Genomic DNA, 56,469 nt, shown 5'->3' with positions numbered 1-56,469 from the left:
GGCGAGTGGCCGGTCGGCTCCCGCATCCCGACGGAGCCCGAGCTCGTCGAACAGCTCGGTGTCGCCCGGAACACGGTCCGTGAGGCGGTCCGTGCCCTGGCCCACAACGGGCTGCTGGACATCCGCCAGGGATCCGGCACCTACGTGGTGGCGACCAGTGAGCTGGCGGGCGTGATGCACCGCCGCTTCGCCGACGCCGACCCCCGGCACATCGCCGAGCTCCGCTCCACGCTGGAGTCGTCGGCGGCCAGGCTCGCGGCCGAGCGGCGCACGGAGAAGGACCTCAAGCAGCTCGACGCGCTCCTGGTGCGCCGGGAGGAGGCGTGGGAGTCGGGCGACACGGAGGCGTTCGTGGCGGCGGACGCGACCTTCCACCTGGCCGTCGTGGCGGCCTCGCACAACGACGTGATGACCGCGATGTACGCGGACCTCGGCGAGGTGATGCGGGACTGGCTGCGCGAGGACGTGGGCAGCGAGCTGACGCCGGAGACGCACATGGACCACACGCGGCTGGTCGACGCCATCCGCGCGTCGGACGCGGCGACGGCCGGCCAGGAGGCGGCGGGCTATCCGTTCCTGTGCCGCCCGGGCCGGGTGGGTACGCCCGCCGGTGACGCCGCCACGCCTGCCGCCGGTGCCGGAGGCCTCAGCTTGCCCGGCGGTGGCTGACCCACGCCGTCTGTACGTCCTTCCAGCACCGTCCGTCCAGCCGTACGGTCTGCGCGGGACCGGCCTCGACCGCCGGTCCGTCGCTGTCGAGGTCCCACCAGCGGGCGCACTCGATGTGCAGGCGCACCTCGTCGGTGTCCGGGTACGGGTTGTGGCAGGAGGCGGTCACGCCGGAGCCGTCGACGCGGATCCGGCACGCGGCACCGAACGGCTCGGCGGGCGCCGTGTCCCGGTCGGGCACGCGCGCGTGGGACATCGCTTCGCACGGCAGGAGCAGCACCCAGGCGAGGGCGACGGTCGCTGAGGCCAGGCGGTGGAGTGGACGCACAAGAGGACCTCCTCGGCCGGGCCGGCGAGGGAAAGCGTGTGGGGGACTCGTCCTCAGCGTGCGCCGCCGGCCGCCCTGCCGCCCCGCCGATTCAGCCGAACGGGTGACAACGCGAAGGGCCCGCGCCCCGGAGGGGACGCGGACCCTTCGAGGGCGCTCGGTCAGGCACCGACGGCGTGCAGTCCGCCGTCGACGTGGACGATCTCGCCCGTGGTCTTCGGGAACCAGTCGCTCAGCAGCGCGACGACACCCTTGCCGGCCGGCTCCGGGTCCTTGAGGTCCCACTCCAGCGGCGCGCGGTTGTCCCACACAGAGGCCAGCTCGGCGAAGCCCGGGATGGACTTGGCGGCCATGGAGCCGATCGGACCGGCCGAGACCAGGTTGCAGCGGATGTTCTGCTTGCCGAGGTCACGGGCCATGTACCGGCTGGTGGCCTCCAGGGCGGCCTTGGCCGGGCCCATCCAGTCGTACTGCGGCCAGGCGTACTGGGCGTCGAAGGTGAGGCCGACGACCGAGCCACCGTTCTGCATCAGCGGCAGGCAGGCCATGGTCAGCGACTTCAGGGAGTACGCCGAGACGTGCATGGCGGTGGCGACCGACTCGAACGGCGTGTTCAGGAAGTTGCCGCCGAGCGCGTCCTGGGGCGCGAAGCCGATGGAGTGCACGACGCCGTCCAGGCCGCCGAGCTCCTCGCCGACGACGTCGGCCAGGCGGCCGAGGTGCTCGTCGTTGGTGACGTCGAGCTCGATGACCTTGGTGGGCTTCGGCAGCTTCTTGGCGATGCGCTCGGTCAGCGTCGGCCGCGGGAACGCGGTCAGGATGATCTCGGCGCCCTGCTCCTGGGCCAGCTTGGCGGTGTGGAAGGCGATGGAGGACTCCATCAGCACACCGGTGATCAGGACGCGCTTGCCCTCGAGAATTCCGCTCATGGTGTTCAGTGACCCATTCCCAGTCCGCCGTCAACGGGGATGACGGCTCCAGTGATGTACGACGCGTCGTCCGAGGCGAGGAACCGCACCGTCGCGGCGATCTCCTCCGGCCGCGCGTACCGGCCGAGCGGCACCTGCGACACGATGCCGGCCCGCTGCTCGTCGGTGAGCACCTTGGTCATGTCGGTGTCGACGAAGCCGGGGGCGACGACGTTGAAGGTGATGTTGCGCGACCCCAGCTCGCGGGCGAGGGACCGGGCGAAGCCGACCAGGCCGGCCTTGGAGGCGGCGTAGTTCGCCTGCCCCGCGGAGCCGAGCAGTCCGACCACCGACGAGATCAGCACGACGCGGCCCTTCTTGGCGCGCAGCATGCCGCGGTTGGCACGCTTGACGACCCGGAAGGTGCCGGTGAGGTTGGTGTCGAGGACGGACGTGAAGTCCTCCTCGGACATGCGCATCAGCAGCTGGTCCTTGGTGACGCCGGCGTTGGCGACCAGGACCTCGACGGTGCCGTGCGCTTCCTCGATCTCCTTGTAGGCCTGCTCCACCTGCTCGCTGTCGGTGATGTCGCACTTGACGGCGAGAAAGCCCTCCGGCGGCTCACCCGAGCGGTACGTGATCGCGACCTTGTCGCCGGCGTCGGCGAAAGCGCGGGCGATGGCGAGGCCGATGCCCCGGTTACCTCCGGTGACGAGAACCGAGCGGCTCAACGGATCACCCTTTCAATTGCGGTCTGGTGTCCGCCCGACACCCGGTCGACAGGCGGCGATGACAGGCGGCTTCCTCGAAAACCTATCGGTCCCCGCCCGCTCCCGGGGACTCGGGCACCCACAGTGGCTTACGGCACTCACTGTCGGGTCCCTACAGAAAGGCGCCGGCTCCGGGCGGAAAGGTGTGGTCCCCGTACCGGCCGACGCGACATGATGCGGCGCAGCCCCGGTACCGCCGCGGACGACCGGTCACCGTCGACAGAAAGAGACGCAGGTGCCTCATAGCATCGACGAAGCCTTCACGGCACTCCCCCTACGCGCCCTCGCCGACGCCGCGCTCGCCCGCGCGCGCTCGCTGGGCGCCGAGCACGCGGACTTCCGGCTGGAGCGGGTGCGCAGCGCCTCCTGGCGGCTGAGGGACGCCAAGCCCGCCGGGTCGTCGGACACCACCGACCTCGGATACGCGGTGCGCGTGGTGCACGGCGGGACGTGGGGTTTCGCGTCCGGTGTGGATCTCACGCTCGACGCCGCCGCCAAGGTCGCCTCGCAGGCGGTGGCGATGGCGAAGCTGTCCGCGCAGGTCATCAAGGCGGCGGGGTCGGACGAGCGGGTGGAGCTGGCCGACGAGCCCGTGCACGCCGAGCGGACGTGGATCTCGTCGTACGAGATCGACCCCTTCACCGTGCCCGGCGAGGAGAAGGCCGCCCTGCTGGCCGACTGGAGCGCGCGGCTGCTGGCGGCCGACGGGGTCGACCACGTCGACGCCTCGCTGCTCACCGTCCACGAGAACAAGTTCTACGCCGACAGCGCGGGGACCGTGACCACGCAGCAGCGTGTGCGGCTGCACCCGGTGCTCACGGCCGTGGCGGTGGACGACTCCAGCGGCGAGTTCGACTCCATGCGCACCCTCGCGCCGCCCGCCGGACGCGGCTGGGAGTACCTGACGGGCACCGGCTGGGACTGGGACGCCGAACTGGCCGAGATCCCCGGGCTGCTGGCCGAGAAGATGCGCGCGCCGAGCGTGGATCCGGGCCTGTACGACCTGGTCGTCGACCCGTCCAACCTGTGGCTGACGATCCACGAGTCCATCGGGCACGCCACCGAGCTGGACCGTGCCCTCGGTTACGAGGCCGCCTACGCCGGCACCTCCTTCGCCACCTTCGACCAGCTCGGCAAGCTGCGCTACGGCTCGGAGCTGATGAACGTCACCGGCGACCGCACCGCCGAGCACGGGCTGGCGACCGTCGGGTACGACGACGAGGGCGTCGAGGCCCAGTCCTGGGACCTGGTGAAGGACGGCACGCTGGTCGGCTACCAGCTCGACCGGCGCATCGCGAAGCTCACCGGGTTCGAGCAGTCCAACGGGTGCGCCTACGCCGACTCCCCCGGCCACGTGCCGGTGCAGCGGATGGCCAACGTGTCGCTGCGGCCGGATCCGGGCGGGCTGTCGACGGAGGACCTGATCGGGGGCGTGGACCGGGGCATTTACGTCGTCGGGGACCGGTCGTGGTCCATCGACATGCAGCGTTACAACTTCCAGTTCACCGGTCAGCGGTTCTTCCGCATCGAGAACGGGCGTCTCGCCGGGCAGCTGCGGGACGTGGCCTACCAGGCGACGACCACCGACTTCTGGGGGTCCATGGCGGCCGTCGGCGGTCCGCAGACGTACGTCCTGGGCGGCGCGTTCAACTGCGGCAAGGCCCAGCCGGGACAGGTCGCGGCCGTCTCCCACGGTTGCCCGTCCGCCCTCTTCAGGGGAGTCAACATTCTGAACACCACGCAGGAGGCGGGGCGATGAGCGCGCGCACGAACAGGCCGCACGAGATCGTCGAGCGGGCGCTGGAGCTGTCCCGGGCGGACGGGTGCGTGGTCATCGCCGACGAGGAGTCCACCGCCAACCTGCGCTGGGCGGGCAACGCGCTCACCACCAACGGCGTCACGCGCGGGCGCACGCTCACCGTCGTCGCGACCGTCGACGGGCAGCAGGGCACGGCGTCCGGGGTGGTGTCGCGCTCGGCGGTGACCGTGGACGAGCTGGAGTCGCTGGTGCGTGCCGCCGAGGCCGCCGCGCGCGGCGCCGGACCCGCCGAGGACGCGCAGCCGCTGGTCACGGGCGTGCCCACCTCGCCCGACTTCACCGACGCGCCCGCCGAGACGTCGTCGGCCGTGTTCGCCGACTTCGCGCCGGCCCTGGGCGAGGCGTTCGCCCGCGCGCGTACGGGCGGCCGGGAGCTGTACGGCTTCGCCCGCCACGAGCTGACGTCGACGTACCTGGGTACGTCCACGGGTCTGCGGCTGCGGCACGACCAGCCCACCGGGACGCTGGAGCTGAACGCCAAGTCCCCGGACCGCACCCGGTCGGCGTGGGCGGGGCGTTCCACGCGGGACTTCAAGGACGTCGACCCGGCGGCGCTCGACGCCGAGCTGGCCGTACGGCTCGGCTGGGCGGAGCGCCGGGTGGAGCTGCCCGCCGGCCGGTACGAGACGCTGCTGCCGCCGACCGCGGTCGCCGACCTGCTGATCTACCAGCTGTGGTCGGCCTCGGGCCGGGACGCCGCCGAGGGCCGCACCGTGTTCTCGACGCCGGGCGGCGGCACGCGCGTCGGCGAGCGGCTCGGCGAGCTGCCGCTGACGCTGCGCAGCGACCCGCACGAGCCGGGTCTGGAGAGCGCGCCGTTCGTGATCGCGCACTCCTCCGGCGGCGACCAGTCGGTGTTCGACAACGGGCTGCCGGTGGCGGCGACGGACTGGATCCGCGCGGGTGAGCTGAACCGGCTGACCACCACCCGGCACAGTGCCGGACTGACCGGGCTGCCGGTCGCCCCGGCGATCGACAACCTCGTCCTGGAGGGCGGCTCCGGCCGCTCCCTGGAGGAGATGGTCGCCGGCACCGGGCGGGGGCTGCTGCTGACCTGCCTGTGGTACATCCGCGAGGTCGACCCGGCGACGCTGCTGCTGACCGGCCTGACCCGGGACGGCGTCTATCTCGTCGAGGACGGCGAGGTCGTCGGCGAGGTGAACAACTTCCGCTTCAACGAGTCGCCGGTCTCGCTGCTGGGCCGGGCCACGGAGGCCGGGCGCACGGAGAAGACGCTGCCCAGGGAGTGGGGCGACTGGTTCACCAGGGCCGCGATGCCCGCGCTGAGGGTGCCGGACTTCAATATGAGCTCCGTCAGCCAGGGCGTATAACCTCGTACCTGATTACGAGCCCACCCGAGGAGACAAGAGAACCGTGACGGACATCGTCGACGAGCTGAAGTGGCGTGGCGTGATCGCCCTGTCCACTGACGAGGACGCTTTGCGCAAGGCGCTCGCGGACGGTCCCGTCACGTTCTATTGCGGCTTCGACCCGACCGCGGCCAGCCTGCACGTCGGCCACCTGGTGCAGGTGCTCACCATGCGCCGGCTCCAGCGGGCGGGCCTGCGCCCGCTGGCCCTGGTCGGCGGCGCCACGGGCCAGATCGGCGACCCCCGCCCCACGGCGGAGCGCACGCTGAACGACCCGGAGACGGTCGCGAACTGGGTGACCCGGCTGCGCGGGCAGATCGAGCCGTTCCTGTCCTTCGAGGGCGACAACGCCGCGGTGATGGTGAACAACCTGGACTGGACGGCCGGCATGTCGGCCATCGAGTTCCTGCGCGACATCGGCAAGCACTTCCGCGTCAACAAGATGCTGACGAAGGACTCGGTCGCGCGGCGGCTGGAGTCGGCCGAGGGCATCAGCTACACGGAGTTCAGCTACCAGCTGCTGCAGGGCCTGGACTTCCTGGAGCTGTACCGGCGGCACGGCTGCACGCTCCAGCAGGGCGGCAGCGACCAGTGGGGCAATCTCACGGCGGGCCTGGACCTGATCCACAGGCTGGAGCCGCACGCCGAGGTGCACGCGCTGGCGACCCCGCTGATGACCAAGGCGGACGGCACCAAGTTCGGCAAGACCGAGGGTGGCGCCGTCTGGCTCGACCCGGAGATGACGACGCCGTACGCGTTCTACCAGTTCTGGCTGAACGCGGACGACCGGGACATCTCGAACTACCTGCGGATCCTGTCCTTCAAGTCCCGTGAGGAGCTGGAGGAGCTGGAGAAGCAGACGCAGGAGCGTCCGCAGGCCCGGGCCGCGCAGCGCGCGCTGGCGGAGGAGCTGACGACGCTGGTGCACGGTGCCGACCAGACGGCCGCGGTGATCGCCGCGTCCAAGGCCCTCTTCGGCCAGGGCGATCTGGCCGGGCTGGACGACCGGACGCTGGCCGCGGCCCTCTCCGAGCTGCCGCACCTGAAGGTCGCCGAGCTGGGCCCGGTCGTGGACCTGTTCGCCGAGGTCGGACTGGTGGCCAGCAAGTCCGCCGCGCGCCGCACGGTCAAGGAGGGCGGCGCCTACGTGAACAACGTCAAGGTCGCCGGCGAGGACGCCGTCCCCGCCGCGGAGGACCTGCTGCACGGGCGCTGGCTGGTGCTGCGCCGCGGCAAGAAGAACCTGGCCGCGGTGGAGGTCACCGGCGCCTGAGCGCGTACGAGGGGCGGTTCGCGGTGCCTCGCGGCGACCGTGGGCCGCCCCTTCGCCGTACGCGTCAGGCGCGTTCCCGCCGCCTGTTGCCCCGCACCGCCATGTAGGCGGCGTCGCCGAGGGCGACGATGATGATCGCGGCCACCAGCTGGAACAGGTGGCGCCACCAGTCGATGCCGCGGGTCGCCTCGACGCCGACCGCGCGGGCGATCGCGTTGCCGGCGATGGCACCGAGCATGCCGAAGATGGTGGTCAGCCACAGGGGGCTGTGCTGCTTTCCCGGAATGATCGCCTTGGCGATCAGACCGAGCACGAATCCGACGATGATCGCCCACAACCAGCCCATGGCTGCCTCCCTCATTCGGCTCCAGGTGAGCATTGCCGCCAGTCTTCGGCCGTACCGCGAACGGCGCACGCCGGGTACGGCCGAACGGGGCATCCGCCTACGCGGCGCGGCGCACGCCGGGCGCGCGGACCGGGGGCGACCCGGTCTCGTGGGAGGCGCGGACGCGGCGTAACGTGGAGTCGTCCGGGACCGGGGTCCCCGAGCGGCCGCGGACGGAAGCGGGGCGGGGAAAGACCGATGCGGGCGGTTGGTGGAACGTGATGCGGAAGCTGGGCGGCGGGCAGAACACAGAGGTCTTTCGGATCACCGGGGCCCGTACGGGCCTCCAGGAGGATGTGCGCGGGCGGCAGCGCCGCTACGTCATCTCGATGTCGGTGCGTACGGTTTCGGTCATCCTCGCGGCATGCCTGTGGAACGTGGAACGGCACGTCGCGATCGTGGCGCTGGTGCTCGGCGCGGTCCTGCCCTACATCGCGGTCGTGATCGCGAACGCGGGACGGGAGAACGCGCCGTCGTTGCCGTCGACGTTCGTGACGGTGCCCTCCCCGCCGATGATCACGGCCCCGCGGGCGGACGACGGCCGGGCGGAATCCGTCCCGGAAGACGCGGCGCCGGGTCCGGCGCCGGGCTCCGCCGGTGGGCCGCACGGCACGTCGTGACCTCCGAGGAGGCGGCGATCGGGTGCCCGGGAGCCGGCCGGGGCGGGCGTCGATTCCGCGCCAGGCTCAAGAAAAGCTCAGATCAATCATGTTGTTCCGGTGCCGGGTGGCGGGTGACCCGTGACATACTTCGTACGCGCTCCGCATCCCCCGTCGGAGCGACGGACCGACGCCGGGCAGCTCCCCCCGTGGCTGCTCGGCGTCGCCTTTTTCCGTGAGTTGTGAGACGAACCTGTGAGTGACGAACCGACCCCGATCTGCTCCGCCAAGGGCTGCCGCAGTGCCGCCGTGTGGGTGCTGGCGTGGAACAACCCGAAGGTGCACACTCCGGAGCGCCGCAAGACGTGGCTCGCCTGCGAGGAGCACCGGGAGCACCTGTCCCAGTTCCTCGGGGTGCGGGGCTTCCTGAAGGACGTCGCCAGGTTCGAGGACTGGCAGGCGACCGAGCGCTCCTGAGTGGTCACTAGCCGCCGATCGCCGACATCGGCCGGTCGGGCTGGACGAACGTCGGGTCGTCGAGGCCCGCGCCCGCCTTCTTGCCCCACATGGCGAGCCGCCAGATGCGGGCGATCTCCTCGTCCGGGGCACCGGAGCGCAGGGCGGCGCGCAGGTCGGTCTCCTCGGTGGCGAACAGGCAGGTGCGCACCTGGCCGTCGGCGGTCAGGCGGGTGCGGTCGCAGGCCGAGCAGAACGGGCGGGTGACGGAGGCGATGACACCGACGCGGTGCGGGCCGCCGTCCACCAGCCAGCGCTCGGCGGGGGCCGAGCCGCGGGCCTCGGAGCCCTCGGCGGTCAGCTCGAAGCGGGTGCGCAGGGAGGTGAGGATGTCACCGGCGGTGACCATGCCCTCGCGCTTCCAGCCGTGCTGGGCGTCCAGGGGCATCTGCTCGATGAAGCGCAGTTCGTAGTCGTGCTCGACGGCCCAGGCCAGCAGGTCGGGTGCCTCGTCGTCGTTGAGGCCCGGCATCAGGACCGAGTTCACCTTCACCGGGGTCAGGCCCGCCTCGCGGGCGGCCTGGAGGCCCTCCAGGACGTCCTTGTGGCGGTCCCGGCGGGTGAGGGTCTTGAAGACGTCCGGGCGCAGGGTGTCCAGGGAGACGTTGACCCGGTCCAGGCCCGCGGCCTTCAGGGCCGTCGCCGTGCGCCTGAGGCCGATGCCGTTGGTGGTGAGGGACATCTGGGGGCGCGGCTCAAGGGCGGCGACCCGCTCGACGATGCCGACCAGGCCGGGGCGCAGCAGCGGCTCCCCGCCGGTGAAGCGCACCTCCTCGATGCCGAGGGAGGTGACCGCGATGTCGATCAGGCGGACGATCTCGTCGTCCGTGAGCAGGTCGGGCTTGGCCAGCCACTGCAGCCCCTCTTCCGGCATGCAGTACGTGCAACGCAGGTTGCAGCGGTCGGTCAGCGAGACCCTGAGGTCGGTGGCCACTCGGCCGTAGGTGTCGATGAGCACGTGGGCCCCCTCCTCGACGCGGATCGGCGGAGCGCTTCTCTCCTCCGACACTGCGAGCCTACGTGACCGCGCCGACAACGACAGCGGCCCGATCCCTACGACGTACGGCGCGGCCCCGTCGTAGGGATCTACGACGGGGCCGTGGCGGGGGTGGGATCAGTGGGCGCCCGTGCCGGTCAGCGACCGGACCTCGAGCTCCGCGTACTTGGCCTTGTCGGGCTCCTCCTTGGACAGGACCGTGCCGAGCCAGCCCATGAGGAAGCCGAACGGGATGGAGATGATGCCCGGGTTCTTCAGCGGGAACCAGGCGAAGTCGACGTCCGGGAACATCGCCTTCGGGTCGCCGGAGACCACCGGCGAGAACAGCACCAGGCCGACGGCGACGATCAGGCCGCCGTAGATCGACCACAGGGCGCCCTGGGTGGTGAACCGCTTCCAGAACAGGCTGTAGAGGATGGTCGGCAGGTTGGCGGAGGCCGCGACCGCGAAGGCCAGGGCGACCAGGCCGGCCACGTTCAGGTCGCGGGCGAGGGCGCCGAGCGCGATGGAGACGATGCCGATGAAGACGGTCGCCCAGCGGGCCGCCCGCATCTCCTCCTTCTCGGTCGCCTGCCCCTTGCGGATGACGTTGGCGTAGATGTCGTGCGCGAAAGAGGAGGACGAGGCGAGGGTGAGGCCGGCGACCACGGCGAGGATGGTCGCGAAGGCCACCGCCGAGATCGTGGCCAGCAGGATCGCACCCCAGGCCGAGTCCACTCCGCCGACGTGCAGCGCGAGCAGGGGCGCGGCCGTGTTGCCGGACGGGTTGGACGCGATGATCTCGTCCTGCCCGATGAGCGCGGCGGCGCCGAAGCCGAGCGCGATGGTCATCAGGTAGAAGGCGCCGATGATGCCGATCGCCCAGTTCACGGACTTACGGGCGGCCTTGGCGTTGGGCACCGTGTAGAAGCGGATCAGGATGTGCGGCAGGCCGGCCGTGCCGAGCACCAGGGCGATGCCGAGGGAGATGAAGTCCAGCTTGGAGGTGCCGGTGGCGCCGTACTGGAGGCCGGGCTCCAGGAAGGCGGAGCCCTTGCCGCTGTTCTCGGCGGCCTTGCCGAGCAGGTCGGAGATGTTGAAGTCGAACTTCAGCAGCACCAGGAAGGTGATCAGGATGGTGCCGCCGATCAGCAGCACGGCCTTGACCATCTGGACCCAGGTGGTGCCCTTCATGCCGCCGATGGTGACGTACACGATCATCAGGACGCCGACGAGGGCGACGATGAGGATCTTGCCCGCGTCGGAGGTGATGCCGAGCAGCAGGGAGACGAGGACGCCCGCGCCGGCCATCTGGGCCAGCAGGTAGAAGATCGACACGACGATCGTGGAGGTGCCGGCGGCGGTGCGCACGGGGCGCTGGCGCATGCGGTACGCGAGGACGTCGCCCATCGTGTAGCGGCCGGAGTTCCTGAGCGGCTCGGCGACCAGCAGCAGGGCGACCAGCCAGGCGACCAGGAAGCCGATGGAGTACAGGAAGCCGTCGTAGCCGAAGAGGGCGATGGCGCCCGCGATGCCGAGGAAGGACGCGGCCGACATGTAGTCGCCGGAGACGGCGAGGCCGTTCTGGAAGGCGCTGAACTGGCGGCCGCCCGCGTAGAAGTCCGCGGCGTCCTTGGTCTGGCGGCCGGCCCAGACGGTGATGAAGAGCGTCGCGACGACGAAGACGGAGAAGAGCGTGATGATCAGCGGCCGGTGCTCGCTGGCCTCGTTGGCGGCGAGCTCGGCGGCGAAGACGGTCTGTGCGGGGCTCATGCGCCGCCCTCCATCCGGGACTTGATGGCCTCGGCCTTGGGGTCGAGCTTCACGGCGGCGTGCCGCGAGTACCACCAGGCGATGAGGAACGTGGTGACGAACTGGGCGAGGCCGAAGACGAACGCGACGTTGATGTTGCCGAACAGCTTGGTGCCCATGAAGCCGCCGGCGTAGTTCGACAGCAGCACGTAGAGCAGGTACCAGGCGACGAAGGCGATCGTCAGCGGGAAGGCGAAGGAGCGGAAGGTGCGGCGCAGTTCGGCGAACTCCGCACTCTGCTGCACCTCGGAGAACTCCTCGGCGGAGGGGAGTCGGTGTTCCTCTGCTTTCGAGGGGGGCGGTGCGTCGGTGGCCACGGAGTCTCCTCGTACGACGGACATGACGGCTTGTACCTCGGTGTTATCGCGGGGGCCTGATCGTGCTGGGGCTCCCTGTCCAACGACACGGCGCCTTGCGGGGCCCGGTTCAACACCTGCGGCACTTTCCCAAGTCACTTCTGGGAAGTCATTGCTGGCCAGCGACTTCGGGAGATAGCTTCGCCCTGCACCACTGCGTCATGTACCTGCCCGGGCACCACCTGTGTCTCGGGCCGGTCTCGTTTCCGGATGATGTGGAGACCCCATGATTCATCTGCGTTCCAGACGGCGGCTCTCTCCCGCCGTACCGGTCGTGCTGTCGCCGACCGCGTCGCCCGGCTTCCCGCCGGGGCCCGCGAGGTCGGGGACGCGCTGCGCGCGGTGAAGTCGTCCCGCTCCGCTCGTCCCGCCCCTTTTCCTCATGAACTGGAGACCTCGCACATGACAGCGCCCCACTCCCGTCACCGCCGCGCCGTCGCGATCCCGGCCGGCATGGCCCTGGCCACGGCCCTCGCCTTCCTGCCCAACATCCAGGCCTCCGCGGCCGAGGCCGCCCCGGCCGCCGCCACCGACGGCGCGTCGCTCAGCTACGTCGTCAACGTCCAGCCCGGGCACGGCCCTTCGGCGCAGGTGAAGCGGGCGATCGCGAAGGCCGGCGGCACCATCGTGACGTCGTACGACCGGATCGGCGTGGTCGTCGTCCACTCGGCCGACCCGGACTTCGCGAAGACCGTGCGCACGGTGCGCGGTGTGCAGTCGGCCGGTGCCACCCGCACCGCGCCGCTGCCCTCGGCGGCGACGACCGACGTCGGCACGCCGAAGGTGCTCACCGCGCAGGAGGCCGCCGCCGCTCAGGCCGCCGCGGGCCAGGACCCGCTGGAGTCCCTCCAGTGGGACCTGCCCGCCATCAAGGCGGACAAGGCGCACGAGAAGTCGCTGGGCAGCAGCAAGGTGACCGTCGCGGTCATCGACACCGGCGTCGACGACACGCACCCGGACATCGCGCCGAACTTCGACCGGCAGGCGTCGGTCAACTGCGTGGCGGGCAAGCCGGACACCACCGACGGCGCCTGGCGGCCGGGCGCGGCGGAGAGCCCGCACGGCACGCACGTGGCCGGGGAGATAGCCGCCGCCAAGAACGGCGTCGGCATGACCGGCGTGGCGCCGGGCGTGAAGGTCGCGGGCATCAAGGTGTCCAACCCGGACGGCTTCTTCTACACCGAGGCCGTGGTCTGCGGCTTCATGTGGGCGGCCGAGCACGGCGTCGACGTGACCAACAACAGCTATTACACCGACCCGTGGTACTTCAACTGCAAGAACGACCCGGACCAGAAGGCGCTCGTCGAGGCCGTCTCGCGGGCCTCGCGGTACGCGGAGAAGAAGGGTGCGGTCAACGTCGCCGCGGCCGGCAACGAGAACTACGACCTCGCGTCCGACGAGATCCTCGACCCGTCCTCCCCCAACGACACCACGCCCGGTGACCGGGTGATCGACCCGTCGGAGTGCTACGACATCCCGACCCAGCTGCCGGGTGTCGTCACGGTCGCGGCGACCGGTGCGAAGGGCCTGAAGTCGTCCTTCTCCAACCACGGTCTGGGCGTCATCGACATCGCCGCGCCCGGCGGCGACTCGACCGCCTACCAGACCCCGGCTCCGCCGGCGACCAGCGGCCTGATCCTGGGCACGCTGCCCGGCGGCAAGTGGGGCTACATGGCCGGTACGTCGATGGCGTCGCCGCACGTCGCCGGTGTCGCCGCGCTGATCAAGTCGACGCACCCGCACGCCTCCCCGGCCATGGTGAAGGCGCTGCTGTACGCGCAGGCCGACGCCACGCCGTGCACCAAGCCGTACGACATCAACGGCGACGGCAAGGTGGACGCGGTCTGCGAGGGGTCGAAGAACCGCAACGGCTTCTACGGCTGGGGCATGGCCGACGCGCTGGACGCGGTGACCCGCTAGCCGAGGTGCCGTACCGGCGTACATATTGATCGAGTCAATACTGCATGGTGCAGTCATGACCGACATCGAGTTCGCCTGGTCCGCCCTGGGCGGTGATCCCGCCCTTCTCCGGCGCGTGACGACCACCGTGCGGGAGGGTGCCCTGGTGGGGCGCCTTCCCGCACGGGAGTCCGCACGGATCTGCGTCGGCGTGTGCGCGCTGGCCGCCGCCGAGCTGGCGGCGCGGCGGGAAGGGCTCGCGCGCGTGCCCGGCGTGCGCGTGGACGACGGGGCCGTCGCCACCGCGTTCACCAGTGAGCGCCGTCTGCGGATCGCCGGACGGGAGCCGGTGTCGTTCGCACCGCTGTCCCGGTTCTGGCGCACTGCCGACGGGTGGCTGCGGACGCACGCGAACTATCCCCATCACCGAAGGCGTCTGCTCGCCGCCCTGGACCTGCCGGACGACCCGGCACTCGTCGCGGCGGCGCTCGGCGAACGGTCCGCCACCGAGGTCGAGGAGGCGGTGTACGCGGCCGGCGGCCTGGCGGTCGCGCTGCGCACGCCGGCCCAGTGGGCGGTGCACGAGCAGGGCGTGGCGGTGGCCCGGCACCCCCTGGTCGCACGCGAGCGCCTGGACTCGGCGCCCGGTCGCGTGTTCACGCCCGCCCCGGCGGGCGTCGCCTCGCCCGCCGCCGGGCTGCGCGTCCTGGACCTGACCCGGGTCATCGCGGGGCCGGTCGCCACCCGCACGCTCGCGCTGCTCGGCGCGGACGTCCTGCGCGTGGACCCGCCCGGACTGCCGGAACTGCCCGACCAGCATGCCGACACGGGCTTCGGGAAGCGGTCGGCGGCGCTGGACCTGACGTCCGGTGGGGCGGCGTTCGAGGAGCTGCTGGCCGGCGCGGACGTCGTCGTCACCGGGTACCGGCCGGGCGCCCTGGACCGGTTCGGGCTCTCCCCCCACGCGCTGGCCGAGCGCCGGCCGGGGCTGGTCGTGGCCCAGCTGTCGGCCTGGGGCACGGACGGGCCGTGGGCCGGGCGGCGCGGCTTCGACAGCCTGGTGCAGGCGGCCACCGGCATCGCCGCCGTCGAGGGGTCCGCGGAACGGCCCGGGGCCCTGCCCGCGCAGGTCCTCGACCACGGCACCGGCCATCTGCTGGCGTCCGCCGTGCTGCGGTCCCTGACCGACCAGTCACGGGAGGGCGGCAGCCGGCTCGTACGGCTGTCCCTCGCGCGGACCGCCGCCTGGCTCCTGGAAGGGGTCCGGCCGGACGGCACGGGAGGGGCGCGGCGCGAGCCCGCCGGGGCGTATCCGGGGCCGGAGCCCTGGCTCGCCGAACGGGCCGGCCCGCTCGGGCGGCTGCGGTACGCCCTGCCGCCGGTGTCCTACGCCGGCGGACCGGCCGACTGGGCCCGCCCGCCGGGACCGTGGGGCGCGGACGCGGCGACGTGGCTGTGACGTCCCCCGGTGCCTTCTCCCGAACTTGCCCAGTTCTGGGCGAGTTGGTGAAGATCTCGAGGTGACCTCGACAAGACCCCCGTCCCGGCCCACCGACGCCGGACGGCACGCGCGGCCCGCCGGTACCGGCCGGGCCGCGGCCGTTCTCGTGCTGGTGGCGCTGGCCGCGCTGATACCCGTGCTCGGCCCGTCCCCCGCCCTGCACGGCACCGGAGAGGCCGAAGCGCCCGGCACCGGCGGCATCGCGCTGCTGCGCACGGTGCTGTTCGCGGCGCTGAGCATCCCGGTCGGCGAACTGTTCGTGAACCGGCTGGCCCGGTACCTGCCCGGCGCTCCCCCGGACCGGCCCCGCAGCTGGTCCCCGCACGCGAACGCCGCCGCGTTCGTCGCCGCGCTGGGACTCGCGTCGGTCGTGGCCACCGGCAACCTGGTGCCGGGCGGCATCGCCGAGATCGATGTCGGCGGCCTCTACGAGTCCCGTGACGGCAAGCTCGCGCTCCTGGAGGTCAACGCGTTCCTCGTGGCGGGCCTGTGCGCCGTCTCGGGCCGGCCGGGCACGCAGGTGTGGCCGCTGGCCGCCGTGGTCGTCGCGGAGGCCCTGCGCGCCCATCCCACCACCGAGTACAGTCCGCTGATCGGCTCCGGACTGACCCTGGTGCACCTGACGTGCGCGTCGCTGTGGGTGGGCGGTCTGCTGTACGCGCTGCGCGTCCTGCGCGGGTGGCGGGGCGCCGCGGCGGGCGCGGCCCTGCTGGGTCTCTACGCGCGCGTGGCGGCCGTTCTGCTCGCCGCCATCACGGCGACGGGGGTGTGCAGTTCGCTGCGCCGGATGCCGGCGGGCACGATCCTCGGCCAGTTGACGGACACCGCGTACGGGAGGGTGCTGCTCGCCAAGGTGATCCTGGTGGCGGCCGTCGCCGCCCTCGCCCTGTGGGCCCGGATCCGGCTGAGCCGCGCCGCCGACCCGCTGTCCGCCAGTACGCCCGCGCGCGGAGAGGTCCTCGCCCTGGGTCTGGTGGTCGCGGTGTCCGGGCTGCTGACGGCGCTTCCGGTGCCGATCCGCTGGTGAGACCGGGCCGGAGGGGCCCTCGGTGCGCGTGGGTTCCGTCACACACGGGGGCCGCCGTCCGAGGCGTCGCAGGCGCCCGGCCGACCCTCCGCGGCCGTCGGGGCGGTCGAGGTCGCGGCAACCCTCGCCCGGCCGCCCGGACTTGACGCGGCAACCGCGCGCGGGGCCCGACGGGGCACCTGCGGGGCGGGACTGTCGGTCGCGGCCCGTATCCTCATGGACCATGCTCGAAGACCGCACGACCGCAGCGTCGTCCGCCACCACGTGGCCGGCCGCGTATCCGCAGGGGTACGCGGTCGTTGACGTGGAGACCACCGGCCTGGCCCGCGACGACCGCATCATCTCGGCGGCCGTCTACCGGCTGGACGCGCGCGGAGAGGTCGAGGACCACTGGTACACACTGGTCAATCCGGAGCGGGACCCGGGCCCGGTGTGGATACACGGACTGACGAGCGAGGCCCTCGAGGGCGCGCCCCTGTTCCGGGACATCGCCCCGGAGTTCGCGGCCCGGCTCGACGGACGGGTGCTCGTCGCGCACAACGCCGTCTTCGACTGGCAGATGATCGCCCGGGAGTACGCGCGCGCCGAGGGTGCGGCCCCGGTGCGGCAACGGCTGTGCACCATCGCGCTCTCCAAGGAGCTGGGGCTGCCGCTGCCCAATCACAAGCTGGAGTCGCTGGCCGCGCACTTCGGCGTCGTGCAGCAGCGGGCGCACCACGCGCTGGACGACGCGCGCGTGCTGGCGGAGGCGTTCCGGCCGAGCCTGCGCGCCGCGGCGGCGGGCGGTCTGCGGCTGCCGCTGCACGAGTGCCGGCCGCTGACGGAGTGGGCGGACCGGCCCGCGCCCCGGATCGGGCAGCAGGCGGGCTACGGCGGGTCCCGGCAGAGCAGTTGGCGCCCCTCCCGCAAAAGGCCCGCATGCCCCTATCCCAACCCAGGCCGGTACGAAGAGGGCAAACGGCTCAAGCAGGGCATGCGGGTCGCCTTCTCGGGTGACACCTCGATCGAGCGGGACCTGCTGGAGGACCGCGCGACCGAGGCCGGGCTGCACGTCGCCGGCAGCCTGTCCCGGCTGACCAGCCTGCTGGTCACCAATGACCCCGACTCGGGCACCTCGAAGGTGGTCAAGGCCCGGCAGTACGGCACGCCGGTGGTGGACGAGGCGGCCTTCGGGCAGCTGCTGCGGGACGTGGAGCCGGCGGACGGCTGAGCCCGCGCGAGCCGTACGGACGGGTGATTGCCGGGCGACTCGCCCGGCACCCGCTCGCCCGTGCCGCGGTGACGGCTCACCCTGTGGCGCATGGCGACATGCGAAGTCTGCGGCAACAACTACGGAATGACCTTCGAGGTCCACGCGCAGGGGGCGGTGCACGTCTTCGACTGCTTCTCCTGCGCGATCCACCGGATGGCCCCCATCTGCGAGCACTGCCGGGTGCAGATCATCGGCCAGGGTGTCGAGGTCGAGGGCCACTGGTACTGCGGCGCCCACTGCGCCCGCGCCGAGGGAAGGGCGGGCATCGTCGACAAGGTCTGAGGCCGGACCGGGGCCACAAGCCCGTACCCGCCGCATCGCACCCCACGACCGAGTTGTACCGTCGTGGGGTGTACCGCTTCCTGTTGTCCCGCCAGTGGGTGATCCTCACGCTGGTGGCCCTGCTGCTCATCCCGACGATGATCCGGCTGGGCTTCTGGCAGATGCACCGCTACGAGGAGCGCACCGCCCGGAACGACCTGGTCGCCGAGGCGCTCGGTGCGAAGCCGGTGCCCGTGGAGTCGCTGACCGCTCCCGGCAAGAGGATCACCACGCACGAGCGGTACCGCACCGTGACCGCGACGGGCCGCTTCGACACGGACCACGAGGTCGTCGTCCGCCGGCGCACCAACGCCCAGGACAAGATCGGCTACCACGTACTGACCCCGTTCGTCCTCGACGACGGCAAGGTCCTGCTCGTCAACCGCGGCTGGATCCCCGCCGACGGCCCCAGCCAGACCGAGTTCCCCGAGGTTCCCGCACCGCCCCGGGGAGAGATCACCGTCACCGGGCGGATGATGCCCGACGAGACGACCGCCGCGAGCGGCATCAAGGACCTCGAGGGCCTGCCGGACCGCCAGATCATGCTCATCAACAGCGAGCAGGAGGCCGCCCGCCTGGACGCCCGGGTGCTCGGCGGGTACATCGTCCTGACGGCGCCCGAGCCGAAGGGCAGCACCCCCGAGGCGATCGGCAAGCCGGGCAACGAGGACGCCGCACTGAACTTCGCGTACGCGATCCAGTGGTGGCTGTTCTCCGCGGCCGTCCCGGTCGGCTGGTGGATCCTGGTCCGTCGCGAGAAGCGCGACCGGGAGAGCGCCGGGGACGTGGAGACCGCGGAGGCGGAACCCGCCCCCGTGTAGCGGCACGCCCGCGGGCGTGCGGCAGCCGGTCCGGGCCCGATTGCGCGGTCACCGGCCGGGCAGACGGAACACCGTGCACCCCCACATCGAGGACTACGCGCTCATCGGCGACCAGCAGACCGCGGCCCTGGTCGGCACGGACGGCTCCGTGGACTGGCTGTGCCTGCCCCGCTTCGACTCCGCCGCCTGCTTCGCCAAGCTGCTCGGCGACGAGGACAACGGCCGCTGGCGCATCGCCCCCGTGGGTGCCGAGCACTGCACCCGGCGTGCCTACCGCCCCGACACCCTCGTGCTGGACACCGAGTGGGAGGGGGACGACGGAGCCGTCCGGGTCACCGACTTCATGCCCCAGCGCGACCGCGCGCCCGACCTGGTGCGCATCGTGGAGGGCCTGCGCGGCGAGGTCACCGTGCACAGCGAGCTGCGGCTGCGCTTCGACTACGGCTCGATCGTGCCGTGGGTGCGCCGGTCCGACGGTCACCGGGTGGCCGTCGCGGGACCGGACTCCGCGTGGCTGCGCAGCGAGCCGGAGGTGCGCATCTGGGGGCAGGACTTCGGGACGCACGCGGAGTTCACGGTCGCCGAGGGCGAGAAGGTCGCGTTCGTCCTCACCTGGCACCCCTCGCACGAGCCGCGCCCGCCGCTGATAGACCCGTACGTGTCGCTGGAGCACAGCGTCGAGGACTGGCGTGCCTGGGCCGCCCACTGCCGCTACGACGGTCCGCACCGGGACGCCGTGGTCCGCTCCCTGATCACGTTGAAGGCACTCACCTACCGGCCGACCGGCGGCATCGTGGCCGCCGCCACCACCTCGCTGCCGGAGGAACCGGGCGGCGTCCGCAACTGGGACTACCGCTTCTGCTGGCTGCGCGACTCCACGCTCACCCTGGGCGCCCTGCTGTCGGCGGGGTATCTGGAGGAGGCCGAGGCCTGGCGCGACTGGCTGCTGCGCGCGGTCGCGGGCAACCCGGCGGACCTGCAGATCATGTACGGCCTGGCGGGCGAGCGGCGGCTGCCCGAGTTCGAACTGCCGTGGCTGTCCGGCTTCGCCGAGTCGGCACCCGTGCGGATCGGCAACGACGCGGTGAACCAGCTTCAGCTGGACGTGTACGGCGAGGTCATGGACTCCCTGTCGCTGGCCCGGCTGGCGGGCATGCACCCGCAGCCGCAGATGTGGGAGCTCCAGTGCGCGCTGATGGACTTCCTGACCACGGCCTGGCGGCAGCCGGACGAGGGGCTGTGGGAGGTGCGCGGCGGGCGCCGGCAGTTCGTGCACTCGAAGGTGATGACCTGGGTGGCCGCCGACCGGGCGGTGCGCACCCTGGAGGACCACCCCGAGCTGGGCGGCGACCTGGACGGCTGGCGCGCGCTGCGCGAGGAGGTGCACCGGGAGGTCTGCGAGAAGGGCTACGACCCGGACCGCAACACGTTCACCCAGTCCTACGGCTCGGCGGAGCTGGACGCCGCGCTGCTCCTCATCCCGCGGGTGGGCTTCCTGCCCGCGGACGACCCGCGCGTCGTCGGCACGGTCGACGCGATCGGCAAGGAGCTGACCCGGGACGGCCTGGTGCGCCGCTACAGCACCGAGGGCCCGCCCGTGGACGGGCTGCCGGGCGGGGAGGGCACGTTCCTGGTGTGCTCGTTCTGGTACGCGGACGCGCTGCACGCGACCGGCCGGACCGCGGAGGCCCGGGAGCTGTTCGAGCGGCTGGTGGGGCTCGCCAACGACGTGGGGCTGCTGGCCGAGGAGTACGACCCGGTGGCGGGCCACCAGCTCGGGAACTTCCCGCAGGCGTTCAGCCACATCGGCCTGGTGAACACCGCCCTCGCCCTGTTCGGCGACGAGGAGGCAGGATAGGGGCCATGGATCTTGGACTGAAGGACCGGGTGTACGTCGTCACCGGAGCCACCCGTGGCCTGGGCAACGCCGCCGCGCGCGAGCTGGTCGCCGACGGCGCGAAGGTGGTCGTCACGGGGCGGGACGAGAAGAGCGTCGCGGACACCGCGGACGCGCTGGGCGCGGACGCCGTGGGCGTGGCCGCCGACAACGCCGACCCCGGCGCCGCCGAGCGGCTGATCGCCACCGCCCGTGAGCGTTTCGGGCGCTTCGACGGCGTCCTGATCAGTGTGGGCGGGCCGCCGCCCGGCTTCGTCGCCGACAACACCGACGAGCAGTGGCAGGCCGCGTTCGAGTCGGTGTTCCTCGGCGCGGTGCGGCTGGCCCGCACGGCGGCCGCCGAGCTGGAGGACGGCGGCGTCATCGGCTTCGTCCTGTCGGGTTCCGTGCACGAGCCGATCCCGGGCCTGACCATCTCCAACGGCCTGCGGCCGGGGCTGGCGGGTTTCGCCAAGTCCCTCGCCGACGAGCTGGGCCCGCGCGGCATCCGGGTCGTCGGCCTGCTGCCGGGCCGGATCGACACCGACCGGGTGCGCGAGCTGGACGGCCTGTCCGCGGACCCGGAGGCGACCAGGGTGGCGAGCGAGTCCCGTATCCCGCTGCGCCGTTACGGCACCCCGGAGGAGTTCGGCCGCGCGGCGGCGTTCCTGCTGTCGCCCGCGGCGTCGTACGTGACGGGCGTGATGCTGCCGGTCGACGGCGGCAGCCGGCACGGCTTCTAGGGCCGGCCGTCCCCCTCCCCCGCCCTCCGCCCGGAGGACGGGCCCGGCGGTTCGCGGCGCCCGGCCGGCGGAGACGCTCGGCCGGGTCCGACGCGTGACGCGTGTGACCGGTCCGGCGGCGGCGTCGCCGGCCCTCCGGGGGTGCGAGTCGCCACCGGACAGGCGGAGACCCGGCGGCACCGCCGGTGGCCCTCCCGGGAGCGTGCCAAGCGTCACCGGACGGACGGGCGTCCGGCAGGTGGGCCCGGTGCCTGCTCCCGGCGCGGGGTCAGCTGACTCGTTCGGCGCGGTGTTTGACGCCGTGCAGGCGTACCTCCGCCGGGAGGGCCGCGAGGCCGGCCGAGTCGCGGGCGTGGGTGAGGGCGCGCGCGGTGAGGTCGTCCAGCGCGGTGCCGGGGTCCACGTGGGGAGCCAGCAGCATCCGGACGCGGGCCCGCGGGGCGTCGCGCCGTCCGGTGAGCCGGACCTTGGCCCGCTCGACCCCGTCCACCCGGTCCGTCTCCTGAGCGAGGACGCCCTCCAGCGCCCGGCCGCGCAGCGCCGCGCCCTCGCCGTCGCCGGTGTCGACGAGGACCTCGGAGAGCCGGCGGCGGCGCAGTACCGCGACGAGCCACCACAGGGCGAGCAGCAGCAGGACGGCGAGCGCGGCGATGACCACCGGCCACCACCAGCCGGAGTCCCGCCAGCGGGTCCGCTCGGACTGGCTGAGCAGCACGTCGTGCGGCCCCTGGTGCACCCACCAGGAGGGGGGCGACACGTCGAACGACACCGCGAGCACGGCGCCGCCCACGGCGATCAGCACCAGGCCCACGAGCCCCAGCAGCACACGGTCGACGGTCCTGAGCACGGCCCTCACCCCTTCCGTCCCGGCCGCGCCACCCGGACCGACACGGCGGGCGGCCGGGCCAGTCCCAGCCCGCGCACCGTGTCGTCGAGCACGCCGTCCAGATCGGCTCGTACGTCGTCCAGTTCCCTGAAGTGCGCGAGCGCGCGCACCCGGGCCTTCCTGCGGCGCATCTTCACCCGCGCCGACTGCACGCCGGCGACCTCCACGGCACGGTCGCGCAGCACCGCGGAGGCGGCGTCCCGGTGCAGTCCCGCGCGTACGTCAGGATGGGTGCGCCGCATCGGCAGCATCCTGCGCAGGCCGGGCGTGAGGGCCAGTACGAGCAGCCAGAGCCCGAGGGCGGCGGCGACCCCGGCGCCGACCCGCACCCACGTGTCGTCGAGGGGCCGTTCGGCGAGCTGCTGGGCCAGATCCCGGCGCCAGCCGAGGGCGGAGCGGCCGGCGCGGACGGCGACGACGTCGTAGAGGAAGGCGCCCGCGGCGATCAGGAGGAGCAGGGCGACGATGCCCGCGGGGACGCGGCGCGCCGACCAGAAGCGGCCGCGCGGTCCGCGCTCGCCCTCGGCCAGGGGCTGCGGCGGGGGTCCGGTGTCGTCCGTCTTCTCCATGACGGGCAGGCGCTGCGTGCTGCCCTCGGAGCCCTGGGGTTCGCTCATCGCGTCCTCCGCTGTCGCGCGCCGTACTCCGCCGCCAGGTGCAGCCGCTCCACCTGGACGCCGACCTCCGGCACCGCCATACCCGTCAACCCGCGTACCCGCTGGACGACTTGGTGACGCACCTGCCCGCAGCGGGCGCCGATGTCGCAGGGGTAGTCGAGTTCCACGTGGACGCGTACGCGGGCGATGTCGTGATGGACGACGACCGTGGCGTGCGGGCGTTCGGCGTCCGGATGGAGTACTCCGACCGCCTCGCGTGCCGCCTGGGCGGCGATCTTGGCGACCACCCGGTCGGCGATCCGCGTGGCCCCGCGTTCGCCCGCGGGGACCGCCGTCGGGGCGTCGCGGACCTCAGCCGCCCCCTCGTTCACGCCGGTCACCGCCGCCGGTCGTCACGGGCGCGGAACAGGTCGCCAAGGTCCATGTCCCCCTCCAGGAACCGGCCGACGACGAACCCGACGGCGCCCAGGGCCGCCACCAACAAGAAGGCTCCGAATCCGCCGAAGTACCCGGCGAATCCCAACGCCATCCCGGCGATCATGCCGATCACCGCCATGCTCATGGTGCGCTCCCCTCAGTCCGTCGTCCCGTCACCTGATCCGCGGTTCTGCCGGCTCCTCGTCCTCCTCGTCCGGCAGTTTGACGTCACTCACCGCGATGTTGACCTCGACGACCTCGAGGCCGGTCATCCGCTCCACCGCCGCCACCACGTTCTCCCGTACGTCCCGGGCCACATCGCTGATCGACACGCCGTACTCGACGACGATCTCCAGATCGAGCGCGGTCTGCTTCTCGCCGACCTCGGCCTTCACTCCGCGCGTCACCGACTTGGACCCGCCGGGCACCCGGTCCCGCACGGCGCCGAAGGTGCGTGCCATTCCGCTGCCCAGGGCGTGCACACCCGCGACATCGCGTGCCGCCATTCCGGTGATCTTCTCCACGACGCCGTCGGCGATGGTGGTCCGGCCGCGGCTGCCGGGGTCGCCTCCTCCGCGCCGGACGGCCTGCGCTCTCGCGGTCTCCGGCGCGTCCTTCTCCGTCAAGTCGCTCATGTCCGCACATCCCTTCGGTCGTCCTTGTTTCCCACCGTAAGCACGGTGCCGCGATTGCGCGCCGGGGATGCGGCAGGCTGAAGGAATGACAACGCCTGATCGGTGGACGCGGACGGTACGGGAGCAGCTGGGGCTCGGCAGGCTGCTGCCGCTGGGTGGGCCGCTGGACGGCGCGTGGGTCGCCGAACGCGCGGCACGGGAAGCGCTGCTGGCCGCGGTCCGGAACGTGCCGGGCGTGCGGCCCGGACGCCTGCGCATCGCCCTCGCCGCCCCGCAGGAGACGACGGAACCGGTCGTACCGGCGCCGCCGAGCGCGCTGCCGCCCGGTCCGCTGCGGGTGACGGCCGACTTCGCGGCGTCGGCGGCCGAGCCGCTGCCGTCCGCTGCGGCCCGGCTGCGCGCGGCGCTGGCCGAGGCGGCGACGCGCCGGATCGGTCTGACGGTGACGGACGTCGATCTCCGGGCGACGGATCTGCTCGATGCGGCACCGGAGCCGGTTTCGGGTCCCGGACCGGAGCCGGCCGCCGGGCCCTCGGACGGCCCGGCGGCCCGGGCGGGAGCGGACGACACGGACGAGGGCCGGGCGGCGGGCGCCGCGCTCGCGGTCCCGGGCGTGCGAGGCCTGACCGGCACACTGGGCCGTCCGGTGCACATCACGGCGCCGGACGCCGGGCGGGAGGCGGCCCTGCCGCGCCGCCATGTCCGGGTGGAGCTGGCGGTCGACGCGGACCGGCCGGCCGCGGAGGTGGCCCTCCGGGTCAGGGCAGCGGTGACCGAGTCCCTGCCGGACCACCCCACGGTGGCCGTACTGGTGACGGAGATCGGCTGAACACCCGGAGCAGCGAGCCGGGTGCGGCGGGGTGTGCTGCGGACGCCCCGCCCACTCGGTCCGACCGCCGAAGGCTCAGTCTCCGAGGCCGGCCAGGTCGCGCAGCCGGCGGCCCTGGGCGGCGCGCTCCGCGGCGCGCTGTGCCTCGTAGTCCCGGCTCTGGGCGCCCTGGAGCAGCGCCTTGGTCTCGACGACCGCGTCGCGCGGCGCGGACAGGATCGCGGCCACCAGGTCGCGCACGGCGCCGTCGAGCTGGTCGGCGGGCACGGCGAGGTTGGCCAGGCCGGTGGTCACGGCCTCCTCGGCCGTGACGAAGCGCCCGGTCGCGCAGATCTCCAGCGCGCGGGCGTACCCGACCAGGGACACCAGGGGATGCGTGCCCGTCAGGTCCGGCACGAGGCCGAGACTGGTCTCGCGCATGGCGAACTGCACGTCGTCCGCGACGACCCGCAGGTCACAGGCGAGGGCCAGCTGGAAGCCGGCCCCGATGGCGTGTCCCTGTACGGCGGCCACGGAGAGGATGTCGCTGCGCCGCCACCAGGTGAACGCGTCCTGGTACTCGGCGATGGTCTCGTCCAGCTCGGCGTCGCCGCCCCGGGCGAGGTCGATGAACGACGGTTCGCCGTCGAAGCCCTCGGGCGTGAACGCCTGCCGGTCGAGGCCGGCCGAGAAGGACTTGCCCTCGGCCCGCAGCACGACGACCCGGACGGAGCCCGGCAGCAGCCGGCCGGCCTCGGTGAGCGCCCGCCACAGAGCGGGGCTCTGCGCGTTGCGCTTGGCGGGGTTGGTCAGCGTCACCGTGGCGATCGCGTCGTCGACGGTGAGCCGCACGCCGTCCTTGTCGAGTGCGGGAACGGGGTCGTGGGCGGGCGAAGCCATGGGGCGCCTCCGGAAGATGCGGTCGTCGTCCCCGTCGTACGCCGGCTTGCCGCCGTATCACGACAGGGCTAAGTGACTGCACAGTAACCACCCGGACGGTCCGACGACCGACCGGGTGACCACCTTCACTTTCGGAGCCGAGGGGTCGCCCGGAACGTCAGGCCGATGCGGCCTTCTTGCCCCGGGTCGCCCCGCCACGCCCTCGAAGCGTGACGCCCGACTCGCTGAGCATGCGGTGCACAAAGCCATACGAGCGGCCGGTTTCCTCGGCCAACGCCCGGATGCTCGCACCGGCGTCGTACTTCTTCTTCAGGTCTGCCGCGAGCTTGTCGCGCGCGGCGCCGGTCACCCGGCTGCCCTTCTTCAGAGTCTCGGCCACCCGTGCCTCCTCATGGGAAGTGCGCTCTGGTCTCCTCATGATCACCCCTCCCGGGCCTCATGGCCACCCATTCGGCAAGGTCGATGAGTCAAGGTTGTGACGACAGGAGCGCGTCCCCACATACGGAATGGACCGTTCCGAAGATCGTTGTGCCTGCGGCCGAACGGGTTTCCTGACGAAAGCGCAGGTCAGAATGGCGACACGGCCGGGGCCCCCACTGTGGAGGCCCCGGCCGCGACATCGATGTAGGACACACCTCATGATGAGGAGATCTCACACAGATGGTGGATCACGGATCGGCCGAATGATCCATACCCAGTGGATCATTCATTCGATCAAGCGAGGGCGACGAGGTCCGCGTAGTCGGAGCCCCAGAGGTCCTCGACGCCGTCCGGAAGCAGGATGATCCGCTCCGGCTGGAGCGCCTCGACCGCACCCTCGTCGTGGGTGACGAGCACGACGGCGCCCTTGTAGGTGCGCAGCGCGCCGAGGATCTCCTCGCGGCTGGCCGGGTCCAGGTTGTTGGTGGGCTCGTCGAGCAGCAGCACGTTGGCCGAGGAGACGACCAGGGTGGCCAGCGCCAGACGGGTCTTCTCGCCGCCGGAGAGGACACCGGCCGGCTTGTCGACGTCGTCGCCGGAGAACAGGAACGAGCCGAGCGTCTTGCGGACCTCGACCAGGTCCAGGTCGGGGGCGGCGGAGCGCATGTTCTCCAGGACCGTGCGCTCCGGGTCGAGGGTCTCGTGCTCCTGCGCGTAGTAGCCGAGCTTGAGGCCGTGGCCCTCGATGACCCTGCCGGTGTCGGGCTTCTCCGCCCCGCCCAGCAGGCGGAGCAGGGTCGTCTTGCCCGCGCCGTTGAGGCCGAGGATGACGACGCGGGAGCCCTTGTCGATGGCCAGGTCGACGTCGGTGAAGATCTCCAGCGATCCGTACGACTTCGACAGCCCCTCGGCCATGAGCGGGGTCTTGCCGCACGGCGAGGGCTCGGGGAAGCGCAGCTTGGCGACCTTGTCGGACTTCCGCTCGGCCTCCAGGCCGGCCAGCAGCTTGTCCGCGCGGCGGGCCATGTTCTGCGCGGCGACGGTCTTGGTGGCCTTAGCCCGCATCTTGTCGGCCTGCGAATGCAGCGCGGACGCCTTCTTCTCGGCGTTCTGCCGCTCGCGCTTGCGGCGCTTCTCGTCGGCCTCGCGCTGCTGCTGGTAGAGCTTCCAGCCCATGTTGTAGACGTCGATCTGGGAGCGGTTGGCGTCCAGGTAGAACACCTTGTTGACGACCGTCTCGACCAGGTCGACGTCGTGGGAGATCACGATGAAGCCGCCGCGGTAGGTCTTCAGGTAGTCCCGCAGCCAGACGATCGAGTCGGCGTCGAGGTGGTTCGTGGGCTCGTCGAGCAGGAGCGTGTCCGCGTCCGAGAACAGGATCCGGGCCAGCTCGACGCGGCGGCGCTGGCCGCCGGAGAGCGTGTGCAGGGGCTGGCCGAGCACCCGGTCGGGCAGGTTGAGCGCGGCGGCGATGGTGGCGGCCTCGGCCTCGGCGGCGTATCCGCCCTTGGTGAGGAACTCCGTCTCCTGGCGCTCGTACTGCTTGAGCGCCTTCTCGCGGGTGGAGCCCTGGCCGTTCGCGATGCGCTGCTCGTTCTCGCGCATCTTGCGGATCAGGGTGTCCAGGCCGCGGGCGGAGAGGATGCGGTCGCGGGCCAGCACGTCGAGGTCGCCGGTGCGCGGGTCCTGCGGGAGGTAGCCGACCTCGCCGGAGCGGGTGACGGTACCGCCGGCGGGGATGCCCTCGCCGGCGAGGACCTTGGTGAGGGTGGTCTTCCCGGCGCCGTTGCGGCCGACCAGGCCGATGCGGTCGCCCTTGGCGACGCGGAAGGTGGCGCTTTCGATGAGGACGCGGGCACCGGCGCGCAGCTCGATGCCGGAGGCGGAGATCACGGACAGACTCCAGGGCGGGTGGTTGGCGGGATGGGCGGCTGAGGACGTTTCCCGCCGTCTAATGCGCGAGGAGAATGGCCATGGGGCCAGTCTAACGGGGCCGTGCAACCACTTTTCCCGGGCGCCGCTTCCCGCGGCCGCCTGTTCGAGGGCACCCCTGTTCGCAGGCGCGGGTCGGGGGCGCTCTCCGTGGCCGGTGCGAGACCGGGCGACGGGCCGGATTCCGGGACCTTCCGGCGTCCGGTCACCGTCACCGGCTCACCAGGGAGTGATCGGCACGACAGGCATGGACGGCGGCCGCCCGAGCGTCTGTCCGACGCTGCTGTACGCGGACGCCAAGGCGGCGGTCCGCCGGCTCACGCAGGCCTTCGGTTTCACGGAACTGACCGTGTACGAAGGTCGGGGCGGCTCGGTCGCGCACGCCGTTCAGCTGCCTCCCGTGTGCACCTGGAACGCGGCGCGGCGCACGGCCTTGGCCAGGGCCGGGTCGGGGTGGGCGGCGGCGAGGGCGACCAGGACCTGCACGGTGCGCGGGTGCCCGACGGCGCGGACCTCGTCGAGGAGGGCCGGGACGGTGGGCTGCACGGCGGACTCCAGATGCCGGACCAGCAGCGGGGCCTCGCCGTGGTCGGCGACGGCGGCGGCGGTGTCCACCCACAGCCAGGTGGCCTCCCGGCGGGTGAGGACCTCGTGGGCGTCCTCGGGGTCGGCGCCGTCGTGCTCGGCCAGCCACAGCAGGGCGTACGGGCGCAGCGTGGGCTCGTCGAGCACGGCGCGGACGTCGGGCTCGGCGGGGGCGCCGACGACGCGCAGCGCCTCGAAGGCGAGGCCGCGCAGCAGGGCGTCCTCGCCGCGGGCGGCGGCGAGCAGCTCGGTGACGGCGCTGCCGACGGGGCGGGCGGCGAGCCAGGCGCGGTACTCGGCGCGGGCCGCGTTCGGGCGGAGCCGGCCGCAGCCGCGGAGCATGGCCTCGGCCGACTGCTCGATGTTCCCGGCGGGGCTCTGCGCGGCCACGCAGATCTGCTCCAGCTTGACCCAGACCGCCCAGCTGCCCAGCGGGGTGAGGGTGGCGTGGCCGTCGCCGCAGGTGAGGGCGCCGACGGAGGCCAGGGCGTGCAGCGCCCAGTCGAGAAGGGGGGCGAGCGGGGTGCCGTCGGCGTCGTCCGCGGGCTGCTGGGGCTGCGGGGCGTCGGGGGTCCCCGGTTCGAGCCGGGGGCCGTAGGGAACCTCGCAGCGCTCGGTGCGCAGTTCGGTGACGCGCTGCTCCAGCAGGTCCAGGAGCTGTTCGACCGGGACGGGTCCGGCGGACAGCTGGAGGAAGGAGAGCACCTGGGGCATCGCGGAGACGACCTCGGCGACGGCGGCGGGCTCATGGCCGTCGGGCTCCGGGTGGGCGAGCGACCAGGCGTCGAAGAGGGCGACCCAGCCGCGCAGTACGGCGCTGTCGTCGCGGTTCCAGGCGCGCAGGCGCCAGCCGGGGCGGGCGGTGCCGCCGTGGACCTCGACCAGCCCGGCGAGGCGTGCGGTGTCCCAGTGGGCACGGACCTCGGCCACGGTGAGACCCAGCTCGCGGGCCGCGTGTTCGGCGGTCGTGTCGGACAGGGTGGCCTTGCCGTCGGCGGTCGCGCTGCCGCGGCCGGGGCCGAGGGCCGCGTCGGCCCAGCGGGCGATGCGGGCGGCGTCGGCCAGGACGGAGCGTGCCGTTCGGGCCAGTTCCGACCGGGCCGGTGTGCCCTCCGGGGGGCGCGGTGCGGCGCGGTGCGGGCGGCGCTGGTTCATCGCTCTGGGGGCGGCGGCCAGGGGTCGCGGACGGACGAGTCGAAGCCTGGAGTCGCGCGGGATACGGGACGTCACGGGTGCAGTCTTCCGGTTGACGGTCCGAAAACCCAAACGGAATGCCCGGGGCGGCGCCGGGGACGGCCCGCGCGGGGCCTCAGCAGGCGGCCCGGGAGGGAAAACCGGCCATCGGCACGGCCCTGAACGGAACCTGAGCGGCGCGCGGCCCGGCGGGCCTCCGCCGGGGTCATACGAGGGGGGTGAGGAAGCGGCGCAGGGTCTCCAGGTAGGAGTCGGGGTCGGCGTTCCACATGGCGCCGTGCGGGGCGTCCCGGACGGTGTGGAGGGAGACCAGACGGGAGTGGGCGTCGGCGAAGCTGCGGGTGAACCGCCAGGGGGCGACCGTGTCGTCGGGGCCGTGGAAGACGAGGGTCGGCACCGTGAGGGCCTCGCGCACGGCCTGGCCGGCGGCGCCGTCGGCGTGCAGTCCGGCGCGGCCCTGCGCGGCGCGGACCGCGAGCGGCAGCAGCACGCCGGGCGTGCGGCGGGCGGCGGCCAGGGCGCGCAGGGTGGTCTCCCAGCTGAGCACCGGGGAGTCCAGGACGAGCCCCGCGATGCGGTCGCGAGCGGCGGAGTGCGCGGCGGTGCGCAGGGCCATGGTGGCGCCGGTGGACCAGCCGAGCAGGACGATCTGGCGGGCGCCGTGGTCGAGGGCGTAGTGGACGGCGGCGTCCAGGTCGTGCCACTCGGTCTCGCCGAAGTGGTGCAGGCCGTCGGGCGAGGGCGGGGCGCCGGCGTCGCCGCGGTAGGCGAGGGCGAGAACCGGGACGTGCCGGCCGTGCAGGGGGGCCATGAGGTTCAGGGCATGTTCCCGGGTGGTGCCGAGGCCGTGCACGGCGATGACCCAGGTGGGACGGGCGCCGGGCACGAACCAGGCCGGGAGCGGGCCGAGTTCGCCGGGGACGTCGACGTCGGTGTAGTCCAGGCCCAGGGCGGTGCCGGGGGTGCCGACGTACAGGTTGGGGGTGAGCCAGGCCCGGTCGCCGGTGTCGAAGGTGCCGTGGGTGACGCTCTCGAGGCGGCGTACGACGGTGTCGGCGCCGTGCTGGGCGGTGCTGAGGACCGGGCCGACGACCGCGTGGGACGCGTCGCCCGCGAGGCCGTAGCGGCCGGGGCGCAGCGCGGCGAGGTCCCGGGTGAGGGTGATCTGCCCGGCGGCGGTGCCGTGGACGGTGAGGCGGGGTTCGGTGGGCAGGGGCCGACCGGGGGGCGCCTTGAGGGCGGCGTCGCTGGCCAGTCGGCCGGCGGCGACGCTCGCTGCGCCGGCCGCCGCCAGGGCTGCGGTGACTGCGGCGGCCGTTGCTGTGACAGTGCGCATGGGGCCAGTCTCCCGGTGGAGTCCGTGGGCGGCCAGCGGGCGGACGACACGGAGTGACGACGCCCGGCCGGGCCCGGGGCCATGGGCCGGCTCGACTGCCGGTACCCCCGAACCCGCCCCGTAACCCCCGGCTCCGCCTCGTCCGGCGAGGACCGGTCGCCGCCCCGCTCCCTGGTCAGGGCACCGCCGACCCGGTCCGGCGGAACAACCGCCGCGGCGTGCCGAGCAGCGGGCGCCCCCGGGCCCAGCGACGGACGCCACACACCACGCCCCTACCCACGCGCCCGCCCGCCGGCCCGGCAGGACGCCCACCGTCGCATCCCCGCCGAGCAGCGGACACTTCCCTGGCCGAGCGGCGGGCGCCGGCACTTCGGGCCCGGCGCGACGGGCGGCGCACACCCGGCGGCCCGCAGCCGCCGAGCACCCGCATCCGGACCTGGCACCGGCGGAGCGGAAGCCGCTCGTCCGGGCCGCCTCCGCAGCCGCCCGTGCGGTCCCCGGCGTGGGCCGGCCCGCCGGGCGCCTGCCCTCCGGGGCGCACGTCACTCGGCGTGACGACGGACGGCTGCCCGGCAGGGGCCCGTCAGGTCGGCTGGCCGTAGCCGCGCAGGCGTTCCGTCACCTCGTCCAGCTGGGCCGGGGTCAGCAGGGACGGGGTGTGGCCGGGGACCGAGGAGGCGGTCAGCCACAGGCGGCACATCCACTCGAGCTGGGCGGTGCGGTCGTAGGCCTGGTCGAGGGTGGTGCCGTAGGTGATCGTGCCGTGGTTGCGCAGGAGGCAGCCGGTGCGGTCGGTGAGGGCGGCCAGCATGTGGCGGGCGAGTTCGTCGGTGCCGTAGGTCGCGTAGGGGGCGACCCTGACGGGGCCGCCGAGCGCGGCGGCCATGTAGTGGACCAGCGGGAGCTCGGGGACGAGCAGCGAGACCGCCGTCGCGTGCACGGCGTGGGTGTGGACGACGGCGCGGGCGTCGGTGGTGCGGTACACGGCGAGGTGCATGGGCAGCTCGCTGGTGGGGACCAGGGTGCCGAGCACCTGCCGGCCGTCGAGGTCGACGCCGGTCACGTCGCCGGGGGCCAGACGGTCGTAGGGCACACCCGAAGGGGTGATCAGCACCGTGTCGCCGATCCGTACCGAGACGTTGCCGGAGGTGCCGACCACGAGCCCGTCGGACACCGTCCGCCGGGCCGTCGCGACGAGCGCCTCCCAGGCCTCGGACTCCCCTGCGGACACCTGTCCGACCCGCGATTCCGTCACAGTTCACGCCTCCCGTCGGGCGTCCCGCACGCCCTGTGCCGCGCCGCGGTCCGGCGCCCCACGGCGATCCTGCCAGGCACGTCTCCGGAGAGCGTCGGCGCGGGCACGCAGCGCAGGCGTTCGCGGAGGTCACGACCCCGTTTCCGGTCACCATGACGCCCGGTCCAGTTCATCTTCCGTTCACCCTGGTTACCTACGTTCGACGCGCCAATGACCTCGAACGATTGCCTGGGTAAATGGAAAGCTTCTCGCTGATCCTCGCGATTGTGGTGGTAACCGCACTCGCGTTCGATTTCACGAACGGTTTCCACGACACCGCGAACGCGATGGCAACGACCATTTCGACCGGTGCACTCAAACCCAAGGTCGCGGTGGCCATGTCCGCCGTGCTGAACCTTGTGGGCGCCTTCCTCTCGGTGGAGGTCGCCAACACGATCTCCAAAGGTCTCGTCGACGAGACCGGCATCCGTCCCGAGGTCATCTTCGCCGCGTTGGTCGGCGCGATCCTCTGGAACCTGCTGACCTGGCTGGTCGGGCTCCCGTCCAGCTCCTCGCACGCCCTCATGGGCGGCCTGATCGGCGCCGCCGTCGCCTCGGCGGGCATCGGCGCCGTCCACGGCGACGTGCTCGTCACCAAGGTGCTCCTGCCGGCCGTCGCCGCCCCGATCGTCGCGGGCGTCGCGGCGATGCTCGCCTCCCGGCTGACGTACTCGCTCGGCCGCAAGGCCGACGGCAAGGCCGCGGAGAAGGGCTACCGCGTCGGGCAGATCGCCTCGGCCGGCCTGGTCTCGCTCGCCCACGGCACCAACGACGCCCAGAAGACGATGGGCATCATCACCCTCGCCCTGATCGCCGGCGGCGCCCTCGCCCCCGGCGCGAACCCGCCGGTGTGGGTCATCCTGTCCGCGGGCCTGGCCATCGCGCTGGGCACCTACCTCGGCGGCTGGCGCATCATCCGCACCATGGGCAAGGGCCTGACCGACCTCCAGCCGCAGCAGGGCTTCGCCGCCCAGACCAGCGCCGCCACGGTCATCCTGGCCTCCTCCCACCTCGGCTTCTCCCTCTCCACCACGCACTCGGTCTCCGGCTCGGTCATGGGCGCGGGCCTCGGCCGCAAGGGCGGCGTGGTCCGCTGGTCCACGGCCACCCGCATGTTCGTCGCCTGGGGCCTGACCCTGCCGGCCGCGGCCCTGGTCGCCGCGCTCGCCGAGTGGGTCTGCGGCTTCGGTGACTGGGGCACGGCGCTCGTCGCGGTCTTCCTGGTCGCCTCCAGCTTCGCGATCTGGCGGATCTCCCGGCGCGAGGTCGTCGACCACACCAACGTCAACGGCGACGACGCGCCGGAGCCCGAGCCGGCCGGCGTGGTGACCACGGCGATCGCCGCCGTGACCCCGCCCCCGGCGGGCGTGAGCGAGGAGCTCACCGCCACCGTCGCGGCCCCGCCCGCCGGCGCCGACACCAAGACCCCGTCGGCCGTCACCACCGTCTGAGCCCGCGTCCGGGTACGAAGGAAGAGAACCGCCATGACAATCGACTGGGCAGCCCTCGGCTCCGTCTTCGGGGTCAGTCTCGTGGCCACCGTGGCTCTGGTGGCCCTGTTCACCCTCGGCATCGTCGGCCTCTCCCGCCAGGAGCGGGCCACCGCCCAGGGCGGCTCCGCGGTGCTCGCGGTCACCGGCGCCTACGCCTGCTTCGCGGCCTGCGCGGCGGCGGTGGCGTACGGGATCTATCTGATCGTCGCCTGACCGGCAGGGCGCACACCGTGCGCGGGGCGCGGGACGGACTCCACCGTCCCGCGCCCCGCTGCTTTTTCCGTGCCGGCGCACACCACCCGTGTGTGGGCCTTCGCACACTCCCCCGCCGCAGGTCAACAGCAAGTTGACGGGTGTTCGCGGGCCGTGGTGGACTGCCGGAGCCATTACGGCGGCAGGAGAGGAAGCCGGTGCGAGTCCGGCGCGGTCCCGCCACTGTCACCGGGGCAGTACGCACGTACGGCCCCGGGAGCCAGGAACTCTCACCGCCGATTTCGTCGAACCAGGGCGTGGACACCCTGAGTGAGGACATATCGCCATGCGCGGCTGCCGTTCCGGGCTCACCAGAGACGCACTTCCGCTGTCCCTTCCCACGGCCGGCTGAGCCGTGCGCGCCGAACGCGTCTTCGCGTACGGCGCCGCCGCCGGCCTTCTCGGCGACCTCCTCCTCGGCGATCCGCGCCGCGGACACCCGGTCGCCGCGTTCGGCCGTGCCGCCGGTGCCGTGGAACGGGTGCTGTGGCGTGACCACCGCGGCTGGGGCGCGCTGCACACCGCCGTGTGCGCCGGTGGCGCCGTCGTCCTCGGAACCGCCGCCACCCGCGCCGTCCGCCGCTCCCCCGCCGCCTTGGTCGCACTGACCGGCGCCGCCGCCTGGGCCGTCGTGGGCGGGACCTCGCTGGCCCGGGAGGCCCGCGCCGTCGGACGGGCGCTGGAGGCCGGGGACGTCGAGGCGGCCCGGGCCCGGCTGCCGCATCTGTGCGGACGGGACCCGCAGGCGCTGGACGCCGACGGGATCGCCCGGGCCGTCGTGGAGTCCGTCGCCGAGAACACCTCCGACGCGGTCGTGGGCGCCCTGGTGTGGGGCGCCGTGGCGGGAGTGCCGGGGCTGCTCGGCTTCCGGGCCGTGAACACGCTGGACGCCATGGTCGGCCACAAGTCCCCCAGGTACCGCCGCTACGGCTGGGCCTCGGCCCGCCTCGACGACCTCGCGGGCTGGCCGGGCGCCCGCCTGACCGCCGCCTTGACCACCGTGGCCGGCGGCGACCCCCGGGGCGCCGTGCGGGCCTGGCGTGCCGACGCCGCGCGGCACCCGAGCCCCAACGCCGGGCCCGTGGAGGCGTCCTTCGCGGGCGCCCTGGGCGTGCGGCTCGGCGGGACGCTCTCGTACGGCGGCCGGGTCGAACACCGGCCGGTGCTCAACGGGGCGGCGGGACGCGCCGTCCGGGCCGGATCCGGCGACATCGAGCGGGCCGTACGGCTGTCCCGGCGCGTGGGCTGGCTGGCGCTGGGCGTGTGCGCGGGCGCGCGGCTGCTCGTCCGCGGGGTCAGCAGGAAGGGACGTACGTCATGAACGGTGGCCTCCTCGTCGCCGGCACCACCTCCGACGCCGGCAAGAGCGTCGTCACCGCCGGGATCTGCCGCTGGCTGGTGCGCCGGGGCGTCAAGGTCGCGCCCTTCAAGGCGCAGAACATGTCGCTCAACTCCTTCGTCACCCGCGAGGGCGCCGAGATCGGGCGGGCGCAGGCCATGCAGGCGCAGGCGTGCCGCGTCGAGCCGACCGCGCTGATGAACCCGGTGCTGCTCAAGCCGGGCGGCGAGCAGAGCAGCCAGGTCGTGCTGCTCGGCAAGCCGGTCGGGGAGATGAGCGCCCGCGGCTACCACGGCGGGCGGCAGCGGCAGTTGCTCGGCACGGTGCTCGACTGCCTGGCCGAGCTGCGGGGCACGTACGACGCGGTGATCTGCGAGGGGGCGGGCAGTCCGGCCGAGATCAACCTGCGCCGCACGGACATCGTGAACATGGGGATCGCCCGGGGCGCCGGGCTCCCGGTCCTCGTCGTCGGCGACATCGACCGCGGGGGCGTCTTCGCGTCCTTCTTCGGCACGGTGGCGCTGCTGTCGCCCGAGGACCAGGCGCTGGTCGCCGGGTTCCTCGTCAACAAGTTCCGGGGCGACGTGTCACTGCTGGAGCCCGGCATCGACATGCTCCGGGGCCTCACCGGGCGGCGGACGTACGGCGTGCTGCCCTTCCGGCACGGGCTCGGGATCGACGAGGAGGACGGGCTGAGGGTCTCGCTGCGCGGGACGGTGCGGGAGTCCGTGGTCGCGCCGCCGGTCGGCGAGGACGTGCTGCGGGTCGCCGTCTGCGCGGTCCCGCTGATGTCCAACTTCACGGACGTCGACGCGCTGGCCGCCGAACCCGGTGTCGTGGTGCGGTTCGTGGACCGGCCGGAGGAGCTGGCCGACGCCGACCTGGTGATCGTGCCGGGGACGCGCGGGACGGTACGGGCGTTGGAGTGGCTGCGGGAGCGGGGGCTCGCGGAGGCGATCGCGCGCCGGGTCGCCGAGGGCCGGCCCGTGCTCGGCGTCTGCGGTGGCTTCCAGCTCCTCGGCGAGCACATCGAGGACGAGGTCGAGTCCCGCGCCGGGCACGTGGACGGGCTCGGACTGCTGCCCGTGCGGGTGCGGTTCGCCCGCGAGAAGACCCTCACGCGGCCCGTCGGCGAGGCCCTCGGCGAGCGCGTCGAGGGGTACGAGATCCACCACGGGGTCGCCGAGGTGACGGGCGGCGTCCCCTTCCTGGACGGCTGCCGGGTCGGCCAGACCTGGGGCACCCACTGGCACGGCTCGCTGGAGTCGGACGGCTTCCGGCGGGCGTTCCTGCGCGAGGTGGCCGCCGCCGCGGGCCGCCGCTTCGTGCCGGCCCCCGACACCTCGTTCGCCGCGCTGCGCGAGGAGCAGCTCGACCGGCTCGGCGACCTGATCGAACAGCACGCGGACACGGACGCGCTGTGGCGGCTCATCGAGTCCGGCGCGCCACAAGGACTGCCCTTCATTCCACCGGGAGCGCCCGCATGAGCACAGTGTTGTTGTTGTCGACCGCCGACACGGACCTCCTGGCGGCCCGTGCGTCGGACGCCGCCTACCGGATCGGCAACCCGACCCGGGTCGACGTCCGGGAGGACCTGCCGGGGCTGGTCGAGGGCGCCGACATCGCCGTCGTACGCCTGCTCGGCGGCAAGCGCGCCTGGGAGGACGGGCTCGCCGCGCTGAAGGCGTCCGGGATTCCGACCGTGCTGCTCGGCGGCGAGAGCGTGCCGGACGCGGAGCTGATGGCCGAGTCGTCGGTGCCGGCCGGTGTGGTGGCGCAGGCGCTGCGCTATCTGGTCGAGGGCGGCCCGGACAACCTCACGCAGCTCGCCGGGTTCCTGTCGGACACGGTGCTGCTGACCGGCGAGGGCTTCGACGAGCCGCGGAAGATGCCGGAGTACGGCGTCCACGGCTCCCGGTCCTTCGTGGAGGGCCGCCCGACGGTCGGCGTGCTCTTCTACCGTGCCCACCAGCTCAGCGGCAACACCGCGTTCGTGGACACGCTGTGCGACGCGATCGAGGCGCGCGGCGCCAACGCGCTGCCCGTGTACTGCGGTTCGCTGCGCGGCGCGGACCCCGCGCTGTACGAGCTGCTGGGCCGGGCCGACGCCCTGGTCGCCACCGTCCTCGCCGCGGGCGGCACCCACGCCTCGCAGGCGTCGGCGGGCGGCGACGAGGAGGCGTGGGACATCGGCGCGCTGGCCGACCTGAACGTCCCGGTGCTGCAAGGGCTCTGCCTGACCTCGTCCCGGGCCGCCTGGGAGGCGTCCGACGCGGCGCTCTCCCCGATGGACGCGGCGATGCAGGTCGCGATCCCGGAGTTCGACGGCCGCCTGATCACGGTGCCGTTCTCCTTCAAGGAGCAGGGCCCCGACGACGTGCCGGTGTACGTGGCCGACCCCGGGCGGGCCGGGCGGGTCGCCGGGATCGCCGTGCGGCACGCGGCCCTCAAGCACAAGCCGAACGCCGAGAAGAAGCTCGCGCTGGTCTTCACCGCGTATCCGACCAAGCACTCCCGGGTCGGCAACGCGGTGGGGCTCGACACCCCGGCGTCCGCGGTCCGGGTCCTGGACGCGCTGCGGGACGCGGGGTACTCGCTCACCGACTACCCGTCCGGCGGCGACGAGCTGATCCACCGGCTGATCGAGGCCGGCGGTCACGACGTCGAGTGGCTGACGGAGGACCAGCTGGCCGCGGCGCCCGCGCGGGTGCCGCTGGCGGACTACCGGGCCTGGTTCGGGAAGCTGGACCCGGAGCTGCGGGACGCGATGACCGAGGCGTGGGGCGAGCCGCCGGGCTCGCTGTACGTCGACGGGGACGACATCGTGCTGGCCTCCCTACGGTTCGGGAACGTCGTCGTCATGATCCAGCCGCCGCGCGGCTTCGGGGAGAACCCGATCGCGATCTACCACGACCCCGACATGCCGCCGTCCCACCACTACATGGCGGCGTACCGGTGGCTGGAGAACAGTTTCGGCGCCGACGCGATCGTGCACATGGGCAAGCACGGCACGATGGAGTGGCTGCCCGGCAAGGGCCTCGGGCTGAGCGGCGGCTGCGCGCCGGACGCGGTGCTGGGCGATCTGCCGCTGATCTACCCGTTCATCGTCAACGACCCCGGCGAGGGCACCCAGGCCAAGCGGCGCGGGCACGCCACGGTGGTCGACCACCTGGTCCCGCCGATGGCCCGTGCCGACACCTACGGCGACCTGGCCAAGCTGGAGCAGCTGCTCGACGAGTACGCGCTCGTCTCCGACCTGGATCCGGCGAAGGCGCCCACGGTCCGGGCGCAGATCTGGACGCTGGTCAAGGCGGCCGAGCTCCACCACGACCTGCACGTGGACGACCAGCCGGACGACGACGCGTTCGACGAGTTCGTCATGCACATCGACGGCTATCTGTGCGAGATCAAGGACGTGCAGATCCGCGACGGCCTGCACGTCCTGGGCGGCGGTCCGGTCGGCGAGCCGCGCGTCAACCTGGTGCTGGCGGTGCTGCGCGCCTCGCAGGTGTGGGGCGGCCAGGCGAACGCGCTGCCGGGTCTGCGGGCCGCGCTGGCCTCGTACGCCGGGCTGGTCGAGAAGGAGCTGCTGGCCGAGCCGGGCGCCCCGGTGAAGGTGCCGGTGGAGCTGACGGAGCTGGTGGAGGGTCCGGCACGCACCGCGTCCGACGCGATCGACCTGCTGGAGCAGCTGTGCCGGCGGTTCGCGGAGGGGATGGAGTCCCGGGACTGGGACGTCACGGCCGTACCGGGTCTGGTGCGGGAGGTGCTGGGCACCGCACTGCCCGACGCGGTCGCCGTGCTGGAGTTCGCCTGCCGGGAGGTCGTGCCGCGGCTCGCCCGGACGACGGACGAGATCGGGCACATCCTGCGGGCGCTGGACGGCGGTTACGTCCCGGCCGGACCGTCCGGCTCGCCGACCCGCGGACTGGTCAACGTCCTGCCGACCGGCCGGAACTTCTACTCCGTCGACCCGAAGGCGATCCCGTCCCGGCTGAGCTGGGAGGTCGGCCAGTCCCTGGCGGACTCGCTGATCCAGCGCTATCTGAGCGACACCGGCGAGTACCCGAAGTCCGTCGGCCTCACGGTGTGGGGCACGTCCGCGATGCGTACCCAGGGCGACGACATCGCCGAGATCCTGGCCCTGCTGGGCTGCCGTCCGGTGTGGGACGACGCCTCGCGCCGGGTCACCGGCTTCGAGATCGTGCCCCCGGCCGAGCTGGGCCGGCCGCGCGTGGACGTCACGGTGCGCATCTCCGGGTTCTTCCGGGACGCGTTCCCGCACGTCGTCGGGCTGATCGACGACGCGGTGCGGGCGGTGGCGGAGCTGGACGAGCCCGCCTCGCAGAACTACGTGCGCGCCCACGCCGACGCGGACACCGCCGAGCACGGCGACCGGCGCCGGGCCACGGCACGCATCTTCGGCTCCAAGCCGGGCGCGTACGGTGCCGGTCTGCTGCCGCTGATCGACGCCCGCAACTGGCGCTCCGACGCGGACCTCGCCGAGGTGTACGCGGTGTGGGGCGGCTACGCCTACGGCCGCGGCCTCGACGGGCGGGCGGCGCGCGGGGACATGGAGACGGCGTTCCGGCGGATCGCGGTGGCGGCGAAGAACGTCGACACCCGCGAGCACGACCTCGTGGACGCCGACGACTACTTCCAGTACCACGGCGGCATGGTCGCCATGGTCCGGCACCTCACGGGCGCCTCCCCCGAGGCGTACGTCGGTGACTCCGCCACCCCCGACCAGGTGAAGACCCGGACGCTGGGCGAGGAGACCCACCGCGTCTTCCGCGCCCGCGTGGTCAACCCGCGCTGGATGGCGGCGATGCGGCGGCACGGCTACAAGGGCGCCTTCGAGATGGCGGCCACCGTGGACTACCTCTTCGGCTACGACGCCACGGCCGGGGTCGTGGACGACTGGATGTACGAGAAGCTCAGCGCCGAGTACGTGTTCGACGCGGAGAACCAGGACTTCATGAAGAAGTCCAACCCCTGGGCGCTGCGCGGCATCACCGAGCGGCTGCTGGAGGCCGCCGACCGGGGGCTGTGGGCGGAGCCGGACGCGGAGACGCTGGAGCGGCTGCGCGCCACCTATCTGGAACTCGAAGGCGACTTGGAGGGTGACGACAAGTGAGTGTCCCGTTCCCGTTCACGGCCGTCGTCGGCCAGGACGACCTGCGGCTCGCGCTGCTGCTGAACGCCGTGTCCCCGGCGGTCGGCGGCGTGCTGGTGCGCGGCGAGAAGGGCACCGCCAAGTCGACGGCGGTGCGCGCCCTGTCCGCGCTGATGCCGGAGGTGGACGTCGTCTCCGGCTGCCGGTTCTCCTGCGACCCGCACTCCCCCGACCCCGCGTGCCCGGACGGGCCGCACGGGGCGGGGGCCTCCGGGTCCCGGCCGGCGCGGATGGTGGAGCTGCCCGTCGGTGCCTCCGAGGACCGGCTCGTCGGCGCGCTGGACATCGAGCGGGCGCTGTCGGAGGGCGTGAAGGCCTTCGAGCCCGGCCTGCTCGCCGACGCGCACCGCGGGATCCTCTACGTCGACGAGGTCAACCTGCTCCACGACCACCTGGTCGACCTGCTGCTGGACGCCGCCGCGATGGGCGCCTCGTACGTCGAGCGCGAGGGGGTGTCGGTGCGGCACGCCTCGAAGTTCCTGCTCGTCGGCACGATGAACCCCGAAGAGGGCGAGCTGCGGCCGCAGTTGCTCGACCGGTTCGGGCTCACCGTCGAGGTCGCCGCGTCGCGCGAGCCCGACCTGCGGGTGGAGGTCGTGCGGCGCAGGCTGGCGTACGACGACGATCCGGCCGCGTTCGCCGCGCGCTGGGCCGACGAGGAGGCCGCCGTACGGGCCCGGATCGTGGCCGCGCGGACGTTGTTGCCGTCGGTGCGGCTCGGCGACGGGGCGCTGCGGCAGATCGCGGCGACCTGTGCGGCCTTCGAGGTGGACGGCATGCGCGCCGACATCGTGATGGCGCGCACGGCGACCGCGCTGGCCGCGTGGGCCGGGCGGACCGATGTGCTGGCGGAGGACGTACGGCAGGCCGCGCTGCTGGCCCTCCCCCACCGGCGGCGGCGCAATCCCTTCGACGCGCCGGGGCTGGACGAGGACAAGCTCGACGAGACGCTGGAGGAGTTCGGCGGGCAGGACGAGGGCGACGGCGACGACGATCCGGACCCGGGTCCCGGCGGCGGTCCCGGCGGACAGCCGGAGCCCGACGACGCGCCCCAGGGCGACGGTGACACCGCCGCGCGGCCCGAGGCCGGGGAGGGCGGGCAGCCGCAGCCGTCCGGCGGCGCCGGCGAGCAGTCCCCCGTGCGGGCCGCCGAGCCGTTCCGCACGAAGGTGCTGAGCGTGCCCGGGCTGGGCGAGGGTGCCGCCGGGCGCCGGTCGCGGGCGCGGACCGAGCACGGGCGGACGACCGGGGCCCGGCGGCCCCGGGGGGCGCTGACCAAGCTGCACCTCGCGGCCACCGTGCAGGCCGCCGCCCCGCACCAGCGGGCGCGGGGGCGCAGCGGGCCCGGGCTGGTGGTGCGCCGGGACGATCTGCGGCAGGCGACGCGCGAGGGGCGTGAGGGCAATCTCGTGCTGTTCGTCGTGGACGCCTCGGGGTCGATGGCGGCGCGGCAGCGGATGAGCGCGGTGAAGGGTGCCGTGCTGTCGCTGCTGCTGGACGCCTACCAGCGGCGGGACAAGGTGGGGCTGGTCACCTTCCGGGGCTCGGCCGCCGATGTCGCCCTGCCGCCGACCTCGTCGGTGGACGCGGCGGCCGCCCGGCTGGAGTCGCTGCCGACCGGTGGCCGTACGCCGCTCGCGGCCGGGCTGCTGAAGGCGCACGAGGTGCTGCGGGTGGAGCGGCTGCGGGACCCGGCGCGGCGGCCGCTGGTCGTGGTGGTGACGGACGGGCGGGCCACAGCGGCAGGGGCGGCGCGAAGCGCCTCCGGCCGGGGTGGTGGTCGGGCGACGGGTGGGACCGAGCCGGTCGCGCTGGCTTCGCGGGCCGCGCGGCTGTTCGCCGCCGAGGGCACCGCCTCCGTGGTCGTGGACTGCGAGACGGGGCCGGTGCGGCTGGGGCTCGCCGGGCGGCTCGCGGACGAACTGGGCGGTACGGCGGTGACGTTGGACGAGCTGCGGGCGGACTCCATCGCCGGGCTGGTGAAGGACGTACAGGCGAGCAGGAGGGCCGCGTAATGCCGAAGGGGCAGCCGAGTGTCGTGCCGGACGACGGGCTGACGACCCGTCAGCGGCGTAATCGTCCGCTGGTCGTCGTGCACACGGGCGTGGGGAAGGGCAAGTCCACCGCCGCCTTCGGGCTGGCGCTGCGGGCCTGGAACCAGGGGTGGCCGATCGGGGTGTTCCAGTTCGTCAAGTCGGCGAAGTGGAAGGTAGGCGAGGAGAACGCCCTGCGGGTGCTCGGCGCCAGCGGTGAGGGCGGGTCCGTCGACTGGCACAAGATGGGCGAGGGCTGGTCCTGGGTCCAGCGGGACGCTCAGATGGACAACGAGGAGAAAGCCCGGGAGGGCTGGGAGCAGGTCAAGCGGGACCTCGCCGCCGAGACGTACAAGCTGTACGTGCTGGACGAGTTCGCCTACCCGATGCACTGGGGGTGGGTCGACACCGACGAGGTCGTCTCCGTGCTCCGGGACCGGCCGGGGACGCAGCATGTCGTGATCACCGGGCGGAACGCGCCGGAGAAGCTGGTGGAGTTCGCGGACCTCGTCACCGACATGTCCAAGGTGAAGCACCCGATGGACGCCGGGCAGAAGGGGCAGAGGGGCATCGAGTGGTGACCTCCTCCGTCCCTCGGCTGGTCGTCGCCGCGCCCTCCTCGGGCAGTGGCAAGACCACCGTCGCCACCGGGCTGATGGCCGCGCTCACCGCGCGGGGCCTCGCCGTGTCCCCGCACAAGGTCGGGCCCGACTACATCGACCCCGGGTACCACGCGCTGGCCACCGGGCGGGTGGGTCGCAACCTCGACGCCTACCTGTGCGGACCCGAGCTGATCGGGCCGCTGTTCCTGCACGGGGCGCGCGGGTGCGACATCGCCGTGGTCGAGGGTGTGATGGGGCTGTACGACGGGGCGGCGGGCGAGGGCGAACTCGCGTCCACCGCGCACGTCGCCAAGCTGCTGCGGGCGCCGGTGGTGCTGGTCGTGGACGCGTCGTCGCAGTCGCGGTCGGTGGCGGCACTGGTGCACGGGTTCGTGTCCTTCGATCCGGAGGTGCGGATCGGGGGCGTGATCCTCAACAAGGTCGGGTCGGACCGGCACGAGGCGCTGCTGCGGGAGGCGGTGGACTCCGTCGGGGTGCCGGTGCTGGGGGTGCTGCGGCGGGCGCCGCAGGTGGATGTGCCGTCCCGGCATCTGGGGCTGGTGCCGGTCGCCGAGCGAGCTTCGCAGGCGGTGGAGGCCGTTGCCGCGATGGCGGCTCAGGTGGCCGGCGGGTGTGACCTGGAGGCGTTGGTGAGGCTGGCGCGTGCCGTCGGTCCGCTGCCAGGGGGCTCCGCCCCCTGGACCCCCGGTCCTTCGCCCACCCACCACCCGACTCGGTCGGCCGAGAAGCCGGGGCCCCTCGTCGCCGTTGCCGGCGGTGCCGCGTTCACCTTCTCCTACGCCGAGCACTCCGAGCTGCTCGCCGCCGCCGGGGCCGAGGTCGTCGCCTTCGATCCGTTGCGGGACGAGGAGTTGCCCGAGGGGGCCGCCGGGCTGGTCGTCGGTGGGGGCTTTCCCGAGGTGCACGCCGCCGAGCTGTCGGCCAACGAGGGGCTGCGCAAGAGCGTCGCCGAACTCGCGCTCAGCGGTGCTCCCGTCGCCGCCGAGTGTGCCGGGCTGCTGTATCTGTGCCGGGAGTTGGACGGGCTGCCCATGTGCGGGGTGCTCGACGCCTGCGCGCGGATGTCCGAACGGCTCACCCTGGGCTACCGGGACGCCGTGGCCGTGAACGACAGTGCGCTGGCCGTCGCGGGGACGCGGATGCGGGGGCACGAGTTCCACCGGACGGTCGTGGAGCCGGGCGCCGGGGCGGCGCCGGCATGGGGGATGCGGGCGCCCGAGCGGCGCGTCGAGGGATTTGTGGAGCGCGGTGTGCACGCGAGCTATCTGCACACGCACTGGGCGTCCGAGCCCGGTGTCGCCCGTCGGTTCGTGGAGAGGTGCCGGACGTCATGAGCAGCAGGCTGATCGGGGTGGGGGTCGGGCCCGGGGACCCGGAGCTGGTGACCGTCAAGGGCGTGAACGCGCTGCGCGCCGCCGAGGTCGTCGTCGTTCCCGTCATGGCTGCACCCGACGGAAAAGACGGCGGGGAGCGGGGAAGGGCCGAGGCGACCGTGCTGCACTACGTGCCCGCCGAGAAGGTCGTCCGGGTCGTGTTCGCGCTGAACGAGCGCTCCGACCGGGGGCGCCGGGAGGCGGCGTGGGACGCGGCCGGGGAACGGGTGGCCGCGCTGCTGCGGGCCCACGGTTCCGTCGCCTTCGCGACCATCGGCGACCCCAACGTGTACTCGACCTTCACGTATCTCGCGCAGACCGTCGGCGAACTCGTGCCGGGCACCGTCGTGGAGACCGTGCCGGGCATCACCGCCATGCAGGACCTCGCGGCCCGGTCGGGTGCCGTGCTGACGGAGGGCACCGAGCCGCTGACGCTGGTGCCGGTGACCGCCGGGGCCGCGGTGCTCAAGGACGCGCTGAACGGGCCGGGGACCGTCGTCGCCTACAAGTTCGGCCGGCAGGCGGCCGAGGTCGCCGAGGCGCTGCGGGAGACCGGGCGGCTCGACGACGCCGTATGGGGTTCGGCGCTGGGGCTGGCGGAGGAGTCCGTACGGCCGGCCGCCGAGCTGGACGGGGCGCCGCTGCCCTATCTGTCGACGCTCATCGCACCGGCACGGCGCGAGGGCGGGCGGGGCGGCAAGCTGTGAGCCACCCGGATCCCGGGACGTCACTCGGCGATGCCCACCACCAGCCAGATGAAGGCGGCGCCCGCGATCGTGCACAGCAGGGTCGACCGGGCGGGGTGCTCGTGGTGGGCCTCGGGCAGGATCTCGGCGGCGGCGAGATAGAGCAGAACGCCGCCGAAGAGACCGAGATACCCGCCGAGCACACCCTCCGGGATCGTGAAGAAGAGCGTGGACGCCGCGCCGACGACGGGGGCCACGGCGTCCGCGACGAGCATGGCGACGGCCCGGCGGCGGGCGTTCCCGTACAGGCTGGTGAGCGTGTAGGTGTTGAAGCCGTCCGCGAAGTCGTGGGCGACCACGGCCAGCGCGACCGCCGCGCCCATGCCGCCGCCCACCTGGAACGCCGCGCCGATCGCCACGCCGTCCATCGCGCTGTGCCCGACCATCGCGGCGGCGGCCGTCAGGCCCACCTCGGGCGTGCGGTGGCCGTGCTCGTCGGCGCCGTGCGCGGCGCGGCGGGCGGCCAGCAGGCGCTCCACGAGGTGGGCGAGCAGGAATCCGGCGACGAACAGCAGCAGGGCCGCCGGGACGCCGAACACCTCCCGGCCCGCCGCCTCCAGCGCCTCCGGCAGCAGGTCGAGTCCGACCACGCCCAGCATCAGGCCGCCGGCCAGGCCCAGGACCAGGTGGCGCCGGTCGGTCACGCGCTGTGCCGTCCAGCCGCCGGCCAGCGTCATCAGGAACGCGCCGAGCGCGACGAAGACCGCCATGCGCCCTTGGTATCCGATCAGCCCGCGTTCACGCGCGTCCGACAGCAGCAACCGCAGTAAATATGCGCAGGAGAGGACCGATTTCCATGGACCCCATGGCTCCCACCGCCGGTACCGGTGCCGGCAAGGTGACCTTCGTCGGTGCCGGCCCCGGCGCCGCCGATCTGCTGACGTTCCGCGCCGCCCGCGCCATCGCCGAGGCCGACGTCGTGATCTGGGCGGCGAGCCTGGTCCAGGCGGAGGTCCTGCAGCACGCGCGTGAGGACGCGGAGGTCCTGGACTCGGCGACGATGTCGCTGGAGGACGTCGTCGCCGTCTACCAGCGGGCCCGCGAGGAGGGGCTGCGGGTGGCCCGCATCCACTCCGGTGACCCTGCCCTGTGGGGCGGCACGCAGGAGCAGCTCGACCGGTGCGCGCAGATCGGCATCGCGACCGAGGTCGTGCCGGGCGTCTCCGCCTTCTCCGCGGTCGCCGCGCTCGCGCAGCGGGAGCTGACCATCCCGGAGGTCGCGCAGTCCGTCGTCCTCACCCGGCTCGGCGGCGGCAAGACGCCGATGCCGCCCGGGGAGGAGGTCCGCGAGTTCGCGAAGCACGGCACGACCATGGCGGTCTTCCTGTCGGCGGCGCGCAGCGGCCAGCTGGTGCGGGAGCTGCTGGAGGGCGGCTATCCGACCGAGACGCCGGTCGTCGTCGCCTACCAGGCGACCTGGCCGGAGGAGCTGGTCGTGAAGTGCACGATCGGCACGCTGGAGGAGACCGTCAAGGAACACAGGCTCTGGAAGCACACCCTGTTCCTGGTCGGTCCGGCGCTCGACGCGCACGGCACCCGCTCGCACCTGTACCACCCGGGGCACTTCCACGGGTACCGCAAGGCCGACCCCGAGGCCCGCAGGGAGCTGCGCGCGCGGGGTGCGAGCACATGATCACGGTGGTCGGGGCGGGGACCGGTTCCCCGCTGCCCGAGGACGTGGCCGACGGCGCGGAACTGGTCGTCGGCGGGCGGCGCCACCTGGACGCCGTACGGCTGCCGGAGGGCGCCGAGCGGGTCGTCCTCGGGGCGCTGACGCCCGCCCTGGACACGGTCGCGGAGTACGTCGCGAAGGAACGGCCGGTGCTGGTGCTGGCCTCCGGCGACCCGGGGTTCTTCGGGATCGTGCGGGCGCTGGCCGAGCGGTTCGGGCCGAAGCTGCTCGATGTGCGGCCCGGGGTGTCGTCGGTGGCCGCCGCGTTCGCGCGGGCCGGGCTGCCGTGGGACGACGCCGTGGTGGCCAGCGCGCACGGGCGGGACCTGCGGACGGCGGTGAACCTGTGCCGCGCCCACCCGAAGGTGGCCGTGCTGACCGGGCCGGGGGCGGGTCCGGCGGAGCTGGGGGCCGCGCTCGCGGGCGACGGGCGGGTGCTGGTCGTCGCCTCCGCGCTCGGTTCCGGCGAGGAGCGGGTGGAGCGGGTGACGCCCGCCGAGGCCGCCGCCCGGGACTGGGGCGCGGCGGTGAGCGTGGTGCTGAGCCTGGACGAACCGCGGGCGCTGGGCCCGGTGCGCTCGGTGGCCGGGCCGCGGCCGGGTCCGGCCGGATGGGCGCTGGACGAGGCCGCGTTCGCCCACCGCGACTCGATGATCACCAAGTTCGAGGTGCGGGCGCTGGCGCTGGCCCGGCTCGGTCCGCGCCCCGGCGACCTGGTGTGGGACGTCGGCGCGGGCTCGGGGTCCGTGGCCGTGGAGTGCGCGCGGCTCGGCGCGGCCGTCACCGCCGTGGAGAAGACACCGGACGGGGTCGAGCGCGTGCGCGCCAACGCCGCCGCGCACGGGGTCGACGTCCGGGTGGTGCACGGCGCGGCGCCCGCGGTGCTGTCGGGCCTGGACGACCCCGAAGCCGTGTTCGTCGGCGGCGGCGGGCGCGAACTGCCGGCGATCGTCTCGGCCTGCGCGCGGCGCGCCCGGCGGTCCGTGGTCGTCGCGATGGCCGCGCTGGACCGGGTGCCGGCGGCCCGTCAGGCGCTGCTCGACGCGGGGCTGGAGTGCGACGGGGTGCTGCTCCAGTCGTCCCGGCTCGCGCCGCTGCCGGGGGACGTGACGCGGCTGGCGGCGACCAATCCCGTTTTCCTGCTGTGGGGCGCGAGGCCCGGCAGCCGTACCGAAGAAACCGAAGAAGGAGGGGCCCAGTGATCGGCCTCATTTCCGCCACCGCGGCGGGAGCTGCGGCGCGGGACCGGCTGGCCACTGCGTGGCCGGACCGCACGCGCGTGTACGAGGGTCCCGTCGCGGACGCCGTACGGACCGCGTTCGCCGAGTGCGAGCAGCTCGTGTGCTTCCTGGCCACGGGGGCCGTGGTCCGGCTCGTGGCCCCGCTGCTGGACGACAAGCGGACGGACCCGGGCGTGGTGTGCGTCGACGAGGGCGGGCGGTTCGCCGTGTCGCTGGTCGGCGGGCACGGCGGCGGCGCCAACGAACTCGCCCGCGCGGTGGGCGGGATGCTGGGCGCCGAGCCGGTGGTGACGACGGCGACCGACGCCGTGGGCCTGCCGGGCCTGGACACGCTGGGGCTGCCCGTCGAGGGCGATGTCGCCGGGGTCTCGCGGGCCCTGCTGGACGGTGAGCCGGTGGCGCTGCGGGCCGAGGTCGCCTGGCCGCTGCCGCCGCTGCCCCTCGCCGCGGAGGGGGCGTACGCGGTCCGGCTGACGGACCGTCTGGTGGAGCCGGCCGAGCGTGAGGCCGTGCTGCGTCCGCCGTCCCTGGTCGTCGGTGTCGGCGCCTCGAAGGGGGCGCCGGTGGACGAGGTGCTCGCCCTGGTGGAGGCGGCGCTGCGGGACGCCGGGCTGTCGGCGGCGTCGGTCGCCGAGCTGGCCACCGTGGACGCCAAGGCCGAGGAGCCGGGCATCGTCGGGGCGGCCGAGCGGCTGGGCGTGCCGCTGGTGACGTACCCCGCCGGGGAGCTCGCGGGCGTCGAGGTGCCCAACCCCTCGGACGCGCCGCTCGCCGCCGTCGGCACCCCCTCGGTCGCGGAGGCCGCGGCGCTGGTGGGCGGGGGCGAACTCCTCGTGCCCAAGCGGAAGTCGGCGGCGGTGCCCGCCATGGCGACCTGTGCCGTCGTACGGCGGCCGGGGCGCGGGCGGCTCGCGGTGGTCGGGCTCGGGCCGGGCGCCCGGGACCTGCTGACGCCGCGGGCGCTGGCGGAGCTGCGGCGGGCGTCCGTGCTGGTCGGTCTCGACCAGTACGTCGACCAGATCCGCGATCTGCTGCGGCCCGGCACCCGGATCCTGGAGTCGGGGCTCGGGGCGGAGGAGGAACGGGCGCGGACGGCGGTGGCCGAGGCCCGGCGCGGGCGGACGGTGGCGCTGATCGGCAGCGGTGACGCGGGCGTGTACGCCATGGCGTCGCCGGCGCTGGCCGAGGCGTCCGACGACATCGACGTGGTCGGGGTGCCGGGCGTGACGGCGGCGCTGGCCGCCGGGGCGATCCTGGGCGCGCCGCTGGGCCACGACCACGTGTCGATCAGCCTGTCCGACCTGCACACGCCGTGGGAGGTCATCGAGCGGCGGGTGCGCGCGGCGGCCGAGGCGGACCTCGTCGTGACGTTCTACAACCCGCGCAGCCGGGGCCGGGACTGGCAGCTGCCGAAGGCGCTGGCGATCCTCGCCGGGCACCGGGAGCCGACGACGCCGGTCGGTGTCGTGCGCAACGCGTCGCGCGCCGACGAGTCGAGCCGGCTCACCACGCTCGCGGCGCTGGACCCGGCGACGGTCGACATGATGACGGTCGTCACGGTGGGCAACACGGCGACCCGCGAGATCGCCGGGCGCATGGTCACCCCGCGCGGCTACCGCTGGCAGGAGGCCTCCCGGTGAACCGTGTGGTCCACCCCATCGAGGAGGAGTCCTACCGGCGGCTGCGCGCCCGTCTGGACACCTCGCGCTTCGCGCCGCTGACCCGGGCGGTGGTGGAGCGGGTCATCCACTCCGCCGCCGACCTGGAGTACGCGTCGGACCTCGTCATGGACGAGGGCGAGCTGGCGAAGGCACACGCGGCGCTGCACGCCGGGGCGCCCGTCGTCGTGGACGTCGAGATGGTCGGCGCGGGCATCACCCGGAGGGAGACCGTCTGCCGGCTGAAGGACGCCGTCGCCGGGCCGGGACTGACCCGCTCGGCGCACGGCATCCGGCTGGCGTACGAGCAGGTCGGGCCCGGCGCCCTCTGGGTGATCGGCAACGCGCCCACCGCCCTGGAGGAGCTGTTGACCCTGGACGCCTCCCCCGCGCTCGTCATCGGGCTGCCCGTCGGCTTCGTCGGCGCGGTCGAGTCCAAGGCGGCGCTGCGCGAGAGCGGGCTGCCCGCCGTGAGCAACGTGTCCGAGAAGGGCGGGTCGGCGGTCGCGTCCGCCGCGCTCAACGCCCTGCTGTACCACCCCACGTCCCCCGAGGAGACCCTGTGACCACCCCGCCCGCCCTGCTCATCGCCGGCCACGGCACCCGGGACGAGGCCGGAGCCGAGGCGTTCCGTGACTTCGTGCGCGAGCTGGGCCGCCGCCATCCCGAACTGCCCGTCGCGGGCGGCTTCATCGAGCTGTCCCCGCCGCCGCTGGGCGAGGCGGTCGCCGAGCTGGTGGAGCGCGGCGTACGCCGGTTCGCCGCGGTGCCGCTGATGCTGGTGTCCGCCGGGCACGCCAAGGGTGACATCCCGGCGGCGCTGTCCCGCGAGAAGGAGCGCCACCCCGGCATCTCGTACACGTACGGGCGTCCGCTGGGCCCGCACCCGTCGCTGCTGCGGGTGCTGGAGCGGCGGCTGACGGAGGCCGTCGATCCCTCCTGGGACCCCTCCGAGGTGACCGTGCTGCTGGTGGGGCGCGGTTCGACGGACCCGGACGCCAACGCCGAGGTGTTCAAGGCGGCGCGGCTGCTGTGGGAGGGCCGCGGTTACGCGGGTGTGGAGACGGCGTTCGTGTCGCTGGCGCAGCCGGACGTGCCGGGCGGCCTGGACCGGTGCGCGCGGCTGGGCGCCGGGCGGATCGTGGTCCTGCCGTACTTCCTGTTCACCGGCATCCTCCCGGACCGGGTCCGGCACCAGACGGAGCAGTGGGCCGCCGCGCACCCGGAGACCGAGGTGCGGTCGGCGGACGTCATCGGACCCGAGCCGGAGCTGCTCGACCTGGTGTGGGAGCGGTACGAGGAGGCGGTGAAGGGCGATCTGCGGATGAACTGCGACAGTTGCGTGTACCGGATCGCGCTGCCCGGGTTCGAGGACAAGGTGGGGCTGCCGCAGCAGCCGCACTTCCACCCCGACGACGACGGTCATCACCACCACGGGCACCATCACGGGCATGGACACGCACACTCCCATGCACAGTGACCTCGGCGGCCCCGACCTGCGGCACCACGGGGACGCCGAGGTCCGGGACGACGGTTCGGCGCTGGTGGACCTGGCGGTGAACGTCCGCGCGGACACGCCCCCGGCGTGGCTGCGCGAGCACGTGGCCGGCTCGCTCGGCTCCCTCGCGGCCTACCCGGACGGGCGGGCCGCGCGGGCGGCGGTGGCGGCGCGGCACGGGCTGCCGGTGGAGCGGGTGCTGCTGACGGCGGGCGCGGCGGAGGCGTTCGTGCTGCTGGCGCGGGCGCTGAAGGTGCGCCGGCCGGTGGTGGTGCACCCCCAGTTCACGGAGCCGGAGGCGGCGCTGCGGGACGCGGGGCACACGGTCGGCCGGGTGCTGCTGCGGGAGGAGGACGGCTTCCGGCTGGACCCGGCGGCCGTCCCGGAGGACGCCGACCTGGTGGTGATCGGCAATCCGACGAACCCGACGTCGGTGCTGCACCCGGCGGGCACGCTGGTGGAACTCGCGCGTCCCGGCCGGACGTTGGTCGTGGACGAGGCGTTCATGGACGCGGTGCCGGGTGAGCGGGAGGCGCTGGCCGGGCGGACGGACGTGCCCGGGCTGGTCGTCCTGCGCAGCCTCACCAAGACGTGGGGGCTGGCGGGCCTGCGCATCGGGTACGTGCTGGCAGCGCCGGAGACGGTCACCGGCCTGGAGCGCGCCCAGCCCCTGTGGCCCGTGTCCACACCCGCGCTGGCGGCGGCCGAGGCGTGCGTGGCGCCGCGCGCGCTGGCGGAGGCGGCCCACGCCGCCCACCGCATCGCCGCGGACCGGGACCGTCTCGTCGCCGGGCTACGGAGGTTCGCCCCCGCGGGACTCCGGGTCGCCGAGCCCCCCGAGGGCCCCTTCGTCCTGGTCCGCCTCCCGGACGCGGCGAGCGTACGGCAGCGGCTGCGCGCCCTCGGGTACGCCGTCCGGCGCGGGGACACGTTCCCGGGACTGGGCGCGGACTGGCTGCGCCTCGCGGTACGGGACCGAACGACGACGGACGGTTTCCTGACGGCGCTGGACCGCGCCCTGACGCCCTGACTGCCCCCCAACAGCCTGCGTTGCCTGAACGGCCTGGGAGGTACCCCCAGGGCGGCACGGGTGGGCGTTGGGGCCCCCTCCGGGGGAGGCGCCCCGTCAGCGCGGGCAAGCGCCCCCGGACCCGCCCCCGGCCTCCCCGTCGTCAGCCGCGCCTGCGCCGGGCCACGGCCAGCGCTCCGCCGCCCGCCAGGACCAGCGCGGCGGCGCCGGCCGCGAGGTACGGGGTGGTCGAGCTGCCGCCGGTCTCGGCCAGGCCGGCCTCGGCGGGGGCGCCCTGGAGTTTCACGTCCGCGGCCGGTTCGGCGGACGGCTCCTCCGCCTTCGCCGGGGGCTGCGCGGCCTCGGCCGGCGGGGCCGCCGGGGACTCGCAGGTGGCGCTCGCCAGGGTCAGGGTGCCGTCGACCTCCGCCACGCCCAGGTCGAGCGGGTTGACGTGCACGGTGAGGCGGAGCGCGGTGGCGGCTGCCGAGCGCGAGGTGGTCTCCGTCGTCGACAGGTCGAGCCGCACCTCCCCGACGCCGGGCACCTTCACGTCCGTCGTCCCGCCGGTGGTCAGCGTGACCTTCTTGCCGAGGACCGTGACCGCGCCCAGCAGGTTCGAGGAGGCGACGGGCTTCTTCCCCGCCTCGCAGGTCGCCGTGGAGGTGACCTGTCCGACCTCGATGACCGACAGCAGCGGAAGTCCGGGGACGTGGACCCGGGCCCGGGCCAGTTCCGTGTGGCCCTCCGCCTTGTCCGCGGTCGTCGTCGCCCCGGCGTCGGCCACGTCGGCGCGCAGGACGCTGAAGGGTTTGCCGCCCTCGACGCCGTCCAGCCGGGCGGTCAGCGCGGTCTTCCGGGCGCTCTCGGGCGCCTGCACCTCGTTGAGGGTGACCGTGAGCGGGACGTTCACGGTCTTGTCGAGCAGGGACACGTCGAGGTCGGTGCGCAGGACCGTGGCGCTCGCGCGGCCGTGGTCGTCGGTCGCACGGGCGGTGCCCGCGCCGGCCAGGACCGCGGGACCGGCGGCCAGGGCCGTGGCCGCCGTGACGGTGACGAGGCGGCGTGCGGGCATGCGGAAGGTGTTGCCGTTCAAGGTGGTGGGACCCCCAGAAAGACATGCGTGCGGAACACGCATGAGCGACATGCTTGGGACCCGGAAAGGATGTCCCCGCCCGGCTCCAACCGTCAGCGATCCAGGGTCACTTCACCCCTTCGTGGGGTTTCCGCGAGTCTTTTCGAATCCTCCGGCACGCGTGTTCCCCGGTGTCACCCGTGTCGGCTATCCGACGACCCGCCCGTTCAGCACCACCCGGCGCGGAGCGCCGAGCACGCGCACGTCCGCGCGCGGGTCCTGCTCGTACACCACCAGGTCCGCCGGCGCGCCCTCGTCGAGGCCGGGCCTGCCGAGCCAGCGCCGGGCGGCCCAGGTCGCCGCGGCAAGGGCCTCGACGGGCGGGATGCCGGCGGTGACGAGTTCGGCGACCTCCGCCCCCGCCAGGCCGTGGGCCAGGGAACCGCCCGCGTCGGTGCCGACGAAGACCGGGATCCCGGCGTCGTAGGCGTTGCGGACGGTGTCGTAGCGGCGGGCGTGCAGCCGGCGCATATGGTCCGACCAGCGCGGGAACCGGCTCTCGCCGCCCTTGGCGAGCGCGGGGAAGGTGGCGATGTTGACCAGGGTGGGCACGATGGCGACGCCCCGCTCGGCGAAGAGGGGGATCGTGTCGTCCGTCAGACCGGTCGCGTGCTCGACGCAGTCGATGCCGGCCTCGACCAGGTCGCGCAGCGAGTCCTCGGCGAAGCAGTGCGCGGTGACGCGGGCGCCCAGCCGGTGGGCCTCGGCGATGGCGGCCTCGACGGCACCGCGCGGCCAGCACGCGGACAGGTCGCCGAGGTCGCGGTCGATCCAGTCGCCGACCAGCTTCACCCAGCCGTCGCCGCGCCGGGCCTCCTGGGCGACGTAGGCGACGAGGTCCTCGGGCTCGACCTCCCAGGCGTAGTTGCGGATGTAGCGGCGCGTGCGGGCGATGTGCCGGCCCGCACGGATGATCTTCGGAAGGTCCTCGCGGTCGTCGATCCAGCGGGTGTCGGAGGGCGAGCCCGCGTCCCGGATGAGGAGGGTGCCCGCGTCCCGGTCGGTCAGCGCCTGCTTCTCGGCGACGTCCTCGGGTACGGCGCCGTGCTGGTCGAGGCCGACGTGGCAGTGCGCGTCGACCAGGCCGGGCAGCGCCCAGCCCTCGACGGTGCGGACGTCGCCGGCCCCGGCGGGACGGTCGTACGAGATCCGGCCGTCGATGACCCACAGCTCGTCGCGGACGTCCTCGTCCCGCGGGCCGACGAGCACCCGCCCCTTCACGTGCAGCACCGTGCGATCGCTCATGCCCCGCACCTTAGACGGGGCCGCCGGGGCCGTTCGAGTGCCCGGTCACCGGCCGCCGTTCCGCGCGGGCGCGCAGCTCGGTCGCCCATCCGGCCGCGACGGCGCTCGCGACGGCGGTCAGGGCGAGGACGGCGAGGCCGGGGTTGACGTAGCCGGGGATGTCGGCGGAGGCGTAACCGGCGCCGTCGCCGGTCTCGCAGCGGAAGCGGAGGGGCAGGTAGGAGACCGAGTAGTCGACGACCCGCCCGGACAGCTCCGGGGACGCCCCGGTACGGCAGGGCCGCATCGGCGCGGAGCCCGCGCCGCCGTCCTCCGCCTCCATGACAGCGGACAGCACGCACAGCGCGCCCCAGACGTAGAGCAGGGCGGCGGCGCCGCCGGAGACTTGGGCGACGACGCGGAAGGGGGCGCCCGGCCGGCGCGGCGCGCGGACGCCGGGAGGGCCCTGCGCCGGGTACGGGCGGCGGAGGCGGGTGCCGGCGCCCCGGCCGAGGACGACGGCCGTCGACACCGCGACGAGGACGAGCAGCAGGACGATCACGGGGTCGAGTCCATCACCCGGCGATCACCGTGGCTGTGGCGGAAGCCACGATTCCGGGCGTGGGGGTGTCGCAACGGACGGCCTCCCCCGCGAGTGGCGGCAGGAGCCACGGTTACTCTCGACTCCGTACGCGTCGTACACCTGACCGTGAGTGAAGAGAGCACCGCCGTGACCCACCCCTTCCTGGACCTCGCCCCGCTGAGCGCCGCCCGTTTCGCCGCGATCGAGGACCGGGTGGCGCGCCTGCTCGGCACCCGGCAGGACGTCCTGATCACGCAGGGCGAGGCGCTGCTGCCGCTGGAGGGCGCGATCCGCGGGTGCGCCGGGCCGGACACCGTCGCGCTGAACGTCGTCACCGGGCCGTACGGGCAGACGTTCGGCAACTGGCTGCGGGACTGCGGCGCGACGGTGCACGACCTCGCCGTGCCGTTCCACACCGCCGTGACGGCCGACCTGGTCCGCCAGGCCTTCGCCGAGCACCCGGAGATCGACTTCGTGTCCCTGGTGCACGCGGAGGCGGCGACCGGCAACACCAACCCGGTGGCGGAGATCGGCGAGGTGGTGCGGGAGCACGGGGCGCTCTTCTACCTGGACGCGGTGGCCTCGGTGGGCGCCGAGCCGGTGCTGCCGGACGCGTGGGGCGTGGACCTGTGCGTCATCGGCGCGCAGAAGGCGATGGGCGGCCCGGCCGGGGTGTCGGCGGTGTCGGTGAGCGAGCGGGCGTGGGCGCGGATGGCGGCGAACCCCGGGGCACCGCGCCGGTCCTACCTGTCGCTGCTGGACTGGAAGGAGCGCTGGATCGACGGCGGGCGCAAGGCGCTGCTGCACGCGCCGGCGCAGCTGGAGATGCTGGCGCTGGAGGCCTGCGTCGAGCGCATCGAGGCGGAGGGCCTGGACACGGTGATGGCGCGGCACGCGTCGGCGGCGGCGGCCACCCGGGCCGGGGCGCTCGCGCTGGGTGGCGGCCTGGAACCGTATGTGTACGAGGCCCGCGAGGCGGCTCCGGTGGCGACGACCCTGCGGGTCCCCTCGGAGCTGGACGCCTCGGAGCTGGTGGCCCGGGGGCTGGCGTCCGACCCGGCGCTGCCGCTGGCCGCGGGTGGCGGCGCGCTGGCCAAGGAGATGGTCCGCGTCAACCACTACGGGCCGGACGCGACGCGCGGGGCCGTGCAGGGCTGTCTGGCGGCACT

At 73.8% G+C, this 56,469-nt stretch carries 53 protein-coding genes, 1 pseudogene and 1 riboswitch (2 of these 55 only partly in view); of the genes and pseudogenes, 32 read left to right on the top strand and 22 right to left on the bottom strand.

Annotated features, from left to right (window positions below; all coding sequences use genetic code 11):
- Positions 1-669 carry the 3' portion of a FadR/GntR family transcriptional regulator gene (locus tag ACIRG6_RS32325; RefSeq protein WP_318217989.1) on the top strand. 75 nt of this gene lie to the left of the window's left edge, so the window shows 669 of its 744 coding nt (coding positions 76-744); the start codon falls outside the window, past its left edge; it ends in the stop codon at positions 667-669.
- On the opposite strand, the gene ACIRG6_RS32320 is transcribed toward ACIRG6_RS32325, so the two are convergent.
- The 3 genes from ACIRG6_RS32320 to fabG all read right to left on the bottom strand — a co-directional run bounded on the left by ACIRG6_RS32320 (position 647) and on the right by fabG (position 2,636).
- Complete coding sequence (locus ACIRG6_RS32320; protein WP_403325211.1) at positions 647-997, bottom strand: hypothetical protein; 351 nt, start codon at positions 995-997, stop codon at positions 647-649. The genes ACIRG6_RS32325 and ACIRG6_RS32320 overlap by 23 nt on opposite strands.
- A gap of 161 nt (positions 998-1,158) precedes the next feature.
- Positions 1,159-1,926 carry an enoyl-ACP reductase FabI gene (gene fabI / locus ACIRG6_RS32315; RefSeq protein ID WP_350725015.1) on the bottom strand — a complete coding sequence of 256 codons (768 nt, stop codon included), beginning with the start codon at positions 1,924-1,926 and terminating at the stop codon, positions 1,159-1,161.
- Positions 1,927-1,931: 5 nt separating this feature from the next.
- On the bottom strand, positions 1,932-2,636 hold the full coding sequence (fabG, locus tag ACIRG6_RS32310) for a 3-oxoacyl-[acyl-carrier-protein] reductase (protein ID WP_318217992.1): 705 nt from the start codon (positions 2,634-2,636) through the stop codon (positions 1,932-1,934).
- 274 nt (positions 2,637-2,910) lie between these two features.
- Between fabG and ACIRG6_RS32305 the strand changes: the two genes are divergently transcribed.
- Genes ACIRG6_RS32305 through tyrS form a run of 3 tightly spaced genes read left to right on the top strand, consistent with a single transcriptional unit; the run spans position 2,911 to position 7,137 of the window.
- Entirely contained in the window at positions 2,911-4,434 is a 1,524-nt protein-coding gene (locus ACIRG6_RS32305) for a TldD/PmbA family protein (protein ID WP_403325209.1), read from the top strand.
- Positions 4,431-5,825: a metallopeptidase TldD-related protein gene (locus tag ACIRG6_RS32300; protein ID WP_364682936.1), complete on the top strand. Its 1,395-nt coding sequence runs from the start codon at positions 4,431-4,433 to the stop codon at positions 5,823-5,825. The genes ACIRG6_RS32305 and ACIRG6_RS32300 overlap by 4 nt, the downstream gene beginning before the upstream one ends.
- Before the next feature lie 43 nt (positions 5,826-5,868).
- On the top strand, positions 5,869-7,137 hold the full coding sequence (gene tyrS / locus ACIRG6_RS32295) for a tyrosine--tRNA ligase (protein ID WP_381687109.1): 1,269 nt from the start codon (positions 5,869-5,871) through the stop codon (positions 7,135-7,137).
- A 64-nt stretch (positions 7,138-7,201) separates the two neighbouring features.
- Here tyrS and ACIRG6_RS32290 read toward each other — a convergent pair whose 3' ends face one another.
- Positions 7,202-7,483: a GlsB/YeaQ/YmgE family stress response membrane protein gene (locus ACIRG6_RS32290; RefSeq protein WP_318217996.1), complete on the bottom strand. Its 282-nt coding sequence runs from the start codon at positions 7,481-7,483 to the stop codon at positions 7,202-7,204.
- Between the two features lie 260 nt (positions 7,484-7,743).
- Here ACIRG6_RS32290 and ACIRG6_RS32285 point away from each other — a divergent pair, with 260 nt between their 5' ends.
- Positions 7,744-8,142, top strand: a complete 399-nt coding sequence (locus ACIRG6_RS32285; RefSeq protein WP_239771091.1) for a DUF3099 domain-containing protein — start codon at positions 7,744-7,746, stop codon at positions 8,140-8,142.
- 234 nt (positions 8,143-8,376) lie between these two features.
- The gene (locus ACIRG6_RS32280) at positions 8,377-8,598 is read left to right on the top strand and encodes a hypothetical protein (RefSeq protein ID WP_318217997.1); all 222 of its coding nucleotides are present in this window, start codon (positions 8,377-8,379) and stop codon (positions 8,596-8,598) included.
- Positions 8,599-8,605: 7 nt separating this feature from the next.
- On the opposite strand, the gene moaA is transcribed toward ACIRG6_RS32280, so the two are convergent.
- From moaA to ACIRG6_RS32265, 3 genes are all read right to left on the bottom strand, one after another.
- Positions 8,606-9,595, bottom strand: coding sequence for a GTP 3',8-cyclase MoaA (gene moaA, locus ACIRG6_RS32275; protein ID WP_364682941.1), 990 nt, complete (start codon positions 9,593-9,595; stop codon positions 8,606-8,608).
- 156 nt (positions 9,596-9,751) lie between these two features.
- The gene (locus ACIRG6_RS32270; RefSeq protein WP_239771093.1) at positions 9,752-11,386 is read right to left on the bottom strand and encodes a solute symporter family protein; all 1,635 of its coding nucleotides are present in this window, start codon (positions 11,384-11,386) and stop codon (positions 9,752-9,754) included.
- Positions 11,383-11,742, bottom strand: a complete 360-nt coding sequence (locus ACIRG6_RS32265; protein ID WP_239771094.1) for a DUF485 domain-containing protein — start codon at positions 11,740-11,742, stop codon at positions 11,383-11,385. The genes ACIRG6_RS32270 and ACIRG6_RS32265 overlap by 4 nt, the downstream gene beginning before the upstream one ends.
- A gap of 441 nt (positions 11,743-12,183) precedes the next feature.
- On the opposite strand from ACIRG6_RS32265, the gene ACIRG6_RS32260 reads away from it, so the two are divergent.
- The 8 genes from ACIRG6_RS32260 to ACIRG6_RS32225 all read left to right on the top strand — a co-directional run bounded on the left by ACIRG6_RS32260 (position 12,184) and on the right by ACIRG6_RS32225 (position 21,221).
- A complete protein-coding gene (locus tag ACIRG6_RS32260) occupies positions 12,184-13,701 on the top strand; it encodes a S8 family peptidase (protein WP_350724999.1) in 1,518 nt (505 codons plus the stop codon).
- A 55-nt stretch (positions 13,702-13,756) separates the two neighbouring features.
- Positions 13,757-15,139: a CoA transferase gene (locus ACIRG6_RS32255; protein ID WP_403325205.1), complete on the top strand. Its 1,383-nt coding sequence runs from the start codon at positions 13,757-13,759 to the stop codon at positions 15,137-15,139.
- A gap of 61 nt (positions 15,140-15,200) precedes the next feature.
- Positions 15,201-16,208 (top strand): CopD family protein, encoded by a 1,008-nt coding sequence (locus ACIRG6_RS32250; protein WP_350724994.1) that lies wholly within the window; start codon positions 15,201-15,203, stop codon positions 16,206-16,208.
- Between the two features lie 223 nt (positions 16,209-16,431).
- On the top strand, positions 16,432-17,418 hold the full coding sequence (locus ACIRG6_RS32245; RefSeq protein ID WP_350724992.1) for a DEDDh family exonuclease: 987 nt from the start codon (positions 16,432-16,434) through the stop codon (positions 17,416-17,418).
- A 90-nt stretch (positions 17,419-17,508) separates the two neighbouring features.
- Positions 17,509-17,742 (top strand): hypothetical protein, encoded by a 234-nt coding sequence (locus ACIRG6_RS32240; RefSeq protein ID WP_071528763.1) that lies wholly within the window; start codon positions 17,509-17,511, stop codon positions 17,740-17,742.
- 68 nt (positions 17,743-17,810) lie between these two features.
- Positions 17,811-18,602, top strand: coding sequence for an SURF1 family cytochrome oxidase biogenesis protein (locus ACIRG6_RS32235; protein WP_364682948.1), 792 nt, complete (start codon positions 17,811-17,813; stop codon positions 18,600-18,602).
- A gap of 73 nt (positions 18,603-18,675) precedes the next feature.
- Positions 18,676-20,460 carry a glycoside hydrolase family 15 protein gene (locus ACIRG6_RS32230; RefSeq protein WP_403325203.1) on the top strand — a complete coding sequence of 595 codons (1,785 nt, stop codon included), beginning with the start codon at positions 18,676-18,678 and terminating at the stop codon, positions 20,458-20,460.
- 5 nt (positions 20,461-20,465) lie between these two features.
- A complete protein-coding gene (locus tag ACIRG6_RS32225; RefSeq protein WP_403325201.1) occupies positions 20,466-21,221 on the top strand; it encodes an SDR family oxidoreductase in 756 nt (251 codons plus the stop codon).
- A 268-nt stretch (positions 21,222-21,489) separates the two neighbouring features.
- Here ACIRG6_RS32225 and amaP read toward each other — a convergent pair whose 3' ends face one another.
- From amaP to ACIRG6_RS32200, 5 genes are read right to left on the bottom strand one after another with little or no spacing between them, the layout of a single operon-like run.
- Positions 21,490-22,077 carry an alkaline shock response membrane anchor protein AmaP gene (gene amaP, locus ACIRG6_RS32220; protein ID WP_350724478.1) on the bottom strand — a complete coding sequence of 196 codons (588 nt, stop codon included), beginning with the start codon at positions 22,075-22,077 and terminating at the stop codon, positions 21,490-21,492.
- Positions 22,074-22,724 (bottom strand): DUF6286 domain-containing protein, encoded by a 651-nt coding sequence (locus tag ACIRG6_RS32215; protein ID WP_381687126.1) that lies wholly within the window; start codon positions 22,722-22,724, stop codon positions 22,074-22,076. The genes amaP and ACIRG6_RS32215 overlap by 4 nt, the downstream gene beginning before the upstream one ends.
- Positions 22,721-23,104, bottom strand: a complete 384-nt coding sequence (locus tag ACIRG6_RS32210) for an Asp23/Gls24 family envelope stress response protein (protein ID WP_350724482.1) — start codon at positions 23,102-23,104, stop codon at positions 22,721-22,723. Before ACIRG6_RS32210 ends, ACIRG6_RS32215 begins: the two co-directional genes overlap by 4 nt.
- Complete coding sequence (locus ACIRG6_RS32205) at positions 23,101-23,286, bottom strand: hypothetical protein (RefSeq protein ID WP_318218007.1); 186 nt, start codon at positions 23,284-23,286, stop codon at positions 23,101-23,103. The genes ACIRG6_RS32210 and ACIRG6_RS32205 overlap by 4 nt, the downstream gene beginning before the upstream one ends.
- Positions 23,287-23,314: 28 nt before the next feature.
- Entirely contained in the window at positions 23,315-23,776 is a 462-nt protein-coding gene (locus tag ACIRG6_RS32200) for an Asp23/Gls24 family envelope stress response protein (protein WP_381687131.1), read from the bottom strand.
- Between the two features lie 85 nt (positions 23,777-23,861).
- Here ACIRG6_RS32200 and ACIRG6_RS32195 point away from each other — a divergent pair, with 85 nt between their 5' ends.
- The gene (locus ACIRG6_RS32195) at positions 23,862-24,605 is read left to right on the top strand and encodes a nucleopolyhedrovirus P10 family protein (protein WP_403325198.1); all 744 of its coding nucleotides are present in this window, start codon (positions 23,862-23,864) and stop codon (positions 24,603-24,605) included.
- A gap of 75 nt (positions 24,606-24,680) precedes the next feature.
- Here the strand turns inward: ACIRG6_RS32195 and ACIRG6_RS32190 are convergent, their stop codons facing one another.
- The 3 genes from ACIRG6_RS32190 to ACIRG6_RS32180 all read right to left on the bottom strand — a co-directional run bounded on the left by ACIRG6_RS32190 (position 24,681) and on the right by ACIRG6_RS32180 (position 27,797).
- Entirely contained in the window at positions 24,681-25,484 is an 804-nt protein-coding gene (locus tag ACIRG6_RS32190; RefSeq protein WP_403325196.1) for an enoyl-CoA hydratase/isomerase family protein, read from the bottom strand.
- 157 nt (positions 25,485-25,641) lie between these two features.
- A complete protein-coding gene (locus tag ACIRG6_RS32185) occupies positions 25,642-25,863 on the bottom strand; it encodes a helix-turn-helix domain-containing protein (protein ID WP_018567695.1) in 222 nt (73 codons plus the stop codon).
- A gap of 335 nt (positions 25,864-26,198) precedes the next feature.
- Entirely contained in the window at positions 26,199-27,797 is a 1,599-nt protein-coding gene (locus ACIRG6_RS32180) for an ABC-F family ATP-binding cassette domain-containing protein (protein WP_239771109.1), read from the bottom strand.
- Positions 27,798-27,858: 61 nt separating this feature from the next.
- On the opposite strand from ACIRG6_RS32180, the pseudogene ACIRG6_RS32175 reads away from it, so the two are divergent.
- Positions 27,859-28,221 (top strand): annotated as a pseudogene (locus tag ACIRG6_RS32175) (hypothetical protein); the annotation flags it as partial.
- A 2-nt stretch (positions 28,222-28,223) separates the two neighbouring features.
- On the opposite strand, the gene ACIRG6_RS32170 reads toward ACIRG6_RS32175, so the two are convergent.
- The 3 genes from ACIRG6_RS32170 to ACIRG6_RS32160 form a co-directional block, all read right to left on the bottom strand.
- Entirely contained in the window at positions 28,224-29,651 is a 1,428-nt protein-coding gene (locus ACIRG6_RS32170) for a hypothetical protein (RefSeq protein ID WP_364682964.1), read from the bottom strand.
- Between the two features lie 169 nt (positions 29,652-29,820).
- Positions 29,821-30,951, bottom strand: coding sequence for an alpha/beta hydrolase family protein (locus tag ACIRG6_RS32165; protein WP_318218012.1), 1,131 nt, complete (start codon positions 30,949-30,951; stop codon positions 29,821-29,823).
- 583 nt (positions 30,952-31,534) lie between these two features.
- On the bottom strand, positions 31,535-32,206 hold the full coding sequence (locus ACIRG6_RS32160) for a class II aldolase/adducin family protein (RefSeq protein WP_350724496.1): 672 nt from the start codon (positions 32,204-32,206) through the stop codon (positions 31,535-31,537).
- A 236-nt stretch (positions 32,207-32,442) separates the two neighbouring features.
- Here ACIRG6_RS32160 and ACIRG6_RS32155 point away from each other — a divergent pair, with 236 nt between their 5' ends.
- The 9 genes from ACIRG6_RS32155 to cobI all read left to right on the top strand — a co-directional run bounded on the left by ACIRG6_RS32155 (position 32,443) and on the right by cobI (position 45,241).
- Positions 32,443-33,696 (top strand): inorganic phosphate transporter, encoded by a 1,254-nt coding sequence (locus tag ACIRG6_RS32155; RefSeq protein WP_403325193.1) that lies wholly within the window; start codon positions 32,443-32,445, stop codon positions 33,694-33,696.
- 33 nt (positions 33,697-33,729) lie between these two features.
- Complete coding sequence (locus ACIRG6_RS32150) at positions 33,730-33,951, top strand: hypothetical protein (protein WP_189228480.1); 222 nt, start codon at positions 33,730-33,732, stop codon at positions 33,949-33,951.
- A gap of 140 nt (positions 33,952-34,091) precedes the next feature.
- Positions 34,092-34,239: riboswitch (cobalamin riboswitch) on the top strand.
- A 106-nt stretch (positions 34,240-34,345) separates the two neighbouring features.
- On the top strand, positions 34,346-35,311 hold the full coding sequence (locus ACIRG6_RS32145; protein ID WP_364682971.1) for a cobalamin biosynthesis protein: 966 nt from the start codon (positions 34,346-34,348) through the stop codon (positions 35,309-35,311).
- The gene (locus tag ACIRG6_RS32140) at positions 35,308-36,816 is read left to right on the top strand and encodes a cobyric acid synthase (RefSeq protein ID WP_364682973.1); all 1,509 of its coding nucleotides are present in this window, start codon (positions 35,308-35,310) and stop codon (positions 36,814-36,816) included. Before ACIRG6_RS32145 ends, ACIRG6_RS32140 begins: the two co-directional genes overlap by 4 nt.
- Positions 36,813-40,466 carry a cobaltochelatase subunit CobN gene (gene cobN, locus ACIRG6_RS32135; RefSeq protein WP_364682975.1) on the top strand — a complete coding sequence of 1,218 codons (3,654 nt, stop codon included), beginning with the start codon at positions 36,813-36,815 and terminating at the stop codon, positions 40,464-40,466. Before ACIRG6_RS32140 ends, cobN begins: the two co-directional genes overlap by 4 nt.
- A complete protein-coding gene (locus ACIRG6_RS32130; RefSeq protein WP_403325190.1) occupies positions 40,463-42,520 on the top strand; it encodes a putative cobaltochelatase in 2,058 nt (685 codons plus the stop codon). Before cobN ends, ACIRG6_RS32130 begins: the two co-directional genes overlap by 4 nt.
- Positions 42,520-43,119 carry a cob(I)yrinic acid a,c-diamide adenosyltransferase gene (gene cobO / locus ACIRG6_RS32125; protein WP_351140517.1) on the top strand — a complete coding sequence of 200 codons (600 nt, stop codon included), beginning with the start codon at positions 42,520-42,522 and terminating at the stop codon, positions 43,117-43,119. The genes ACIRG6_RS32130 and cobO overlap by 1 nt, the downstream gene beginning before the upstream one ends.
- Complete coding sequence (locus ACIRG6_RS32120; RefSeq protein WP_403325188.1) at positions 43,116-44,495, top strand: cobyrinate a,c-diamide synthase; 1,380 nt, start codon at positions 43,116-43,118, stop codon at positions 44,493-44,495. Before cobO ends, ACIRG6_RS32120 begins: the two co-directional genes overlap by 4 nt.
- A complete protein-coding gene (gene cobI / locus ACIRG6_RS32115; RefSeq protein ID WP_364682981.1) occupies positions 44,492-45,241 on the top strand; it encodes a precorrin-2 C(20)-methyltransferase in 750 nt (249 codons plus the stop codon). The genes ACIRG6_RS32120 and cobI overlap by 4 nt, the downstream gene beginning before the upstream one ends.
- A 20-nt stretch (positions 45,242-45,261) precedes the next feature.
- On the opposite strand, the gene ACIRG6_RS32110 is transcribed toward cobI, so the two are convergent.
- Entirely contained in the window at positions 45,262-45,990 is a 729-nt protein-coding gene (locus tag ACIRG6_RS32110) for a ZIP family metal transporter (RefSeq protein WP_189228472.1), read from the bottom strand.
- 95 nt (positions 45,991-46,085) lie between these two features.
- On the opposite strand from ACIRG6_RS32110, the gene cobM reads away from it, so the two are divergent.
- The 6 genes from cobM to cobC are packed head-to-tail and all read left to right on the top strand — an operon-like array spanning position 46,086 to position 52,379.
- Entirely contained in the window at positions 46,086-46,913 is an 828-nt protein-coding gene (cobM, locus tag ACIRG6_RS32105) for a precorrin-4 C(11)-methyltransferase (protein ID WP_403325186.1), read from the top strand.
- Positions 46,910-48,154 carry a precorrin-6y C5,15-methyltransferase (decarboxylating) subunit CbiE gene (cbiE, locus tag ACIRG6_RS32100; protein WP_403325184.1) on the top strand — a complete coding sequence of 415 codons (1,245 nt, stop codon included), beginning with the start codon at positions 46,910-46,912 and terminating at the stop codon, positions 48,152-48,154. Before cobM ends, cbiE begins: the two co-directional genes overlap by 4 nt.
- The gene (gene cobJ / locus ACIRG6_RS32095; RefSeq protein ID WP_403325182.1) at positions 48,151-49,833 is read left to right on the top strand and encodes a precorrin-3B C(17)-methyltransferase; all 1,683 of its coding nucleotides are present in this window, start codon (positions 48,151-48,153) and stop codon (positions 49,831-49,833) included. Before cbiE ends, cobJ begins: the two co-directional genes overlap by 4 nt.
- On the top strand, positions 49,830-50,417 hold the full coding sequence (locus tag ACIRG6_RS32090) for a precorrin-8X methylmutase (RefSeq protein ID WP_364682986.1): 588 nt from the start codon (positions 49,830-49,832) through the stop codon (positions 50,415-50,417). Before cobJ ends, ACIRG6_RS32090 begins: the two co-directional genes overlap by 4 nt.
- Positions 50,414-51,331 (top strand): sirohydrochlorin chelatase, encoded by a 918-nt coding sequence (locus ACIRG6_RS32085; RefSeq protein WP_189228467.1) that lies wholly within the window; start codon positions 50,414-50,416, stop codon positions 51,329-51,331. The genes ACIRG6_RS32090 and ACIRG6_RS32085 overlap by 4 nt, the downstream gene beginning before the upstream one ends.
- The gene (cobC, locus tag ACIRG6_RS32080) at positions 51,303-52,379 is read left to right on the top strand and encodes an Rv2231c family pyridoxal phosphate-dependent protein CobC (RefSeq protein WP_364682988.1); all 1,077 of its coding nucleotides are present in this window, start codon (positions 51,303-51,305) and stop codon (positions 52,377-52,379) included. Before ACIRG6_RS32085 ends, cobC begins: the two co-directional genes overlap by 29 nt.
- A gap of 142 nt (positions 52,380-52,521) precedes the next feature.
- On the opposite strand, the gene ACIRG6_RS32075 is transcribed toward cobC, so the two are convergent.
- The 3 genes from ACIRG6_RS32075 to ACIRG6_RS32065 all read right to left on the bottom strand — a co-directional run bounded on the left by ACIRG6_RS32075 (position 52,522) and on the right by ACIRG6_RS32065 (position 55,279).
- The gene (locus ACIRG6_RS32075) at positions 52,522-53,454 is read right to left on the bottom strand and encodes an SCO1860 family LAETG-anchored protein (protein WP_403325180.1); all 933 of its coding nucleotides are present in this window, start codon (positions 53,452-53,454) and stop codon (positions 52,522-52,524) included.
- A 186-nt stretch (positions 53,455-53,640) separates the two neighbouring features.
- Positions 53,641-54,738 carry an amidohydrolase family protein gene (locus ACIRG6_RS32070; RefSeq protein WP_350724529.1) on the bottom strand — a complete coding sequence of 366 codons (1,098 nt, stop codon included), beginning with the start codon at positions 54,736-54,738 and terminating at the stop codon, positions 53,641-53,643.
- 10 nt (positions 54,739-54,748) lie between these two features.
- Complete coding sequence (locus ACIRG6_RS32065) at positions 54,749-55,279, bottom strand: hypothetical protein (RefSeq protein ID WP_364682993.1); 531 nt, start codon at positions 55,277-55,279, stop codon at positions 54,749-54,751.
- A gap of 168 nt (positions 55,280-55,447) precedes the next feature.
- On the opposite strand from ACIRG6_RS32065, the gene ACIRG6_RS32060 reads away from it, so the two are divergent.
- Positions 55,448-56,469, top strand: the 5' portion of a protein-coding gene (locus ACIRG6_RS32060; RefSeq protein ID WP_403325240.1) for a pyridoxal-phosphate-dependent aminotransferase family protein. 109 nt of this gene lie beyond the right edge of the window; the window shows 1,022 of its 1,131 coding nt (coding positions 1-1,022); the start codon lies at positions 55,448-55,450; its stop codon lies beyond the right edge, outside the window.

The sequence above is a fragment of the Streptomyces flaveolus genome, assembly GCF_044765825.1.
GTDB lineage: Bacteria > Actinomycetota > Actinomycetes > Streptomycetales > Streptomycetaceae > Streptomyces > Streptomyces flaveolus.
This window is presented reverse-complemented; position numbering and strand designations above follow the sequence as displayed.

Coding starts and splice junctions, on each gene's coding strand:
- ACIRG6_RS32215 (WP_381687126.1), bottom strand. CDS start 22,724: ATGAGCGAACCCCAGGGCTCCGAGGGCAGCACGCAGCGCCTGCCCGTC.
- cobI (WP_364682981.1), top strand. CDS start 44,492: ATGAGCAGCAGGCTGATCGGGGTGGGGGTCGGGCCCGGGGACCCGGAG.
- ACIRG6_RS32290 (WP_318217996.1), bottom strand. CDS start 7,483: ATGGGCTGGTTGTGGGCGATCATCGTCGGATTCGTGCTCGGTCTGATC.
- ACIRG6_RS32165 (WP_318218012.1), bottom strand. CDS start 30,951: ATGCGCACTGTCACAGCAACGGCCGCCGCAGTCACCGCAGCCCTGGCG.
- cbiE (WP_403325184.1), top strand. CDS start 46,910: ATGATCACGGTGGTCGGGGCGGGGACCGGTTCCCCGCTGCCCGAGGAC.
- ACIRG6_RS32240 (WP_071528763.1), top strand. CDS start 17,509: ATGGCGACATGCGAAGTCTGCGGCAACAACTACGGAATGACCTTCGAG.
- cobN (WP_364682975.1), top strand. CDS start 36,813: ATGAGCACAGTGTTGTTGTTGTCGACCGCCGACACGGACCTCCTGGCG.
- ACIRG6_RS32300 (WP_364682936.1), top strand. CDS start 4,431: ATGAGCGCGCGCACGAACAGGCCGCACGAGATCGTCGAGCGGGCGCTG.
- ACIRG6_RS32070 (WP_350724529.1), bottom strand. CDS start 54,738: ATGAGCGATCGCACGGTGCTGCACGTGAAGGGGCGGGTGCTCGTCGGC.
- ACIRG6_RS32260 (WP_350724999.1), top strand. CDS start 12,184: ATGACAGCGCCCCACTCCCGTCACCGCCGCGCCGTCGCGATCCCGGCC.
- ACIRG6_RS32255 (WP_403325205.1), top strand. CDS start 13,757: ATGACCGACATCGAGTTCGCCTGGTCCGCCCTGGGCGGTGATCCCGCC.
- ACIRG6_RS32140 (WP_364682973.1), top strand. CDS start 35,308: ATGAACGGTGGCCTCCTCGTCGCCGGCACCACCTCCGACGCCGGCAAG.
- fabI (WP_350725015.1), bottom strand. CDS start 1,926: ATGAGCGGAATTCTCGAGGGCAAGCGCGTCCTGATCACCGGTGTGCTG.
- ACIRG6_RS32225 (WP_403325201.1), top strand. CDS start 20,466: ATGGATCTTGGACTGAAGGACCGGGTGTACGTCGTCACCGGAGCCACC.
- cobM (WP_403325186.1), top strand. CDS start 46,086: ATGGCTCCCACCGCCGGTACCGGTGCCGGCAAGGTGACCTTCGTCGGT.
- ACIRG6_RS32200 (WP_381687131.1), bottom strand. CDS start 23,776: ATGAGCGACTTGACGGAGAAGGACGCGCCGGAGACCGCGAGAGCGCAG.
- ACIRG6_RS32270 (WP_239771093.1), bottom strand. CDS start 11,386: ATGAGCCCCGCACAGACCGTCTTCGCCGCCGAGCTCGCCGCCAACGAG.
- ACIRG6_RS32195 (WP_403325198.1), top strand. CDS start 23,862: ATGACAACGCCTGATCGGTGGACGCGGACGGTACGGGAGCAGCTGGGG.
- ACIRG6_RS32155 (WP_403325193.1), top strand. CDS start 32,443: ATGGAAAGCTTCTCGCTGATCCTCGCGATTGTGGTGGTAACCGCACTC.
- ACIRG6_RS32245 (WP_350724992.1), top strand. CDS start 16,432: ATGCTCGAAGACCGCACGACCGCAGCGTCGTCCGCCACCACGTGGCCG.
- ACIRG6_RS32150 (WP_189228480.1), top strand. CDS start 33,730: ATGACAATCGACTGGGCAGCCCTCGGCTCCGTCTTCGGGGTCAGTCTC.
- cobC (WP_364682988.1), top strand. CDS start 51,303: ATGGACACGCACACTCCCATGCACAGTGACCTCGGCGGCCCCGACCTG.
- cobO (WP_351140517.1), top strand. CDS start 42,520: ATGCCGAAGGGGCAGCCGAGTGTCGTGCCGGACGACGGGCTGACGACC.
- ACIRG6_RS32285 (WP_239771091.1), top strand. CDS start 7,744: ATGCGGAAGCTGGGCGGCGGGCAGAACACAGAGGTCTTTCGGATCACC.
- ACIRG6_RS32205 (WP_318218007.1), bottom strand. CDS start 23,286: ATGAGCATGGCGGTGATCGGCATGATCGCCGGGATGGCGTTGGGATTC.
- ACIRG6_RS32110 (WP_189228472.1), bottom strand. CDS start 45,990: ATGGCGGTCTTCGTCGCGCTCGGCGCGTTCCTGATGACGCTGGCCGGC.
- ACIRG6_RS32190 (WP_403325196.1), bottom strand. CDS start 25,484: ATGGCTTCGCCCGCCCACGACCCCGTTCCCGCACTCGACAAGGACGGC.